Annotated in this window: 52 protein-coding genes; 20 read left to right on the top strand and 32 right to left on the bottom strand. The window is 62.4% G+C overall.

Annotated features, from left to right (window positions below):
* Positions 1-394 precede the first annotated feature (394 nt).
* On the top strand, positions 395-1,291 hold the full coding sequence (locus NE850_RS37730) for a DUF1521 domain-containing protein (RefSeq protein WP_165185457.1): 897 nt from the start codon (positions 395-397) through the stop codon (positions 1,289-1,291).
* A gap of 158 nt (positions 1,292-1,449) precedes the next feature.
* On the opposite strand, the gene NE850_RS37725 is transcribed toward NE850_RS37730, so the two are convergent.
* Genes NE850_RS37725 through sctC form a run of 17 tightly spaced genes read right to left on the bottom strand, consistent with a single transcriptional unit; the run spans position 1,450 to position 15,484 of the window.
* Positions 1,450-1,869 (bottom strand): hypothetical protein, encoded by a 420-nt coding sequence (locus tag NE850_RS37725; protein WP_165185454.1) that lies wholly within the window; start codon positions 1,867-1,869, stop codon positions 1,450-1,452.
* Entirely contained in the window at positions 1,866-3,188 is a 1,323-nt protein-coding gene (locus NE850_RS37720; RefSeq protein WP_007175524.1) for a FliI/YscN family ATPase, read from the bottom strand. Before NE850_RS37720 ends, NE850_RS37725 begins: the two co-directional genes overlap by 4 nt.
* Positions 3,189-3,199: 11 nt before the next feature.
* Positions 3,200-5,278: a flagellar biosynthesis protein FlhA gene (locus tag NE850_RS37715; protein ID WP_007175525.1), complete on the bottom strand. Its 2,079-nt coding sequence runs from the start codon at positions 5,276-5,278 to the stop codon at positions 3,200-3,202.
* Between the two features lies 1 nt (position 5,279).
* Positions 5,280-6,020, bottom strand: coding sequence for an EscU/YscU/HrcU family type III secretion system export apparatus switch protein (locus tag NE850_RS37710; protein WP_007175526.1), 741 nt, complete (start codon positions 6,018-6,020; stop codon positions 5,280-5,282).
* Positions 6,017-6,739 carry an EscT/YscT/HrcT family type III secretion system export apparatus protein gene (locus tag NE850_RS37705; protein WP_007175527.1) on the bottom strand — a complete coding sequence of 241 codons (723 nt, stop codon included), beginning with the start codon at positions 6,737-6,739 and terminating at the stop codon, positions 6,017-6,019. Before NE850_RS37705 ends, NE850_RS37710 begins: the two co-directional genes overlap by 4 nt.
* Before the next feature lie 2 nt (positions 6,740-6,741).
* Positions 6,742-7,017, bottom strand: a complete 276-nt coding sequence (gene sctS, locus NE850_RS37700) for a type III secretion system export apparatus subunit SctS (protein WP_007175528.1) — start codon at positions 7,015-7,017, stop codon at positions 6,742-6,744.
* The gene (gene sctR / locus NE850_RS37695) at positions 7,014-7,649 is read right to left on the bottom strand and encodes a type III secretion system export apparatus subunit SctR (RefSeq protein WP_007175529.1); all 636 of its coding nucleotides are present in this window, start codon (positions 7,647-7,649) and stop codon (positions 7,014-7,016) included. The genes sctS and sctR overlap by 4 nt, the downstream gene beginning before the upstream one ends.
* Positions 7,646-8,617 carry a FliM/FliN family flagellar motor switch protein gene (locus NE850_RS37690; protein WP_007175530.1) on the bottom strand — a complete coding sequence of 324 codons (972 nt, stop codon included), beginning with the start codon at positions 8,615-8,617 and terminating at the stop codon, positions 7,646-7,648. The genes sctR and NE850_RS37690 overlap by 4 nt, the downstream gene beginning before the upstream one ends.
* Positions 8,614-9,420 (bottom strand): FliH/SctL family protein, encoded by an 807-nt coding sequence (locus NE850_RS37685; RefSeq protein ID WP_007175531.1) that lies wholly within the window; start codon positions 9,418-9,420, stop codon positions 8,614-8,616. The genes NE850_RS37690 and NE850_RS37685 overlap by 4 nt, the downstream gene beginning before the upstream one ends.
* The gene (locus tag NE850_RS37680; RefSeq protein WP_007175532.1) at positions 9,414-9,989 is read right to left on the bottom strand and encodes a hypothetical protein; all 576 of its coding nucleotides are present in this window, start codon (positions 9,987-9,989) and stop codon (positions 9,414-9,416) included. Before NE850_RS37680 ends, NE850_RS37685 begins: the two co-directional genes overlap by 7 nt.
* Complete coding sequence (gene sctJ / locus NE850_RS37675) at positions 9,986-10,831, bottom strand: type III secretion system inner membrane ring lipoprotein SctJ (protein ID WP_007175533.1); 846 nt, start codon at positions 10,829-10,831, stop codon at positions 9,986-9,988. The genes NE850_RS37680 and sctJ overlap by 4 nt, the downstream gene beginning before the upstream one ends.
* Positions 10,831-11,154 carry an acyl carrier protein gene (locus NE850_RS37670; protein WP_310700245.1) on the bottom strand — a complete coding sequence of 108 codons (324 nt, stop codon included), beginning with the start codon at positions 11,152-11,154 and terminating at the stop codon, positions 10,831-10,833. The genes sctJ and NE850_RS37670 overlap by 1 nt, the downstream gene beginning before the upstream one ends.
* A gap of 1 nt (position 11,155) precedes the next feature.
* The gene (locus NE850_RS37665; RefSeq protein WP_007175535.1) at positions 11,156-11,611 is read right to left on the bottom strand and encodes a hypothetical protein; all 456 of its coding nucleotides are present in this window, start codon (positions 11,609-11,611) and stop codon (positions 11,156-11,158) included.
* A gap of 56 nt (positions 11,612-11,667) precedes the next feature.
* Positions 11,668-12,015: a hypothetical protein gene (locus NE850_RS37660; RefSeq protein ID WP_007175536.1), complete on the bottom strand. Its 348-nt coding sequence runs from the start codon at positions 12,013-12,015 to the stop codon at positions 11,668-11,670.
* Between the two features lie 17 nt (positions 12,016-12,032).
* A complete protein-coding gene (locus NE850_RS37655) occupies positions 12,033-12,290 on the bottom strand; it encodes a hypothetical protein (protein WP_157187744.1) in 258 nt (85 codons plus the stop codon).
* A complete protein-coding gene (locus NE850_RS37650; protein WP_165185446.1) occupies positions 12,268-13,365 on the bottom strand; it encodes an FHA domain-containing protein in 1,098 nt (365 codons plus the stop codon). Before NE850_RS37650 ends, NE850_RS37655 begins: the two co-directional genes overlap by 23 nt.
* Entirely contained in the window at positions 13,355-15,484 is a 2,130-nt protein-coding gene (sctC, locus tag NE850_RS37645) for a type III secretion system outer membrane ring subunit SctC (RefSeq protein ID WP_007175539.1), read from the bottom strand. Before sctC ends, NE850_RS37650 begins: the two co-directional genes overlap by 11 nt.
* A 283-nt stretch (positions 15,485-15,767) precedes the next feature.
* Between sctC and NE850_RS37640 the strand changes: the two genes are divergently transcribed.
* The 10 genes from NE850_RS37640 (at position 15,768) to NE850_RS37595 (ending at position 23,810) form a co-directional block, all read left to right on the top strand.
* Positions 15,768-16,220, top strand: a complete 453-nt coding sequence (locus NE850_RS37640) for a ribbon-helix-helix domain-containing protein (RefSeq protein ID WP_232064122.1) — start codon at positions 15,768-15,770, stop codon at positions 16,218-16,220.
* A gap of 143 nt (positions 16,221-16,363) precedes the next feature.
* Complete coding sequence (locus NE850_RS37635) at positions 16,364-16,756, top strand: hypothetical protein (RefSeq protein WP_007175541.1); 393 nt, start codon at positions 16,364-16,366, stop codon at positions 16,754-16,756.
* 498 nt (positions 16,757-17,254) lie between these two features.
* Entirely contained in the window at positions 17,255-17,824 is a 570-nt protein-coding gene (locus NE850_RS37630) for a TIGR00645 family protein (protein ID WP_007175543.1), read from the top strand.
* Between the two features lie 54 nt (positions 17,825-17,878).
* Entirely contained in the window at positions 17,879-19,402 is a 1,524-nt protein-coding gene (locus NE850_RS37625) for a fumarate hydratase (RefSeq protein ID WP_007175544.1), read from the top strand.
* Between the two features lie 189 nt (positions 19,403-19,591).
* Complete coding sequence (gene bfr / locus NE850_RS37620) at positions 19,592-20,071, top strand: bacterioferritin (RefSeq protein ID WP_007175545.1); 480 nt, start codon at positions 19,592-19,594, stop codon at positions 20,069-20,071.
* Positions 20,072-20,284: 213 nt separating this feature from the next.
* Positions 20,285-21,172: a glutamate racemase gene (gene murI / locus NE850_RS37615; RefSeq protein ID WP_165185440.1), complete on the top strand. Its 888-nt coding sequence runs from the start codon at positions 20,285-20,287 to the stop codon at positions 21,170-21,172.
* A gap of 215 nt (positions 21,173-21,387) precedes the next feature.
* Positions 21,388-21,624, top strand: coding sequence for a bacterioferritin-associated ferredoxin (locus tag NE850_RS37610; RefSeq protein ID WP_035516932.1), 237 nt, complete (start codon positions 21,388-21,390; stop codon positions 21,622-21,624).
* Positions 21,625-21,882: 258 nt separating this feature from the next.
* Entirely contained in the window at positions 21,883-22,614 is a 732-nt protein-coding gene (locus NE850_RS37605; RefSeq protein WP_007175548.1) for an energy transducer TonB, read from the top strand.
* Between the two features lie 28 nt (positions 22,615-22,642).
* Positions 22,643-23,374: a MotA/TolQ/ExbB proton channel family protein gene (locus NE850_RS37600; protein WP_007175549.1), complete on the top strand. Its 732-nt coding sequence runs from the start codon at positions 22,643-22,645 to the stop codon at positions 23,372-23,374.
* A 16-nt stretch (positions 23,375-23,390) separates the two neighbouring features.
* A complete protein-coding gene (locus NE850_RS37595; RefSeq protein ID WP_007175550.1) occupies positions 23,391-23,810 on the top strand; it encodes a biopolymer transporter ExbD in 420 nt (139 codons plus the stop codon).
* A gap of 354 nt (positions 23,811-24,164) precedes the next feature.
* Here the strand turns inward: NE850_RS37595 and NE850_RS37590 are convergent, their stop codons facing one another.
* Positions 24,165-25,151 carry a LysR family transcriptional regulator gene (locus NE850_RS37590; RefSeq protein WP_035516308.1) on the bottom strand — a complete coding sequence of 329 codons (987 nt, stop codon included), beginning with the start codon at positions 25,149-25,151 and terminating at the stop codon, positions 24,165-24,167.
* A gap of 122 nt (positions 25,152-25,273) precedes the next feature.
* Here NE850_RS37590 and NE850_RS37585 point away from each other — a divergent pair, with 122 nt between their 5' ends.
* The 4 genes from NE850_RS37585 (at position 25,274) to NE850_RS37570 (ending at position 27,719) form a co-directional block, all read left to right on the top strand.
* Entirely contained in the window at positions 25,274-26,152 is an 879-nt protein-coding gene (locus tag NE850_RS37585; RefSeq protein WP_007175553.1) for a pirin family protein, read from the top strand.
* Between the two features lie 185 nt (positions 26,153-26,337).
* On the top strand, positions 26,338-26,736 hold the full coding sequence (locus NE850_RS37580) for an OsmC family protein (protein ID WP_007175554.1): 399 nt from the start codon (positions 26,338-26,340) through the stop codon (positions 26,734-26,736).
* Between the two features lie 24 nt (positions 26,737-26,760).
* The gene (locus NE850_RS37575; protein WP_007175555.1) at positions 26,761-27,243 is read left to right on the top strand and encodes an SRPBCC family protein; all 483 of its coding nucleotides are present in this window, start codon (positions 26,761-26,763) and stop codon (positions 27,241-27,243) included.
* Between the two features lie 215 nt (positions 27,244-27,458).
* Positions 27,459-27,719, top strand: coding sequence for a hemin uptake protein HemP (locus NE850_RS37570; protein WP_007175556.1), 261 nt, complete (start codon positions 27,459-27,461; stop codon positions 27,717-27,719).
* A gap of 305 nt (positions 27,720-28,024) precedes the next feature.
* On the opposite strand, the gene NE850_RS37565 is transcribed toward NE850_RS37570, so the two are convergent.
* The 5 genes from NE850_RS37565 to uvrB all read right to left on the bottom strand — a co-directional run bounded on the left by NE850_RS37565 (position 28,025) and on the right by uvrB (position 33,791).
* Positions 28,025-29,431: a 4Fe-4S binding protein gene (locus tag NE850_RS37565; protein ID WP_007175557.1), complete on the bottom strand. Its 1,407-nt coding sequence runs from the start codon at positions 29,429-29,431 to the stop codon at positions 28,025-28,027.
* Positions 29,428-30,273, bottom strand: a complete 846-nt coding sequence (locus tag NE850_RS37560; RefSeq protein WP_007175558.1) for an FTR1 family protein — start codon at positions 30,271-30,273, stop codon at positions 29,428-29,430. Before NE850_RS37560 ends, NE850_RS37565 begins: the two co-directional genes overlap by 4 nt.
* Positions 30,274-30,351: 78 nt before the next feature.
* Complete coding sequence (locus tag NE850_RS37555) at positions 30,352-30,684, bottom strand: cupredoxin domain-containing protein (RefSeq protein WP_035516310.1); 333 nt, start codon at positions 30,682-30,684, stop codon at positions 30,352-30,354.
* Between the two features lie 130 nt (positions 30,685-30,814).
* Entirely contained in the window at positions 30,815-31,363 is a 549-nt protein-coding gene (locus NE850_RS37550) for an iron transporter (RefSeq protein WP_007175560.1), read from the bottom strand.
* 334 nt (positions 31,364-31,697) lie between these two features.
* Positions 31,698-33,791, bottom strand: a complete 2,094-nt coding sequence (gene uvrB, locus NE850_RS37545; protein ID WP_165185434.1) for an excinuclease ABC subunit UvrB — start codon at positions 33,789-33,791, stop codon at positions 31,698-31,700.
* Between the two features lie 460 nt (positions 33,792-34,251).
* On the opposite strand from uvrB, the gene NE850_RS37540 reads away from it, so the two are divergent.
* Complete coding sequence (locus tag NE850_RS37540) at positions 34,252-35,451, top strand: amino acid aminotransferase (RefSeq protein ID WP_007175562.1); 1,200 nt, start codon at positions 34,252-34,254, stop codon at positions 35,449-35,451.
* 108 nt (positions 35,452-35,559) lie between these two features.
* Here the strand turns inward: NE850_RS37540 and NE850_RS37535 are convergent, their stop codons facing one another.
* Both NE850_RS37535 and NE850_RS37530 read right to left on the bottom strand, forming a co-directional pair.
* Positions 35,560-36,798: a patatin-like phospholipase family protein gene (locus tag NE850_RS37535; protein WP_007175563.1), complete on the bottom strand. Its 1,239-nt coding sequence runs from the start codon at positions 36,796-36,798 to the stop codon at positions 35,560-35,562.
* 10 nt (positions 36,799-36,808) lie between these two features.
* Positions 36,809-37,606 carry a 3-hydroxybutyrate dehydrogenase gene (locus tag NE850_RS37530; RefSeq protein WP_007175564.1) on the bottom strand — a complete coding sequence of 266 codons (798 nt, stop codon included), beginning with the start codon at positions 37,604-37,606 and terminating at the stop codon, positions 36,809-36,811.
* Positions 37,607-37,829: 223 nt separating this feature from the next.
* On the opposite strand from NE850_RS37530, the gene NE850_RS37525 reads away from it, so the two are divergent.
* Positions 37,830-38,801, top strand: coding sequence for an aldo/keto reductase (locus NE850_RS37525; protein ID WP_165185432.1), 972 nt, complete (start codon positions 37,830-37,832; stop codon positions 38,799-38,801).
* 218 nt (positions 38,802-39,019) lie between these two features.
* Positions 39,020-39,865, top strand: a complete 846-nt coding sequence (locus tag NE850_RS37520; protein WP_035516315.1) for a 23S rRNA (adenine(2030)-N(6))-methyltransferase RlmJ — start codon at positions 39,020-39,022, stop codon at positions 39,863-39,865.
* Between the two features lie 142 nt (positions 39,866-40,007).
* Here NE850_RS37520 and NE850_RS37515 read toward each other — a convergent pair whose 3' ends face one another.
* The 4 genes from NE850_RS37515 to cueR all read right to left on the bottom strand — a co-directional run bounded on the left by NE850_RS37515 (position 40,008) and on the right by cueR (position 42,763).
* Positions 40,008-41,048, bottom strand: coding sequence for an ABC transporter substrate-binding protein (locus NE850_RS37515; RefSeq protein WP_007175567.1), 1,041 nt, complete (start codon positions 41,046-41,048; stop codon positions 40,008-40,010).
* Positions 41,049-41,315: 267 nt separating this feature from the next.
* Positions 41,316-41,657: a hypothetical protein gene (locus tag NE850_RS37510; RefSeq protein ID WP_007175568.1), complete on the bottom strand. Its 342-nt coding sequence runs from the start codon at positions 41,655-41,657 to the stop codon at positions 41,316-41,318.
* 232 nt (positions 41,658-41,889) lie between these two features.
* The gene (locus tag NE850_RS37505; protein WP_007175569.1) at positions 41,890-42,036 is read right to left on the bottom strand and encodes a DUF3563 family protein; all 147 of its coding nucleotides are present in this window, start codon (positions 42,034-42,036) and stop codon (positions 41,890-41,892) included.
* A gap of 304 nt (positions 42,037-42,340) precedes the next feature.
* The gene (gene cueR / locus NE850_RS37500) at positions 42,341-42,763 is read right to left on the bottom strand and encodes a Cu(I)-responsive transcriptional regulator (RefSeq protein WP_007175570.1); all 423 of its coding nucleotides are present in this window, start codon (positions 42,761-42,763) and stop codon (positions 42,341-42,343) included.
* 122 nt (positions 42,764-42,885) lie between these two features.
* Here cueR and NE850_RS37495 point away from each other — a divergent pair, with 122 nt between their 5' ends.
* Together NE850_RS37495 and NE850_RS37490 are read left to right on the top strand one after the other, a co-directional pair.
* Positions 42,886-43,125, top strand: a complete 240-nt coding sequence (locus NE850_RS37495; RefSeq protein WP_007175571.1) for a heavy-metal-associated domain-containing protein — start codon at positions 42,886-42,888, stop codon at positions 43,123-43,125.
* Positions 43,126-43,138: 13 nt separating this feature from the next.
* On the top strand, positions 43,139-44,059 hold the full coding sequence (locus tag NE850_RS37490) for an SDR family oxidoreductase (RefSeq protein WP_310700242.1): 921 nt from the start codon (positions 43,139-43,141) through the stop codon (positions 44,057-44,059).
* 118 nt (positions 44,060-44,177) lie between these two features.
* Here NE850_RS37490 and NE850_RS37485 read toward each other — a convergent pair whose 3' ends face one another.
* From NE850_RS37485 to imuA, 3 genes are read right to left on the bottom strand one after another with little or no spacing between them, the layout of a single operon-like run.
* A complete protein-coding gene (locus NE850_RS37485) occupies positions 44,178-47,765 on the bottom strand; it encodes an error-prone DNA polymerase (RefSeq protein ID WP_310700241.1) in 3,588 nt (1,195 codons plus the stop codon).
* Positions 47,766-47,770: 5 nt separating this feature from the next.
* Positions 47,771-49,531 carry a DNA polymerase Y family protein gene (locus NE850_RS37480; protein WP_165185425.1) on the bottom strand — a complete coding sequence of 587 codons (1,761 nt, stop codon included), beginning with the start codon at positions 49,529-49,531 and terminating at the stop codon, positions 47,771-47,773.
* The gene (gene imuA, locus NE850_RS37475) at positions 49,431-50,270 is read right to left on the bottom strand and encodes a translesion DNA synthesis-associated protein ImuA (RefSeq protein ID WP_007175575.1); all 840 of its coding nucleotides are present in this window, start codon (positions 50,268-50,270) and stop codon (positions 49,431-49,433) included. Before imuA ends, NE850_RS37480 begins: the two co-directional genes overlap by 101 nt.
* Positions 50,271-50,716: the final 446 nt, after the last annotated feature.

The raw sequence follows: 50,716 nt of genomic DNA, 5'->3' as shown, positions 1-50,716 counted from the left end.
GGGCTGGTTGACATGGTCGCACCTCGATGAGTTGTGGACGAACGGCGCGCGCTGAAAATCCGCTCACCGGCAGCGCCATCAGATCATCGGTACCGCAGCCGCATGTCGTACGGGAATATTAAGTTTGCGCGTGCGTCGACCCTACCTTGACAGCAACATTCGCCTGTTCGAAACCGCCTTACTCCATGACCATCCACATCGCCGCCTCTCGACAGGCCGCTGCGAACAGGATGAAAACCCGAATAATTCACAACTCATCTTTCACACTATAAATAAGTACGCCGAACGACAATCCAATCTCTCTACCATGTCATACACGGAACCATTCCATATCGTCGGCAAGGCGGTTCCGCCTCTCCAGTCAAGCCGACTCTTTTACCTCAGGAAAATCGACATGCAAGCAGCGATGCAAACCAATCACCTCTCCTTCTCGCTCCAGGCCAACGCGAATAGTCATACGCACGGCGGTGCGCAACCGCCGCTTCCGCGTGCCAGCGCCTTTGACGCTCACCGTCCGTCGCCGCAGATGTCCAACATGCAGGGCGGCTTCTCGAAGACGTCCTTCTCCATGGCTAGCCACACCTCACCGAACGGCTCCAGCAGCACATATACTTCGCAGTCGACAACCGTCAGCCGCGGCTATGGCTCCAATCAAACGCAAGCACGCTGCGACCGCCGCGACGATTCGTTCGGCGGCCGCGGCAGTGCGACAACCAACAGCCGCTTCGAGAGAAATTCGAATCAATGCGATCGCACACCGCCGCGCAACGACCACGGCAGCGGTTCGGGAAGCGATGCAGCCTCGTGGAACGTCACCAGCGCCACCAACGACCACGTCACGCTCCAAGACAATGGCCACACGATCGATGTCAATCAGAAGGATCAATCGGTGACCGTGACCAACAATAAAACCGGCGCCAAGACCGTAGCGGAAGGAGACCCACATTTCAAGCAGAATGGCACCTCGGCGATGTTCACGAAACCGGTGGAGTTGAACCTGGATGACGGTACCAAAGTCATACTCAACACGCAGGCAGACAAGAACAACCCGAAAGTCTCCTACGTGAGCCAGTTGGACGTCGTCAACAAGAACCAGGCGTTGCAGATCGGCGGCATCAACAATCGGGACGGCACACCGCTCTCAGTGCAGCACAACTCCAATGGCCGTCAGATCGCCGCCGCCGCGCAGGGCGCCTACCAATTGGTGGAAGCGCGCAACGGCAAAGGCTTTAACGACCCGACGACCGGCAAGAACCCGACGCAAAGCGATTTCAACCAACACGCGGCTTAAGCGCGCGCGATCAGCGATCAGGCTCGCCGGAGGAGGACAACGCCTGCCCTCCTCCGGCGAGAGTCGTATCACACTGGAAGGGGCCGGACGACGTCAAGTCGCCCGGCCCCGTTGTGTTCGGCTGTCGGATACGTCATATCGGGAATCGCGCTCAGCGTTTATCCGCTTTCGCGCAACCGGATCAGGCAATCGCGAGCGCGAGTGCAAGCCTCCTCCTGCCGAATCGTCTCGCGCCGCCAGTTCGTCAACGCTTGCGCCGCCGCCGCGCATGCTTCGGCATGCGCGGCCTCGGCTTCGGCCAGTTGCCGGCGCAGCGTCGGCGTGCGCGCGTCGTGCGCGCGTAGCGTCGCATGCCACTGTCGGCCTGCCGTCACGTCGCGCCGGCACGATGCGAGCACCCGTAGCCGCTCCTCGGCATGCCGTTCAAGTGCGGCGACGCGCTGTGCGACCTCGCCCGCCGTGCGACGCTCGCCGCGGCGCGCGTCCACCACATCGCGCAGCCTACGTTGAACGCGCAAGCGCCGTACTCGCGCCAGCACGCGCCAGAACTTCGCCAGCCTCGCGACGCTATGGCTCATACCGGATGATTGCCATCACACAGCGCATGCAACTGTTTTCGCACGTCGTCCCAACCGCAACGCGTGTCGTAGGGCTGGCGCAGAAAGCGCTCGATCGCTGCCCGCCGGTCGATGGCCCGGTCCGTATCCGCATCGTTACCGTGCTGGTATTCACCTATCTGCAGCAATAGTTCGACCTCCTCATAGCGCGCAAGCCAGTCGCGCACGCGGTTCGATTCCGCTTGATGCGCAGCACCGGCGACGCGCGTCATCAACCGGCTTCGGCTGCGCAGAATGTCGATGGCGGGATAGTGACCGGCCGCGCCCAGTTTCGACGAAAGCTGGATATGGCCGTCGAGCAGCGAGCGGGCTTCCTCGGCAACCGGATCGGACAGATCGGCCTCGTCGGCGAGCACCGTGTAGAACGCGGTGATGCTGCCCTGCGCCGTCACGCCGGCCGATTCGATCAGACGCGGCAACTGCGCAAACACGCTCGGCGGAAAACCGCCGCGCAACGGCGGCTCGCCGACCGCCAGCCCGAGTTCGCGCAACGCGCGCGCATAGCGCGTAAGCGAGTCGAACAGCAGCAGCACGTTGCGTCCGCTCGCGCGCAGTCCCACCGCGACCTGCGCCGCGAGTTCCGCCGCCTTGATCCGTTCCGCGGCGGGACGATCGGACGTCGCGGCGACCACGATCGTCGACGCGCGCCGCCGCTCGAGGTGGTCGTGAATGAATTCAGCCACTTCGCGACCTCGTTCGCCGATCAGCGCGACCACGACCGCATCGGTCGATGCACCGTTGGCGATCATGCCCATGATCGTGCTCTTGCCCCCGCCTGCGGGCGCGAAGATGCCGGTGCGCTGGCCGACGCCGCAGGTCAGCAGGCCGTCGATGGCGCGCACGCCGGTAGCAAATGGTGTCGTGATGACCGGCCGCTCAAGCGGATTGAGCGTCGCCCCGGTCCGGCTCTGCACAGCCGCACTCGCAAGCGGCTGCGGCGCGGGACCGCCGTCGAGCGGATTGCCGAGCCCGTCGACCACGCGACCGAGCAGTCCTGCCGCGTCGAACATGCCCCACTCCGAACCGCAGCCTTGCACCTCGGTGATATCCGACAGGCCGTTCAGACCGGCAAGCGGCATGACCAGCGCACCATCGTGCGCAAACCCGACCACTTCACCGTACTGCGCCTCATGCGTATCCGGCCGCACCAGGCGCACTTTCTCGCCGATCCGCAACGATACGCCCACCACCCGCGCGATCACGCCGCGTGCTTCAACCACCCGGCCGCGCAGCGTCGGTGTGGAAAGGAACACCGCCGCACTCTTTCCCGGAGATGACATGAGGTTCTCCTTCATGCCGCGCCCAGCGTCGCGACGGATTGGACGCGGTAGACGTCGAACGGAATCTCTTCAATGGCCAGCACGTCGATGCGCCGGCCGAAGTCGCGCAACAGACGCGCCAGATGCGGACGCAGCATCGCATTCGTCACGATCAGCGAGATCCCGTTCAGCTCGGTCATGAAGGTCCGCTGTGCACGCTCCAGTTCCTCTACGGAAAGCACACACTGCGGTTCACCGTCCACGCCACTTCTGATCTGCGCTTCAAGCTCGGCTTCCCATGATGGATCGAGCACCGCCGTGGAGATCGTCCACGTCTCGAGGTCGGCGTAGCTGCGCGCGATCTGCGGACCTAGCTGAATGCGTGCCTGCCGCACCATCCGGTCGATCGTGCGCTCGGCCGCCGGGACGCGTACGACGGCTTCGAGAATCGCGCGCAGATTGCGGATCGGCACGCGCTGCTGCAGCAATTGCCGCAGCACGCTGGCGAGTTGAACCGTGTTCACGGCCTGCACCGCCTGAGCGACCAGCTCGCGAAACTCGATCGATAGTTGATCGAGCAAAAAGCGCGTCTCCTGGGTGCCGAGAAAGTCGGCCGCCGAACGCTCGCAAACTTCCGCGAGGTGATCGCATAGCGCCTCGTCGACACTCGCCTTGTGGATCTCCGGGTCGTCGAGCGAGGCCGCGGTCGCGCTCGGCACCCAGACCGATTTCGCGGCTTGCGGCCGGTAGCCCGGCACGCCTTCGAACATGATGCGGCTCGCTTCGCCGCTCACCAGCGTGTGTGCGGCGACCAGCGTGCCGCTCGCAAACGGCACGTCCTCGATATCGACCACGTAGCGCTCGGGCGCGAGCCGCGAGTCGCGCAATAGCGCGAGACCCGGAAACGGCACGCCCAGCTCGACCATCAGCTTGCGGCGCAACTGGCCGAGCTGGCGGTTCAGCGCCTCGGGCCGCAATGCATCGAAAGCCTCCAGACCGAGCCGCAGGCGCAATGCCGCACTCGTGCCCAATTCGACATCGTCGAGAATGCGCGGCACGTAATTGCCGCCGTCGCGCGTCATGCCGGGCATCAGCGCGCGCTGCGAGTTGTTCGCGAGCGCAGCGTTGCGCATCAGCGTGATGGAGAGCACGAGCAGCAGACCGCCGGCCACCAGGAACTGGATGTGCGGAAAGCCGGGAATCGCCCCCAGCGACAGACACGCCACGCCGGCCATGCCGATGGCTTTCGGATGCGCCGCCAGCTGCCTGTAGATGTCACCGCCGAGATGGGCGTCAGCGCCATCGGTGGCGCTCACGCGGGTAACCAGAATGCCCGCGGCCACCGAGACGATCAGCGACGGAATCTGCGACACCAGACCGTCGCCGACCGTCAGAATCGTGTACGTGTGCAACGCGTCGCCAAACGACATGCCGCGCTGCGCAATGCCGACCGCCAATCCGCCGACGATATTCACCAGCGCGACGACGAGGCTCGCCACCGCATCGCCCTTGACGAATTTCATCGCGCCGTCGAGCGAGCCGTAGAAATAGGTTTCGCGTTCGAGCGACGCGCGCAGACGGCTCGCCTGGGCAGCCGTGACCACCCCGCTGCGCATGTCGGCGTCGATACTCATCTGCCGCCCCGGAATGCCGTCGAGCGTGAAGCGCGCCGCCACTTCCGCGACACGGTCCGCGCCTTTTGCCACGACGATGAACTGGATCGCCGCCAGCACCACGAACACCACGAGGCCGACCGCCACATTGCCGCCGACCACCATCTCGCCGAACGCGCCGATGATCTGGCCGGCGTGCGCATGGAGCAGGATCATCTTGGTCGAAGCGATAGCCAGCGCAAGGCGCAGCAACGTCGTGATCAGCAGCAGCGACGGAAAGCTCGCGAGGTCGGCGGCCTTCGATACATACAGCGTGGTGGTCAGCATCGTCAGGCCGGAGGCGAAGCTCACGCAGATGAACAGATCGAGCACGAACGGCGGCACCGGCACGATCAGCAAGGCAAGGACCGCCAGAATGCCGACGCCGACGGCGAGGTCCGCGTGACGCGCGAAAAATGCCGACAGATCGTAGCGGCTGAGAATGGAACGGTTCGACATGTTATTGACCTAACTCCCGATGAAGCGCACGACGACGGCTTTTGACGTAAGGATCGCCTTCGTCGTCGCGGAATTCGCGTTTGATTTCGTTCTTGTCCATGCGCAAACCGCGCAGCCACAGAAAGCGCTGGACGAGATAGTCGGCCACGCCGGGCGCGATCTGCGATACGGTCATCCAGAGCAGCAAATGCGAGTGCGAGACGGCCGCATAGCCAAGATGAACCGGTAAGGAAAATGTCCAGATGGGCGCAAGCTGCCGCAGCCACGCGACCAGTGCCTGCACAAACAGAAACAGCAGGATCGTGAACTGGATGATCGTGAGGACGGTGTCCCACACAAGGCGTAGGCTGAACATCTGCTTCAATCCATTGACGGGATTCAGGCGCTTGACGTCAGGCATGACGCGCTTCCATGCCAACAGGCCGCGTGTTTGCATCAGTTCGGGCACCAGCACCGCGAGCGCGCCGACACCGAGCGCCGCCAACACCGGCGACATGAAGGCGTAAAGCGCGGCACACGTCGACGCAAGCCGGTCGCCGAACTCGCGCGAGCCGTCCAAGGTTGTCACGCGCAGGATCAGCTCGTTGCCCAGCGCATACAGGTGGGGTGCCTCGATGAACAGATAAAGCCACCAGCACAGGCCGCTGAACGCCACTGTCAGATGCGTGCTCTTCGAGATCTCGCCGTCCCTGCGCGCGCGGCGGATCCGCTTGGGGGTCGGCGCTTCGCTCTTGTTGCTCATTGCAGATGGATCACGTGATCGAACGCGATGCGCAACTGTGCGAACAGAGCAGGCACACTCAGCACAGCCGCAAACGTCAGCACTCCGGCTTTGACCGTGCGCGCGGTCGCGAAGGGATTGAGCCGCTTCGCATGCCGCGACATCAGCCCGAACGCGACATCGACGAGCAGCATGAGGCCGAGCAACGGGGTCGCAAGCCGCACGCCTTCGGTGAGTACGTCCGCGAGATTGCGCAGTGCCAGTTGGCGGAACACGTCGACCAGGTCGCCGCGCCATTGCCCAGGAGGCCACAGCACCCACGCGTCCGTGAAGAAACCGAACAGCAGTGGCAGGCCGGGCCCCGTGAATAGCGTCAGCGCGGCGAATTGCAGAAACAATTGTTCGAACAGCGCTGCTTCCTGCTGGAAATGCGGGTCGTACATCGCGGCACTCGCATAGCCCCCCTGCTGATCCAGCATCGCGCCGGCAGCGCCGGCGGCGTGGAAGATCGTGCCGAGCAGCAGGCCGAGCACGACACCGGTGGCGACTTCGACCACCATCGCCGGCACAGGATGCGGTGGCCAGCCTACCTGCTGCGGCAGCATGGCGATCACTAGAAGAAGCGGCACCCGCAACTTGCTTCCGAGCGGGCCGCTCTGGCTAAATGGAATCATGGAGAGCGCGACGGCCGGCCGGATCGTGCAGAACGCGAAACCTTCGAGATAGCGGATAGGGTCCATGGTCAATGCAAGCGGCCCGCCGCGATATAGGTGAACACGTGCGCAAGGAAGCGCGAGAGTTCGCGATTCGCCCACGGCGCGGTGATGATCAGTACGCCCCCTACGCAGATGATCTTGGCGCCATAGGGCAGGCTCTGGTCCTGGATTTGCGTGACCGACTGCAACAGGCCGATCAGCAGACCAACGGCGGTGGCAACTGCGAGCGCGGGCAGCGAGAGCCAGAACACCAGCATCAGCGCATCGCTCGACAAGTTGGCAAGAGAAGGCAGGCCGTTCATTTGACGTAGCTGACGATAAGGCCGTGCATGAGCTTCGACATGCCCGATACCGACACGAAGATGAACAGCTTCAACGGAATCGACACGGTGCTCGGCGAGAGCATCATCATGCCCATCGCGCTCAGCACATTGGCGACCACCAGATCCACCACCAGAAATGCGATATAGAGCAGGAAGCCCGCTTCGAAGCCACTCGATATCTCGCTGATCAGAAATGCCGGAATCAGCAACTGCATGTCCGTTTCGCGCGCTTCTCGCTCCGGATCGATCCGTTTCGCGGCGCCGACGAGAAACTGCCGTTCGTCGGCTCGCGAGTGCTTCAGCATGAAGTCGCCCAGCGGGCCGCGCACGGCCTGCAGAAGTTCGGTGGCGCGCGGCATCGCACCGTCGCCGTTATCGAGCGCGGCCTCGATCTTCGAAATGGTCGGCGCCATGACCACCAGCGTCGCCGCGAGGGCGAGGCCGGAGATCACGAGATTGCTCGGTGCCTGCTGCACCCCCAATGCGGAGCGCAGCAGCGTGAGCACGATGCTGAACTTCGTGAACGAGGTGGTCATAGCGACTGCGAGTGGCATCAGCCCAAGCATGAAGAACAGGCTGATGGTCTGCAGCGGATTGAACTGATCGGTCATGCCGGCAGATCCTCCTGGGTTAGCCGCGTGACGCGCACGCCCATCGCGCCTTCGATATCGATCAACTCGCCACGAGCAAAGGGAATGCCCTGACACAAAAGCGTGACCTTGCGCTCGCGCGCCGGCAACCGGAACGCGACGATCGAGCCTTCGCGCAGATGCGCCAGTTCGGCTACCGACAACGACAACGTGCCGAGCACCGCCTCGAAGGCGAAGGTGATCGAGTCGATCGGCAGCAGTTCGCTGGTCACTTCGACGGGCTGGGTTTCATCGGTCATCACACGGTCTATCACGGTGTACTCCTTGGTAAATTGGAACAGGATCCGGCATGTGCCGACTCGCAATGGCACACGCAGGTAGGTGGAATCGCGGTCGAATAGCAGTGCGTCACCGACCGCGATCCTGCGCAGCCTCGGCAGCGATAGCCACGGACCGGGCATGCAAACCGGCAAGCGTATGTAAAGGCGGCTCAGCAATGCGTTTCTGGAAGGCGCGGGCGGTATACGCAATCGCAGCCATTCATCGACCGCCGGGCTGCAAAATGAAAAATGGGCGGTGCGACCGCTCGTCGTGTGGGTCACCGCGAGGCCATAGGCGCCCTGCTCCGGAAAGCCGTCGAATGCGACACCGGTGAGTTCGATCGTGAAGCCGAACAGTCCCTCGAGCGCACACAGCCAGTCACTCAACGCGTCCGCGACATGCAGGAGCGCCGCATCGCCGCGCGCCTCGGTCACTAACGGCGTCAGCTCCGGCAGCAACGCGCCGGCATCGCAGCCGGCACTGAACGGTGCCTGCCCGGCAACACCTGATACCCTTAGCGGATAGCGTGCGCGGCACGGCTCGAACAGCAGCGTGAAACCCCGCGTGCCGACCGACACCGCATGCGGACTGCCGAAGTGGCGGATCGCCAGGTTGATGCGCTCAACGTCCGCGAGCGCTACGGTCTCCATGTCGGGCCAGAGAGTCATCCCACCTCCCGCGCGAGTGGCCGCCGGAACACACGGACTGTGTTCGGCAAGGGCGGCTGCGCACTCGGCACACTCGGCGTACTCGGCGATGCCCGCGTCGACAAAGGCGCCGCCAGCGCGGCCAACGTCTGCCGCACGCCGTGCCCAACCATATCGAGCGCCGTATGTCCGGAGCCATCAGCGAAGTCATATTCGCGCAGCAACGCCGCCACGCTGTCGCGAATGCCGCGCTCCAGCGCCGGCAACTGGATCTTCAAACCGCCGTCGATCACGCCAGACTCGGTCTCAACGACGCATGCATGAGCGGGTAGCCCCACGTCGGCAAGCACGCTGCAAAGCGGCGCGCCAAGTTCCTGCTCGAGGGTCGCGATCAGACGGACTGCGTCATCGAAGTCGGCCGGTGCGACTCGCACCGACACCAACCGCTGCGACTGCGCCACCATCAGCGCACGGCGCAGTTGATTGGACAACACCGCCGACGGCGGCAGTTGACCAACAATGTCGCTCACCGCGCTGAGCACGATTTGCGTGAGCCTGTCCTCGATACGGTGGGCAGCGAACGCCGCCGCACCCATATGTCCCACCTGTTCACGCAGCGCCGCCGCCGTTCCGGCGGCCCGGCCGCGGCGCCACGCGCGGCGCTTGAGCTCACGCACTTGCCTGGCGAGGCGGCGGCGCTCGTGCGCCAGTTCGGCCGCACGGTCCGAGTCGACGGCGCGCAGGCCATCGAGCGACGCCAGTTCGTGCGCGCTCAGATGCCCGTCCGATTCGATCCGCCAGGCGCCCATTCGACAGATCAGCATGGATGGGCCTCCATCAGACGGCGGGCCTCGGCGACCAGTTTGCGTGCGTCGGCAGAGGACAGTTCACGCACGCGATAACTGCTCGCGGCCTCGCAGATCTCGCGCGGCAAGCGCAGGCTCCACCAGAACGCGTAGCGCGAATCAGCGGCGGCGGCGAGCGTCAGTGCCAGGCCAGCCGCCGTCATGTCGCGCCGGCTGAACAGCGACGGCGTCGGCTCGACCTTCAGGTCGTCCGCTGCGGCGCGCGGATGCCGCTGAATTTCCGCCAGCAACCGCGGTGCGACACCGGCCGCAAACGCGGCGCGGCCCTGCGCGGCGACGACGCGCCGCAGAGAAGGCGCGAACGCGAGCGCGGCGACGATCCGGCACAAGCGCGCACACGCGGGCCGCGGCCAGATCGGCAGCACGGGCGGCACATCAGCCAGCGCCACCCGAACCAGTTGCGGATAACGGCCGAACAGAAATGCGTGGGCGGCGCGCGCGGTGCGTTCATCACGGACGGGCTGCCCGCGTTCGAGCCAGCTGTGATGCGCCCAGTAGGCCGGTGCGCAGGTATAGGCGTGCCTCATGCGTCGCCCTCGGCATGGCCGGCGGACTTCGCACGACCGCTCCCGTCGGCTGCGTCGGCGCGCTTCTTCGGCTTGAACCACGTGCGCCTTCCCGAATCCCACAGCCAGATCGATCCGCTCATCAGCAATACTAGCAACGCCAGCACAACCAGCATCGCCGTGGCGCGCGACGGCACGTAGCCGTTACTCTGCGGGCAGGTCGTCGCGGCAACCGCACCGGCGGCACCGGCGACATCGTCGCCGGCTGCGCAGTTGCCGGGGAACGTCAGCACCGGCGTGACCGCGACGAGCGTCAACGAGACGCGCGCAGGCGTCAGCCCTTCGACGCCGCCCGCGACCAGCGCACGAATCCGGTCGCGCATCGGCTCGAGGTTGTAGTCGCTGCGATAACGCATCATCACGGAAGCCGACGGCAGCGTGTCCTGCGCCGGGTCCATCGGATCCTTTTCGGGCAGCACGATGTGTACGCGGGCAAGCAGCACGCCGTCCATTTTTTCGAGCGTCTCGGAGAGTTCCTGCGAGAGCCCGTACACGTAGCGGACACGGTCTTCCTCGGGGCTCGAAATAAGCCCCTGGCGACTGAACAGATCGCCGAGATTCGCGTGGCCGCCGCGCGGCAGTGCATAGGCGCTCGCCAGTTCGGTGGCGATTACCGCATCCTCGTCGTCGACCGTGATGTTCCACGTGCGGTCGGGGTTGCGCTCCTTGTAGCCGTTGATGCCGTGGTGGCTCAACGCGGCGACGATACGGTTCGCCTGGTCCTCGTCCAGGCCTTCGAAAAGCGAGGTTCTGCAGCCGACGAGGAAAAGTAGCACCGGCAGCAGGATCAGGGCGCGGCGCATCAGCTTCGCTGCGTCAGGGTCTGGATCGCACGGCCGATGTCGTCGGCGACGTGCGTCATCATTTGCGTTTGCACCTCGAAGGCGTTCAGATCGACCTGAAGACGCAGCATGTCTTCCGTCGAGATATGGCTCGCGCCGAATTGGTCCAGGTGCTGCGACAACCGTCGCGTCGAGGTGTCCTGCCTGTCCTGCGCACTCGCCAGCAGCCGCTCGAGTGGCGATACTCCAGCGCCTGCTCCGTCTGCGGACGCGCCAGCAGCGGGAGATACGGGAGACAACGCGCCGGCTTGCAGCGGCACGATAGTGTCGGGGAGTAGCAACATTTCAATACCCGTTTCGAATAGTCAGTCGTTCAATGGTTGAAAGGGATGCTGCGGTGGGCTCGACCTGCGCAACGCGAGCAGCGGCAAAGGGCGCGCATTCAGGCAACTTCAGGAATGCCGCTGCCATCGAAGTCGCGCCAGGCTGGTCGCTGTCCGCCACGGTCATCAGCATGCGAGCGCCGAGCGCGTAATGTCCTTCGAGCACCTGGCACACGCCGAGCCAGGCGCGCGCGAGCACGCTGTCGGGCACGGCCTCCAGCGCGCGGCCGAACAGCAACGCCGCACTGGGATAGTTCGCGCGATCGAGTTCGATGAGCCCCAACCCGAGGTATGGGAAAGCTCGCCGCGGGTATAGCAGCGCCAGCCGGCCGAACAGATAGCGCGCCTCGTCGAAGCGTCGATGGACGCGGGCGTAGTGACCTATCGAAATCAGCAGTTCCAATGTGTCGTGCTGCATCTGCAATGGCTCCCCGAAGACGCCGCGAGGGCGTCTTCGACCTGATTAAAGAGGCGTTAGTGGGTTGCCTTCGCGGTGTCCTTCTGCGTATCGCCCACCCCCTGAATCATGTTGGTGCCGAGCGAGGTATCCGTGTTCATCTCGGTCACCGCCTGCTGGAGTTTCAGCATGTCGGTATTCCCTTGCGAGTTGTCGGCGCCGTTGCCCTGCTGCGCGCCGCCGCCCTGGACCTGCTGCATTTGTTGACTGACCTTGTCATTGTCCTGTTTGAGTTTTGCCAACACGACGGCGAGAACATCCGACGTCGAAATGCCGCCGGCCTTGTTCATTGCCGGTACGCCGCCGTTACCGGTGAAGGCATTGCCGCCAGGATTCGGGGACATGGCCGTATTGATTGGATTCATAGTTTCCATTCCTTAACTTAATCGTGCGCGTTCCTGAAGCTGACGCTTCGTTCCACCACCTGTCGAGCCGCGCACAAACACTCGACAAGCAAAACCATTTCTTTTTTTAACGCTGGCGACGCGCTCGGCAATGCGCTGTTGAGGCAGCCGATCTCATGCGTCAACCGGGCGACGATTTCCTCACGGCCGAGACCGTCGGCTTCGGCAAGCTTCGCCTCGATAGGCAAATCGCCGCACATGCCGAGCGCGCTTTTAGCGGCAGTTTTTTGGCTCATGAACTGCGCCCATAAGAAATTCGTAGATCGAACCATCGTCGCGCGTCACCTCCGCCGCGCAGGCCGAGATTCGCGTAATTCGACCAACAGGCAATCGCGCGCCGACGAAATAGCGCACGCCCTGGGCGTCGGTGAGCCAGACCGCGTGGCTACCGGACAGCAGATTCATCCCCAGCGCCTCGAACGGCACGCGCACCTTCGCGCCCTCCTGTACGTGGCCGGGAAACGCGAGCCCACGTAGTCCATCGATCTCACCGCGCGCCAGTCTGGCAACGCGTGCGTAATCCCATGATTCAGGCGACAGGAAGCCCTGTGCGCCAGGCAGCACCACCGTGAACGCACCAGGCTCGGCGGGCCGCACCTCTGCGCCGCGGTAATAACGCGCGAGAAAATCGCCGAGTTGCTCCTGCAACTGCGAGAGCACGATCACATGCATCACCGGCGTGCGCTGCCGCGACCATGCCCGCGCGGTTAGCGCGGCCAGATCCGCGGGCGATTGCACGTAGCCCTCGTAGACAAGCGCGCCGGACTTCGCATCGGGACGCGTCTTCACGAGCCGGAACGCGTCGTCGCCACGCGCTGTATGCGGCGCGCCCGGCATCGCCGGATTCGACGCCAGCCACGCCAGCAGCACGAAGGCCACCGGAACTGCAAAGACCGTCGCCTTCGCAACCGGCGACGCGCCGGACCAGCGTTTCGCGCAGTAAGCGAGCGGCGCGTGGCGCAATAGATAGGCATACTCAGCGTCGCCCGCCATCGACGAGGTCGGTGCGTCACGGCCGCCGAACTGGAAGGTCACCGCTCCGGCCGAAAACCAGGCGCCGCGCCGCAACAGCACGCGCCGCCCCGGCGGCAAGCGCCTGCCGAACACGGCGACGCCGGGCTGGTGAGCCAGCAACTCGAGCGCCGCGCCGCGTAACTGGGCGGTGACGTGCAGCGGTTCGACGCCTTCGTCGATCACCATCAGATCGGCTTCGCTGCCGCTGCCGATCCGCAGCGGTCTTTCGGCGGACAACGCGACGCTTGCGCCGGTATGCACGCCGTCCGTCACGAGGATCAATGCGTCAGCGGTCATGGCGGTCATCCCAAGGCATCTTGCGTGTCGGCTGCCACGCGGGCAGTGGCGGTGGCGACGACGCGGACGGCAGCGGCGCAGTCGGGGCAGCGCTCGCCGGCAGCGTCCGCAGCGCGGCGGTGACGGCTGCGGACGGGTTGGCGGTGCCCGGGACTGTGGTGGCCGTCGGGACGTTGGTGGCCACTCGAAGCGTCGGCGGCGTCATCCGTGTCGCCTGCGCGGACAATCCTGGCCCGGTGCCCGCAGCGGGCGCAAAAGCGGCGGCGGGCGCAAAGTCCGGCCCCGCGCCTCCGGTCATCACGGCTTGCCCCGCCGTGACCGCCCCACTGGCCGGTTCTCCATTGCCACCCGCGCGTTTCAGGCGCGGTGTAATCAGGATCAATCGCTCGAGCCGCTCCCGCGTCGTCTGGGTATCGCGAAACAACGCGCCGACGTAAGGCACGTCGCCGAGCACCGGCACTTTCGAAGTCGTGCTTTCGCTGCGCTCATATTGATACCCGCCGACCAGCAGACTCTCGCCGTCGCGCACGATCGCCTGGGTGACGATCGAATGGTTGTCGACTTTCGGAATGCCGTCGACCGACATCGACGTATTGAACGCGCCATCGTCGATCTGGATGTTGAGCCGGATATTGCGGCGCGGCTCAGCGGCCGATTCAATGCTCGGCGTGACCTTCAGCGTGAGACCGGTGTCGATGTTGTAGAGGTCGACGTCCTGGTTGCCCGCCACCCGCACATAAACCGAGCTGTGCGAAGTCAGCACCGCTTCCATATTGTTCAGCGTGAGGACTTGCGGACTCGACAGCACACGGGCCTGGCCGGCGTCTTCCAGCGCGTGGATCTGCGCGAACAGGTATTGCGCCGAATTGCCGACCAGAGTGGCGAGATTCAGTCCGCTCGCCACGCCGGCCGCGGTCGCGAGAGCCGGCGCACCGAAAGTCAACGGCGAGTTGATGGTCCCCGACGCCGCGCTGACCCGCCCGTTCGATCCGCCCCACGCCACGCCCAACGAGCGCGCCGCGCTCGACGATACGTCGATCACGACCGCGTCGATCTCGACCAGTTCTTGCGGCTGGTCGAGCATCGCAATGGCGCGCTCGTAGTTCGGCATCATCGACACGAGGTCGTTGATCACCACGGAGTTGGTGCGCGGGTCCGCGATGATGTTGCGTCGCGCAGGCGTCGCGCTGGGCTGATCGGTCCGGCCCGGCTCCGAGGTTGCCGCATCGGGCAATGGCGGCGGCGCGCTGTCGCCGTCGGCCGATGCGCCGCCGGCGAGACCCAGACCGCGCAGGCTCGGCAACGGCGGCGGAGCGCCGCGCGCGCTGCGGGCATCGGCGCGGACATCGGCGCGTGAGCGGGCCGCCGCGCGCGGCGCGACAGCCTGCCAGGTGTCCATCATGACCCGCCGCAGTAGCGAGGCCACCCCGGGCACCACCTGGTCCTGCGATCCCACCGTATAGTGCATGTCCTGCGCCTGCGCGTAGCGCAGCGGGAAAATGCGAATCTCGGTCTGGTCGAACGACGGCTCCGCGGTGCTCTGCCGCTGCGCCTTGTCGATCGCCTCGGCCACGGCGTCGACAAAAGCCACCGGGCCGGCGACCTTCGCGGTCGTCGCGGAGTACCTGATCGGCAGGCGCGGGTCGTCCAGATCGAGGTTGCGCAGCAACGACGCAACCGCTTCGCGGGTCATCGGCGCAAACGGGATCACCTGGCTGCGCACTCCTGCGGCGGTTGCGACGTGCATCGCCTTGCCGTCGAAATACCAGACAAGGCCGTAAGCCTCGACCAACTGCATGAAGACGTTGCCGGGCGTGTCGTCGAAACGGCCGTTGACCACGCCCTTCACGTCGCGGGCGATGTCCGCGGACAGCCCTTCCACCGCGAGCACGTCGCGCAACACGTCCGGCAACGGCGCGCCGTTCGCGGCATAGTGGATCGGTGCGCCGTGCCAGACAGGCGTAGCGGCCTCAGCCTCGGGGGCCAGAAACACCGCCCAGGCCAGCGCAAGCTGACCCGCCACCTGAAACATGGCGGCACCCGTCGCGCACGATGGCAAGAACTGCGGTCCGCCGCCACCCTTCTTATTGGGCGAACCATTTCGGCTCATGATAAGCATTGAAAATTCCTGGCTACGTTGCATTGATTACGTCAGTGAAATTTAATCGCGCCGACACCGCTGATGGTCATATATATGCATGACGCCATATGTTCATTTGAAGCGCGACCAATCCAGCCGATTTTTATCAAGTATGCGCAAAGCCAATGCGCATGATTCATGCGCTCTCAATCGACATATTCGGTTCGCATATCCCGAAAATAAGGCGATGCGCTAAGTGAAACGTCATACATCTTTATGACCAAGTCGGATTATTGCGGAGAGAAGATGGACTAGCCGCCACTTGGACTCATCCGAACATGAGAAACAACCCGCGCGACTCACGTCGCAGATGCATGGCTATCTTGAAATGCATCAGGACATTCACTGCCGTAATGGAGGCACTCCATTCCCGTATTCCTACACGTGTAAGCACATGCGGATGACACGGTATTGCAATTTCACCCCGCAGCTCGCCAAGCCGCGGCAACGCTCCGTCAGAATCAACGGGCTGGCAACCTGTCTACGGCTCGAGGAAGTGTATTGGCGAATCATCGAAGAAATCGCACGCCAGGAATCTGTGACTGTAGGAAAACTGATTTCCAGATGGGCACTTGAAATTGATCTGACTCAGGAAGCCATCTGTAATTTCACCGGCTTTGTCAGAATAATCTGCGTCACCCAATTACTGGATAGAAAACACCCGATCGATCTGGATTTAATCGATCCGGATGTGTCCGTTGGCCAGCTTGGATAAACTACAGGAGATTAATAGAAAACAGCCAAATTTGATTTATACATTTCCGCATGTCAGGCATCCGGAAGCTGATTCAGCAATTTCCGAGAAAACAGCTATCCGCATGCATTTTTCCTCTTACCTGATTTTAGGATTTGACGACGATGAACGCGATCAACAGAATCGGCAACAACAGCATGCAGTTCGATGCGGGCAACATGGCAGCACGCAACGAACCGCAGAACCGCACTGATTTCACTTCGGTCCGGGCATTTTCCACGGAGCACACTCACAATGCCGGCGACGATATGCAGTCCGGTTCCGCGAGGGCTGCATGGCGCCCCTATCACCCGGCGGCAATGGACAACGGCATGCTCAGGCAGCAACAAAACACGACGGAGCAAACAGGCGGCGCGGACCCTTCGCAGGGCGGTGGGTTGATCGGGAACATCGTCAACGCGATAGCCTCGGCCGTATCACAGATTGCGCCGCAGATCACGAGCCTGATCGCGCCGTTGCTGGGCACCACCGGTGCACCAGGAGGCGGCGCCGCTTGACGTAGCGGCGAACGCAGCCGACCACCGCAACGCCCGTCGCCACATCGCTGTGGACGCGCCCGCGGAGGTCGGCTGTCATCCGCGGCTGTCATCCGCCGTTGGCACGAGAGCCCGGCCTGCCTTTTCGACGCAATCAACGCTCTGCGAAAACGGCGCCTGCTCCCCATACCGTACGCGTAGCGTCGGCACAACGGCTATTGATCTGCGCCTCCTCCCGCCCCGCCGCGCACCCTGCCCGCCGCAATGCAGCAAATTTACCCGACGCTGTACAATAGCGCGCCTGACACGAGCTTTTGCCTTTGCGGCCTCCCGTGTCTGTGCACCGCGCCGTCCGCGCCTGGTTTGCCTGATCTGCGTGCCTGATCGGCGTGCGTATTTGTATATTGCGTCTCGCGCATTCCGGCCCGGCGCATCTGGTCCGTGTTCCGACACCTGCGTTTCATCTGACTCTTGCCCATGTCCGCTCCGCGACCCGACTCCGCCCAACAGCGCCGCCCCATGCGCCCGCTGCCCGCCATCATCTTTATGAGCCGCTGGCTGCAAGTGCCGCTCTATCTCGGTCTGATCGTGGCGCAGGCCGTCTACGTCGTGCTCTTCCTCAAGGAAGTCTGGCACCTCGTCACGGCATCCCTAACGCTCGACGAAACCAACATCATGCTGGTCGTGCTCGGCCTGATCGACGTGGTCATGATCTCGAACCTGCTGATCATGGTGATCATCGGCGGGTATGAAACGTTCGTGTCGCGCCTCGGCGTGGAGGGTCATCCGGACGAACCGGAATGGCTCGACCATGTGAACGCCGGCGTGCTCAAAGTCAAATTGTCGATGGCGCTGATCAGCATCTCGTCGATCCATCTGCTGAAGACGTTCATCAGCCCCGATCAGAATTCCACGCATACGATCATGTGGCAGGTGATCATCCACGTGGCGTTCCTCGTCTCGGCAGTCGTGATGGCACTGGTCGACCGCCTCACCACGCATACGCATCCCAAGCATTTCGAAGAGCCCGCGGTGCTGCACGCCGTGGGTGCCGTTAAAGGTTCCACTCCCCTGAAGGCGCACGACTGACCGCGCTGTCCCGCGTGTCCGACAACAAGCGCCCCTGTCTCCACTGAGCTAGCCATGACCGTCATCAAACAGGAAGATCTGATCCAGAGCATTGCTGATTCGCTTCAGTACATCAGCTATTACCATCCGCTCGACTACATCCAGGCCTTGGGCCGCGCCTACGAGCTCGAACAGAGCCCCGCCGCGAAAGACGCCATCGCGCAGATTCTCACCAACAGCCGCATGTGCGCCGAAGGCAAGCGCCCGATCTGCCAGGACACCGGCATCGTCACGGTGTTCGTGAAGGTCGGCATGGACGTGCGTTGGGACGGCGCGACGATGGGCGTCACCGACATGATCAACGAAGGCGTGCGCCGCGGTTATCTGAACCCGGACAATGTGCTGCGCGCGTCGATCGTGAATCCGCCGGAAGGCGCCCGCAAGAACACGAAAGACAATACACCCGCCGTGATCCACTACGAGATCGTGCCGGGCAATACGGTCGACGTGCAGGTCGCCGCCAAGGGCGGCGGTTCGGAAAACAAGTCGAAGTTCGCGATGCTGAATCCGTCGGATTCAATCGTCGACTGGGTTCTGAAGACCGTGCCGACCATGGGCGCGGGCTGGTGCCCGCCGGGCATGCTCGGCATCGGCATCGGCGGCACCGCTGAGAAAGCGATGGTGATGGCGAAGGAATCGCTGATGGATCCGATCGACATTCAGGACGTGATCGCACGCGGCCCGCAGGACTGGATCGAAGAACTGCGCGTGGAGCTGCACGAGAAGGTCAACGCGCTCGGGATCGGCGCGCAGGGTCTCGGCGGTCTCGCCACGGTGCTCGACGTGAAGATCATGGCCGCGCCGACGCACGCCGCGTCCAAGCCGGTTGCGATCATCCCGAACTGCGCGGCCACGCGTCACGCGCACTTCACGCTAGATGGCTCGGGCGCCGCCAAACTCGAGGCGCCTTCGCTCGACGCATGGCCGAAGGTGCATTGGCAGCCGGACACAGAGAAGAGCAAGCGTGTCGATCTGAACACGCTCACGCCGGAAGAAGTCGCTGCGTGGACGCCGGGCCAGACGCTGCTGTTGTCGGGCAAGATGTTGACGGGCCGCGACGCTGCTCACAAGCGCATTGCCGACATGCTGGCAAAGGGCGAAAAGCTGCCGGTCGACTTCACGAACCGCGTGATTTACTACGTCGGCCCGGTCGATCCGGTGCGCGATGAAGCCGTCGGTCCCGCTGGCCCGACCACGGCAACGCGCATGGACAAGTTCACCGAGATGATGCTGGCGCAAACCGGCCTGATTTCGATGATCGGCAAAGCCGAGCGCGGCCCCGTCGCGATCGAGGCGATCAGGAAGCACAAGGCCGCTTATCTGATGGCCGTGGGCGGCGCCGCGTACCTCGTGTCGAAAGCGATTCGCAGCGCGAAGGTTCTCGCGTTCGAAGACCTCGGCATGGAAGCGATCTACGAGTTCGACGTACAGGACATGCCGGTCACCGTGGCCGTCGATTCGAGCGGCACCTCCGTTCACCAGACCGGCCCGAAGGAATGGCAGGCCAAAATCGGCAAGATTCCGGTCGCGACGGTTTGATTCGCTGCTAACGCCTGTCACGCCTGTCGAAGAGCCGGGACCGCGGTCCCGGCTTTTTTGTTGCCGCGCGCAATGCCAACGCGACAGGCAATACCCGAAACAATGTCAAAAGATACTTCTGTTTCCTTGGCTTTTTCAGGTATGGCGTTTATTGTTGTTGAAAATTCAAATTCCCCAAAAGGAAATACCATGCAAGGCGACAAGAAAGTTATCGAGTACCTCAACGCGCAACTGAAGAACGAGTTGACTGCGATCAACCAGTACTTCCTGCACGCGCGGATGTACAAGCACTGGGGTCTCGACAAACTCGGCAAGCATGAATATGACGAATCGATCGGCGAAATGAAACATGCCGACTGGCTCATCGAACGCATTTTCATGCTCGACGGTCTGCCGAACCTGCAAGATCTGCACAAGCTGCTGATCGGTGAGGAAACGAAAGAGATCCTCGAATGCGATCTGAAGCTCGAACAGATTTCGCAGGGCACCTGCAAGGAAGCCATTGTGTATTGCGAATCGGTGCGTGATTTCGTCTCGCGCGAAATCTTCACGAAAATTCTCGACGACACTGAAGAACACATCGACTGGCTCGAAACCCAGATCGACCTGATCGACAAGGTCGGTATCCAGAACTATCAGCAAACCGCAATGGGTTCGGTCGAGTCCTGATCGAATCACGCCGCGAGCGCCCCGCGCGCCGTTCGTGGGTCTGCCCGTTCGCAACGGATGACACCATGGATGGCGACCCTTCTGGGGACGTGCGGAAGAAGTCCTCCTGGGGGCGCTCTGGAGGACGTCCTCTTCGGGGCGCCACACGGGCGATATACTTGCGCACCTTTCCAGGTTCCCTTGAGCGCCGTGCCGCACGCATCCTCTTCGCCTATGCCCGCAGAATCAACGTCTACGAATACAGGAATGTTCACGTCTGGCGCCGGGTCGCGCGCACCGGTCGGCATTTTCGATTCGGGTCTCGGCGGTCTGTCGGTATTGCGGGCGGTCCGGGCCCAGTTGCCTGACGAAGCGATCCTGTATGTCGCCGACTCGCTCTACGCCCCCTACGGTGAGCGCGACGACGATTTCATTGCCGACCGCACGCTCGCGATCGGCGAATGGCTGGTCAAGCAAGGCGCAAAGGCGCTCGTGGTCGCCTGCAATACGGCAACCGCGCAGTCCATCGCAATGGTTCGAGAAAAACTGCCCATTCCACTGGTCGGCGTCGAACCCGGCATTAAACCCGCTGCCTTGCAGTCGAAAACCCGCGTCGCGGGCGTGCTCGCCACGCAAGTGACGCTGCGCAGCGCACGCTTCCAGGCGCTGCTAGAACGCTATGCGGCAGATTGCCGCTTTCTTTGCCAGCCGGGCCACGGACTGGTGCAGGCCGTGGAGCGTTGCGACATCAGCTCCGCCGAATTGCACGCGTTGCTGCGCGGCTACCTGCAGCCCATGCTCGACGCGGGCGCTGATACGTTAGTGCTCGGCTGTACGCACTACCCGTTTCTCGATACGGCGATCCGCGATATCGTCGGCGACCGGCTTGTGCTAATCGATACGAGCGTCGCCATTGCGCGTCAGCTGGAACGGGTACTGGACCAGCACGGCCTGCGCGCGGCCCCGGAAAGCGGTGGCACTGCTCTGCCCCGTTTTTATTCGACCGGCGACGGCACGCATCAGCAGCAATTGGCAGCCACCCTGCTGCACATCGATGCAACGGTCGAACAGGTGCTGATCCCGTCTCGCCGCACGGCCGCGTCGAATTCCCAAGCCGCATAAATTCACCGACACTTCCGTTTTTTGCGCCGCCAGGCCGCTTCCCGCGCACTTTTTAGACGCTTTGGCGCGCCGCCGACTACCCGCGTCAAATCCCGCCTTATAGACGAAACCCTTCCAAGAGTCTGGTTTTGTTACAAAAAATCATGCAGGACGCTTGCCAAACGGCTCAAACAAAATGATAATAATTCGCATTAACGTTAGCTATGACGCCTGCCATGATTGTCTGTGTCTGCAAGTCTGTTTCTGACCGAAAGATCCGTGCCTCGATCGCGGACGGTGTCGATTCGTTCGACGAGCTTCAGTTCGAGCTCGGCGTCGCGTCCTGCTGCGGCAAGTGCGCGGAGTCCGTGCGCGACGTCATGATGCAGAGCGGCGTGTGCGCGACCCGGTGCGGTTTCGAGCATAATCAGCACGCTGTACCGCTGACGTTTTACGAACGCAAGGCTGCCTGAGACCGGGTTGCAAGGCGCGGCCACCGCCGCACCAAGGGCGCTCGCCGCCCACTGCCGTTCTCGCTGTTCACGCGTTATCCCACTGCCGTCAGCAAGCCAGTATTCGTACCAGCCAGCTACCCGCCTCACCCTTCAAAGGAGTTCGAGATGGAATTGCTGATTGGTTTCGTGACTACTTTGTTCATTTCGCTGCTGATTTTTCGAACATGACGACGTCTTGCCTGACGCGCTGCTTCCACAGCGCGCCGCCACGCTAATATGCCGGCCACGCATACCATTTCGGCCGGCACCATGCCGGCTTCGTCTTCCCGACTGAATTCCCGCGTCCTGACCGCAACTGCCGTGGTGGCAGTGATCCACGTCGCACTGCTGGCCGTGATCCTGACCTTGCGTCACGACCCCGTTCAGCCGGCCCTCGAATCGCATGTCATGACCGCGCAGTTGCTGCCGCCCACACCGGTTGCCGCGCCGGTCGCGATGCAGTCGATCGCGCCGCCCACGCCGACGCCGCCGGTTCATACCAAGCCCAAGGTCCAGCCCAAGCCGACCCCGACGCCCAAGCCCACGCCCAGACCGCTGCCCGAATCCGCCGCGCCTTCGCCTACGCCCGTCGCCGCGCCCGATCCGACGCTGGCCGCGCCGGCCGCACCGGTTGCACCGCCCGCGCCCGCCGCGCCGGCAATTAGCCGCCAGACGATGGAGATCAGCGCGCCCAAGAACGTCTCGCATCTCGATTGCAACATCGCCGAGCCCGACTATCCGGCGCTCTCCAAGCGTCGCGGCGAAACCGGCACCGCATATGTGAGGTTCGTGGTCGGCCTGACCGGCAAGCTCGAAAGCATCGAGCTGAAGAAGAGCAGCGGCTTCAGCCGCCTCGACGACGCCGCGCTCTCCGCCATGCACGCGAGCGCCTGCAAGCCATTTCTCGAGAACGGCCAACCGGTTCGGGCTGCCTATACCCAGCCTTTCGACTTCAATCTGCACGATTGAGACAGATTTCAAAAAAAAAGGAATTGCAATGCAAAACTACGGACTGGCGCACGTGTGGGCGCAAGGGGATTTCGTGACGCGCGGTATCGCGCTCACGCTGCTGATCATGTCGGTGATGTCGTGGACCGTGATCGTCATCAAAGGCTGGAATGTGATGCGCCTCAAGCGCCTCACGAAGAATGCCGAACAGGCGTTCTGGCATTCGGACGATCTCGCCGACGGCGTGAAGAAGCTCGGCGCCGGCTCGTCGACGCCGCAGGACAACCCGTTTCTCGCACTGGCGCTGTCGGGCCAGGAAGCGGCCGATCACCATCATCAGACGCAACCGCATCTGCACGATCGCATGGACGTGTCGGATTGGGTCACGCGCTGCCTGAAAGACACGATGGACGAAAGCGTCGCGCGCATGCAGAGCGGTCTCGCAATTCTCGCGTCGATCGGCAGCACGGCGCCGTTCGTCGGGCTGTTCGGCACGGTGTGGGGCATCTATCACGCGCTGCTGGCGATCGGCGCGAGCGGCCAGTCGTCGATCGATCAGGTCGCCGGCCCGGTCGGCGAAGCGCTGATCATGACCGCGTTTGGCCTGTTCGTCGCAATTCCGGCGGTGCTCGGCTACAACGCACTGACGCGCGCCAACAAGGCGGTCGTCGCCAAACTGAGCCGCTTTGCGCATGGCCTGCACGCATTCTTCGTGACGGGCGCGCGCCTGTCGTCGTCCAGACGCGGCGACGGCTTGCGTCTCGCCGCCCGCACGAACTGATCGACGAGGCACTCCGATGGCAATGAGCCCCTTTGCCGGCGACGATGACGACGGCCTGATGAACGAAATCAACATGACGCCGCTCGTCGACGTGATGTTGGTTCTCCTGATCGTGTTCATGGTGACGATCCCGGTGATTCGTCACGCGGTCAAGATCGATCTGCCGCATGCAAGCAGTCAGAAAGAAGACACCAAACCCGCCCAGGTGACAGTCGCGGTCGACGCGGACGGCAACGTCATGTGGGACGACAAAAAGGTTGACGACGCCACCCTGCGCGAGAAGATTGCGCAGGCCGCGCAAGCCAACCCGCAACCCGAGCTGCATCTCGACGCGGACCGCAAGGTGCCGTACGAAAAAGTGGCGGAAGTGATGTCGGCGGCCCAGGCCGGCGGCCTGACGAAGATCGGCTTCGTGACGCAACCGAAAACGAAGTGATGCGACAAAAAGCCCTTTAAACAGGGGCAAAAAAGTAAAAGGCCTTCATCGTCAGATGAAGGCCTTTTTTTGTGCGCACTCGGCGCCTTCGGGCGGCGGGATCATTTGCCATCGGTCGAAGATTGATAGCTGCTTGAGTCACCGCATGCGACAGCCGTGATCGACACGGACAGCGCGGTCAGCCCTATCAGGCCCGCTATGATAGCGGCCATGAGTTTCCGCATAAGAGACTCCTTAGCGAAGGGATTTCACTATAGGCCCGGTAGCGCGCGCATTCAAGCAAACGGCCATTGAAAGTACTCATGACAAGCCGCGCTTAAATGCTAAAAGCGATGTTGTGGCGCATGAGAAGTGCTATGACGCAATCGCGAACGCCGGCTGCGCCGCGCCTTTTTCCTCACGTGCGGGACACTCGCCCGTGATGTGCTTACCGTCGTCGGGATCGAGCATCTCGACCAGATAATCGACAAAAGCGCGCACCGCCGGCACCATCCCCTGGCGCGACACGAATACGGCGTACAACTGCGGCGTCGGGAATGTCCAGCCCGGCATGACCGGCGACAATTGTCCGGCTCGCAACGCGGCGCCGTACATCATTTCCGGCAACGCGGCGATGCCCACGCCAGCGAGCACCGCTTCACGGATCGTCATCAGATCGGCGGTCACGAGGCGCGGCTCGTGTTCATGCGCGTGCCGCGTGCCGTCCGGTGCGATCAGGTTGTAGACGTGGCGTCCGTCGCCGGTCGGCACGTCGAGCGTTTCGAAGCGGTTCAGATCGGCCGGCAGCAACGGCGGCGCATTCTGCTGCAACAGGCTCGGCGCGCCGACCAGCATCTGCTGCGTGCGCCATAGCGGCCGCACCACGATGTTGGCGTTTTCCGGCGGATCGGAGCGCACCCGCAGCGCGACGTCGACCGAATCCTCGAACAGATCGATCACGCGGTTCGTCACCCGCATCACAACGCGCACCTCGGGATAGCGATGCATGAATTCGGGCAGGATCTGCGACAGGATGGTCTGAGAAATCGTGACGGGCACGCTGACGCGCACCGTGCCGCGCGGCGAGGAACGCAGTTGCTGAACGACGTTGACGGCTGCCTGCGCCTCGCTCAGCATCGCCTGACAATGCTGGTAGAACAGTTGCCCGGCTTCGGTCAGCGCCAGCTTGCGCGTGGACCGCTGCAGCAGACGCACGCCGAGCGACGCTTCCAGCTCGGTCAGGCGGCGCGACAGTCGCGACTTGGAAATGCCCAGCACGCGTTCGGCGGCCGAAAAACCGCCATGTTCGACGACCTGCGAAAAATACATCAGGTCATTCAGATTATGTGAATCGATCTTCATCTCATCGTTCCAGTAATAGAACAATCCATTGCGTGAGGGCGGCTGGCACCCCGGAAAACGGTCCCTATAATAGCTCCATGTTTCAAAAATAACGCTATTCCCCATTTTTTGAGGTGACTTTGATGAGCACGAGCCGCACGATCGAACGCACGTTTCCCGCCGTTCGCACGACCGAGGGTGGCGGCTTTATCGTCCACCGCCCGTTTCCGACCCGCCTGCTGATGGACTTCGATCCGTTCCTGCTGCTCGACGAAATGGGGCCGATCGACTATGCGCCGGGCGAGGCCAAAGGCGCGCCCGACCATCCGCATCGCGGCTTCGAGACGGTGACCTATGTGCTCGAAGGCCAGTTCGGCCACAAGGATTCGGCCGGCCACTCCGGCACGCTGCACGCCGGCGACGTGCAGTGGATGACCGCGGGCGCGGGCGTCGTGCACAGCGAGATGCCGGACCCGTCGTTCGTCCGCACGGGTGGGCGCGTACACGGCTTGCAGTTGTGGGTGAATCTGCCGCGCCGCGACAAGATGATCGCGCCGCGCTACCAGGAAATGCCGTCCTCGAGCATTCCCGTGGCGACGTCCGCGGACGGCAAGGTGCGCGTCAAGGTGATCGCCGGCGAAGCGCTCGGCGTCAAAGCCGCGATCGAAACGCGTACGCCGATTCTGTACCAGCATTTCTCGCTGCAACCGGGCGCGACGATCCGGCAGCCGGTGCCGGCCGACTATCGCGTGTTCGCCTACAGCCTGTCCGGCCAAGGTTTCTACGGTGAAGGCGAAGCGCGTCAGGAAATCGGCGCGCAGAAAATGGTCGTGTTTCAGAACGACGGCGACTCCGTGACGCTCACGGCCGGCACGGAGCCGCTCGAAGTGCTGCTGCTGGGAGGCGTGCCGCTGAAGGAGCCGGTGGTGCGCTATGGCCCGTTCGTGATGAACACGGAAGACGAGATCCGCCAGGCTGTCGTCGATTACCAGGCCGGGCGCATGGGCGCGATCACGCATTGAGTTGAGTCGCAGGCGGGCGCGGCGCACGCACGCGGGCACACTCACGCGCAGCTTGTGCGGCGTCCCAAGGCGCGAAGGCCGGTAAGTTCGTTCACATTCGTTCACAATAGCGATTCAGGCCGCGCGCCGCTCAGTCATCACGAGCCTTGGCGCGCGGCGATTTCCGTCCCTGTTCAGGAGCGCGCATGGCAGAGTCCACCGTCACCGCCCACATCGGTTCGACGAATTTCCAGGTTCTTTTCGACGACGGCAAACACACGTGGCTGGCCGACGAACCCGAGTCGCTCGGCGGCGGTGATCGCGGGCCCACACCGGTCTCGTTGCTGTTGTCGAGCCTTGGCGCGTGCACGTCGATCACGCTGAAGATGTACGCTCAGCGCAAGGGCTGGCCGCTTGCCGACGTGCGCGTGACGCTCTCGCTCGAAACCGGCGAGGCGGGCACGACCATCGACCGCAGGATCGTGCTGGAAGGCGAACTGTCCGACGAGCAGCGGGAACGGCTCTTGCAAATTGCCAATCAGTGCCCGGTTCACAAGATCCTCACGCATTCGATCACGATCCGTTCCGGGCTCGCCGTCGCGTAATCGCTTTCATAGGAAGCCGTCGTTTTGAATTTCGAACACCTTATCCAGATCAACGACCCGTTGAATCCGTTTGTCGAATCCATGACCCGCGCGCAGTTGTGGGAGGGTCTCGTGCTGCGCGCCGAACAGCCGCAACTGTTCGTAATGGGACTCGACAGCTGCACGATTCTTTCGCGCGACGGCAACGTGCTCGAACGGGAACTGCACTACGGCCAGGCGACCGTGCGCGATCGCGTCACGCTGGAGGAGAGCCAAAGCGTGCGCTACGACATTCTGCAGACGGCAGACTACGTCGGCGGCTCGCTGACCATGACCATCGAGCAACCGGACGAACTGCAGTTGTTCCTGCGCTTCGAGTACGCAACCACGCTGCCCGAGTCGACCGATCCCGACGCGCACCAGACACAGGAAATCGTGAAGTCGGCGTATCGGGAGAACGATATCGATACCGTTCGGCTTATCCGTCAATACGTGCAAGCGAAGCAGGAGCCCGGCTCGCTGCATTGAATCCGGCGGGCGGGCTTCCCGCTGCGCTTCTCACTGCGCTTGCTATCGCCGGCAAGGCCGCCAATCGGCGCGGCGGCCTTCTTCCGTTTTCTCCGCCGATCCGCCACTTCATCGTACGACTATCGAAACTCAAATCCGATCAATTTCTCTTTCTTGTAAATAGGAATAGTTATCATTTAGAATTAACTCATCGAATCGACCAACAGCTAAAACCAATGACCGATCCCATGCGCCCTTCCACACTCAGCCTGCGCCGCCCCGCGGCCGCGCTGACCAGCCGTCCGAAAGCATCGACGGCAACGGCACCCGGCCAGAAGCCCGGCGCGGATCGCGCCAACGGTTCGGGCGGGACGTCGGAGCGGGTCGTACGCAGCGACGCACTGCTGCAAGGACATAGCCACGTCAGCATCGTGCACAACGGCGAAACCTACCAGTTGCGGGCAACGCGGCTGGGCAAGCTGATCCTGACGAAGTAAGGACGAACAGAGGTAAGTACCGGGTATTGTGGGGACCACCTCCCAGAGAGGTGTTGGGCATTAGCCAGCCACGACGGCTTGCACGTGAGAACTAGACCCCTTCGTGCAGACACCAAGCCAGCCGTCGCAGCCAGCCAGGCCGCTTTTTTGGTTCTCACTCGATGCGGCGACACGCAACGGCGTGTGCCGGTCATGCAGAAAATGGAAAAGCCGTGGGATGGTGTCATCTCCACGGCTTTCGTGTTTGGGCCGGCGTCGGCTGCTGCGTCAGGTCGCAGCGACAGGCCATGCGTTGCTTTGAAGCGTTATTTTGAAGCCCAGCCCCAGAACATCAACCACCATGCACTATCGACCACGGCCAGCGCCGCGACGAACCAGACCATCGCGAGGCCGCGCTGCACGAAGCGCTCGCTATAGCGACGCGTAACGAGCCACGCGAGCCATGCGCTCCACAGATTGGCGATCGCCAGAATCGCGATGCGCATGTCCGACGCCCACCACAACGACACATGCTCCGCGCGCAACAGCGACAGCGTGGTAGCGGACAGGCCGAGGAACACGCCCGCGCCGGCTATCGGAATCAGCCCTTGCGTCAAATGATGCAGACGCACGGCATTGAAGCGCCCCAGCATGCGCGTCGCGCCCATCAGCAGGATCAGCAGCGCGGTGCCGTACACCAGCGCGGTGGCGAGGATGTAGCCGATCACCATCGTGCCGTCGAGCCACGAAAACACATCGTTCTGCTCGGGATAATGCGTGAACAGGAACCACGGCGCATTGGTGTCGAGCGGCCATGTAATGTCGTGATCGACCAGCCAGGTCGCGAAAAACATCTTCAGATCGACGAACCAGCGCGACGCGGTCCAGTGGAACGCGCCGATCGCAATGCCGAGCAGGCCGTACAGGATCAACGCCGTGTCCCACGCATTCGCCTGCTTGTCGCCCAACTGAACCACTTCCGACGACGGCGCGCGCCACGTCAACGCAATCGCGTCGCGGTGCCCGCTGCAGCGGCCGCACATATGGCAGGCCGATGCGCCCTTCATATTGCGCAACGGCACGAGCGGCGCGCAATTGATCGGAATCACCCGATGCCCATGCTCACCGTCCTTGTAGGAACGGCGCCATGCGTCCTCATCGACCTTGTAGTGGAACGGTGCGAGCCGCGCCAGAAGCGAAAAGACCCCGTTGACGGGGCACAGATACTTGCACCAGACACGCTTCTCGCGTCCGTATAGCAGGCCGATGATCATCGCCGCGAAGGTCGAGCCGCCGAGCACCAACAGCACGGCTTTCGGATACTGGTAGACACTCACCATCTGCCCGTAGATGGTCGTGATGCCGAACGCGACGAACGGCCAGCCGCCCCAGCGCATCCAGTGAGGAATCGCCCAGCCTCGTCCGTATTTGCTGGCGAATTCGGCGAGCGCGCCTTCGGGACAAAGCACGCCGCACCAGACACGGCCGAGCATGACCATCGAAAGCAGCACGAACGGCCACCAGATACCCCAGAAAACGAACTGCGCGGCGAGCGTGAGGTTGTTCCACAGGTGCGCCGTGTCGCCCGGCAGCGGCATCACCGCCGGCACCAGAATCAGGAACGCGTACACCGCCACCACGACCCACTGAATGCCGCGAATCGCGGCGCCGTGCCGCTGCATCCACTGCCCAACCGCTGCGAGGCGGCCAGGGCGGGTCATGACGGTGCTCATGCCGCACGCCCGGCGGCTTGCGGCACCGGCTTGCGATTCGCACGGCGCACCAGCAGATAAACCACCGCCCAGTACACCGCGTACGCCAGCAGATTCATCAGCGCCGGATGCGCGCGATAACCGGTCAACGTCGAGACCAGCGAACCGAAGGTGCTCGAGTCGTCGAGAATCGCCGACGAATTCCACATCTGGTCGACGAGCGTCGGCAGGATTTCCTTATCGATCAGCTTGTCGACACCAGTCTGGAACAGGCCCGCGCCGAGAAACAACAGCATGATTTCCGTGACGCGGAAAAAGAGCCGCCACGAGAAGAATTTGCCGCCCAGTTGCAGCACGTAGAAGGTCAGGAACGCGAGGCCGAGGCCGATCACGACCGCAAGCATCTGGCTGCCGTCCACGTGACCGGATTGGCCAAAGCCGAGGCCGTACAGGAAGATCACCGTTTCGCTGCCTTCACGCGCGATCGCCAACGCCACCAGCAGCGCGACGCCCCACCAGTTCGAATCGCGCTGGCTCTTTTGCAGCGACTGCTCCATGTCACGCTTCAGCGAGCGGCCGTGCTGCTTCATCCACAACACCATTTGCACGATCAGCACGCAGGCGATCAGCACCATCGCGGTCTGGAAATAATCCTGCGCGTCGCCGGAGAGCACTTCGGTGAAGCCGACCAGCGCCGCGCCGAGCGCCACCGCCGCGATCAACCCGGCTGCCACGCCGCCCCACAGATACGGCAAACCGCGGCGCGCATCGTCGTCGCCATTTTTCAGCCATGCGTACAGAATGCCGACGACCAGCAGCGCCTCGACACTTTCCCGCCACACGACGAACAGAATCTGACCCATCCAAGCTCTCCCTCTACCCTGCTACTGCCCCGGCGAGCGCACGAGCCGTGAAAAAGCCCGCGCTCGCGCCCCAAGCCGCTACTTCGCGACGATCACACCCTGCGCCTGCTGGTGAAAGTCGTCGAAAAACTTGTACTCGCCCGGTTCCAGCGGCGCGATCACGACGAACGAATCCGCACCCGGCGCCAATACCTTTTCTTTACGCAACTGCACGCTTTCGAATTCGGCCGCGCCCTTGCCGGTATTGCGCACCTCGATCTTGATGCGCTGCCCCGCGGGCACCTCGATGCGCGCCGGAGTCAGCTTGCCGTCGTTCATTTCCAGCTTGAAGGTCGGCAGGTCGGCTGCATGGGCCGCGCCTGCCAGCAAAACCGTGGCGGCGAAGGTTGCGATCTTTCGGTTAATTCTCATTAGCCTTTCCGGAAAACGCGGCGCCGTGGGGTTCATCAACGACGCGCCGCCTGCTGCATTGTTTCATTCAACTATTCGCCCGCGCGCGGCCACGCCGCGAAGCGTGGTCACACATGACGATACGCGGCGCTCAGTAGCCGCCCTTCTTGCCGATGCCGGCGAACGTGAAGTCGTATTCGAGCGTGATCGGCTTGAACCACGGACCCACGCCGGTTTCCTTGTCGACGTGGCGGCCGAAAGCCATGTGGCCGGTTTGCATCGGCGGCTCGACGATCATCTTCAGGTGATACTTGCCCGGACCTTGCAGCTTCACGTTGTCGCCGTAGTGCGGACCGTCGTTGGCGACCATCGCCATCATGTCGCCCTTCTGCGTCTGATTGGAGCCGGCTTTCGTCAGTTCATAACGCACCTGCAGGTACGGCATCCAGTCGCCTTCGGCGAAACCGGTCGGGTTGTTCTTGACCGCGTGGATGTCGGCTTCGAGGTGGATGTCCGAATCCGAAGCTTTGCGCATCATGCCTTCGGGCTCCATCGTGATCGGCTGCAGATAAACGGCGCCGATTTCCATGCCGCCCTGAATCTGCTGCTTGCCGATCGGGTATTCCGCCGCCGTTGCCGACAAAGCCGCGACCGCGGCCACCGCTGCTGCGCCGCCGCGCACAAATGAAGAAATCCGCATTGAAACTCCTTGTTTTTATCAGACTGGAATCGAACCCATTGGAACGGTGCGTTGCGCATGCCTTGACGCAGCGGCTGCGGGCCTGGCTTGAACACCGCGGCCGATCGCAGGCCATCGCATACGAACGTTAATGCGAACCATTCTCAATATTGGTCCAGTTTATCATCGATCGCAAGGGAGAACAATTCAGAACGCACGCAAAGCCTTATGCCAGCAGGGTCTTAAGGGGCTTTTAAGGAAGTGCGTGGCATGACGCGGCGCGCTGCCGGGCGAGCACCCGGCAGCAATTGACATGGGCGCGGCGCATTGCCGCGCCCCGCGGCGGGAGGACGCATTACTCGACGCCGGAGACGTGATCGCCGACGTTCGCGCCGAACACCCGCTGGCGCAGCAAGGCGAGCTGGTCGCGCGTCTGCGCGGCCTTTTCGAACTCGAGGTTCTTGGCGTGCTCCATCATCTGCTTTTCGAGCCGCTTGAGTTCTTTGGCAAGCTGCTTCTCGGACATGTCTTCGAACTTCGCGCGCGCCTGCTGTTCCTTCAGTTCGGCGCGGGCGTCGTCGACGTTGTACACGCCGTCGATAATGTCGCGAATCCGCTTGACCACCCCACGCGGCGTAATGCCGTTCTCGAGGTTGAAGGCGATCTGCTTGTTACGCCGCCGCTCGGTTTCGTCGATCGCGCGGCGCATCGAGTCGGTGACCCTGTCGGCGTAGAGAATCGCCTTGCCGTTCACATTCCGCGCCGCCCGGCCGATGGTCTGGATCAGCGAGCGCTCGGCGCGCAAAAAGCCTTCCTTGTCCGCGTCGAGAATCGCGACCAGCGACACTTCCGGGATATCCAGCCCTTCGCGCAACAGGTTGATCCCAACCAGCACGTCGAAGGTACCGAGCCGCAGATCGCGGATGATTTCGACCCGCTCCACCGTATCGATGTCGCTGTGCAGATAACGCACCTTGACGCCGTGGTCGGCCAGAAACTCGGTCAACTGCTCGGCCATGCGCTTGGTCAGCACGGTGACGAGCACGCGGTCGCCCACCTTGACGCGCTCGTTGATCTCGCCCAGCACGTCGTCGACCTGGCTACGCGCTGGCCGCACCTCGATTTCCGGATCGACGAGGCCGGTGGGACGCACCAGTTGCTCCGCCACCTGTCCGGCCGTCTTCTGCTCGTAGTCCGCCGGCGTGGCGGAAACGAACACCACCTGGCGCATCTTGCGTTCGAACTCGTTGAACTTGAGCGGCCGGTTATCGAGCGCGGACGGCAAGCGGAAACCGTAGTCGACCAGATTTTCTTTACGTGCCCGGTCGCCGTTGTACATGCCGTTCAACTGCCCGATCAGCACGTGCGACTCGTCGAGCATCATGATCGCGTCCGGCGGCAGGTAATCGACCAGCGTAGGCGGCGGCTCGCCGGGTGCCGCGCCGGAAAAGTGCCGCGAGTAGTTCTCGATGCCCTTGCAGAAACCCAGCTCCTGGAGCATTTCCAGGTCGAAGCGGGTGCGCTGTTCGAGCCGCTGCGCTTCGACCAGCTTGCCGCCGCTATAGAAGAATTCGAGCCGCTCGCGCAGTTCGGTCTTGATCGTTTCGACCGCGCGCACCACGGTATCGCGCGGCGTCACATAGTGCGACGACGGATATACCGTGAAACGCGGAATCTTCTGACGCACGCGTCCGGTAAGCGGATCGAACAACTGCAGCGTTTCGACTTCGTCGTCGAACAGTTCGACGCGCACCGCCATCTCGGCATGCTCGGCCGGGAAAATATCGATCGTATCGCCGCGCACGCGAAACGAGCCGCGCTGGAAGTCGGCTTCGTTGCGGTTGTACTGCATCGCGATCAGCCGCGCGATGATGTCGCGCTGGCCGAGTTTGTCGCCGGTGCGCAGCGTCAGGATCATCCGGTGGTATTCGGACGGATTGCCGATACCGTAAATGGCCGACACTGTTGCCACGATCACCACGTCGCGCCGCTCCATCAGGCTCTTGGTAGCCGACAGCCGCATCTGCTCGATGTGCTCGTTGATCGACGAGTCCTTCTCGATGAACAGGTCGCGCTGCGGCACGTACGCTTCCGGCTGGTAATAGTCGTAGTACGAGACGAAGTACTCGACCGCATTGCGCGGGAAGAACTCGCGGAACTCCGAATAGAGCTGCGCGGCGAGCGTCTTGTTCGGCGCGAACACGATGGCCGGGCGGCCGAGCCGCGCAATCGTGTTCGCCATTGTGAAAGTCTTGCCTGAACCGGTCACGCCAAGCAGCGTCTGGAACGCGAGGCCGTCCTCCACGCCTTCGACAAGCGTGTCGATCGCCGTGGGCTGATCGCCGGCAGGCGAATACGGCTGGTAGAGCTGGAACGGCGAGCCTTCGAAACTGACGAATTTGGATTCGTCGAGCGTATCTTCGGCTTCAGTCAGATGTTGTTCGGACATGTGGGGCGGCATCGGGCCTTGGGGCAAAGAACTATTCTAACGGGTTGCGGGAATCGACGATCGAGCGGGTCTGCGTAGGCTTTTCGAGGGTTCGCGCGGGTGTGGCCGGAGGCGATGTGGCGGCCGTTTGCAGGAGTCGCACGGCATTGGCTCACGGGCAGCCGGGCTTGCGTGTCCAGCCTCGGCCTTTACGGCAGCGAGCCGTTTTCCGGCCCTTTGCGGACGGTCTCACGGACAGAGCCGCTCATGGCACGTGGTATCGGAGTGCCTGTTTTTCAAGCAGAAATTTCCGGCCGGCCGGCTTTCTCGACCGAAAAATGGTCGCGAATTCGTTACAATGCGAAGTTGCGCTCGCTCGCCGCTGTCCGCAGTCCGTTTGCGCGTTGCGCCGGACGCCTCTGCTGGCCCCGGCCGTCCGCAATCGAAGCCGCCCTCTTTTCACTACTGCTGCCCACCCATCATGTCTCTGTTCTCCGCCGTCGAACTTGCTCCCCGCGACCCGATTCTGGGCCTGAACGAAGCCTTCAACGCCGATACGCGCACCACCAAGGTCAACCTTGGCGTCGGCGTGTACTTCAACGAAGAAGGCAAGATTCCGTTGCTGCGCGCCGTGCGCGACGCAGAAAAGGCCCGCGTCGATGCCGCGCTGCCGCGCGGGTATCTGCCGATCGAAGGCATCGCCGCTTACGATGCCGCTGTGCAGAAGCTGCTGCTCGGCAACGATTCGCCGCTGATCGCAGCGGGCCGCGTCGTGACGGCGCAGGCGCTGGGCGGCACGGGCGCGCTGAAGATCGGCGCGGACTTCCTGAAGCGCCTGAACCCGAACGCCAAGGTCGCGATCAGCGATCCGAGCTGGGAAAACCACCGTGCGCTGTTCGAAGGCTCAGGCTTCGAAGTCGTGTCGTACCCGTACTACGACGCGCACACCCACGGCGTGAATTTCGACGCCATGCTGAGCGCGCTGAACAGCTATGCCGCCGGCACGATCGTCGTGCTGCACGCGTGCTGCCACAACCCGACCGGCGTGGACCTCAACATCGAGCAATGGAAGCAGGTTGTCGAAGTCGTCAAGGCGCGCAATCTGGTGCCGTTCCTCGATATCGCCTACCAGGGTTTCGGCGACAACATCGAAGCGGACGCAGCGGCCGTCCGTCTGTTCGCCGCGGCGGAACTGAACGTGTTCGTGTCGTCGTCGTTCTCGAAATCGTTCTCGCTGTACGGCGAGCGCGTCGGCGCGCTGTCGATCATCACGGCCAGCAAGGAAGAAGCCGCTCGCGTGCTGTCGCAACTCAAGCGCGTGATCCGCACGAACTACTCGAACCCGCCGACGCACGGCGGCTCGGTGGTCGCGGCAGTGCTCGCGTCGCCGGAGCTGCGCGCCACGTGGGAAACGGAACTGGCCGAAATGCGCGACCGCATCCGCGCCATGCGCAACGGTCTGGTCGAACGGCTGAAGGCTAGCGGCGTGGATCGCGACTTCAGCTTCGTGAACGCGCAGCGCGGCATGTTCTCGTACTCAGGTCTGACGGCGCCGCAGGTGGACCGTCTGCGCGAAGAATTCGGCATCTACGCCGTGAGCACGGGTCGCATCTGCGTGGCCGCGCTGAATACGCGCAACCTGGACGCGGTGGCCAACGCGATCGCTCACGTATTGAAGTAAGGCATTGGAAAGCGCGGGCACGCATTGCACGCGCTTTGATGGAACTTGCACTTGCTTATGAAAACGGCGCTCTTTCGGGCGCCGTTTTTTTGTGGCCCGTGCGGTTCTTCAGCGCGAATCCCGGTGGATATCGTGCGTGACAAAGCCTGCGTCGTTATTCGGCATGTCGAGCCAATCCGGTTGCACGAGCGAACGGCGAATATCCTCCAGACCGCTTTGCCAGTGTTCACGCATGGTCGAAAGGCCGAACTGGAAGTCCTTGTAATGCCCTTCGTATTCTTTCTCACGGTAGATGAGATGAATCACGTTGTAGCGCTTCGAACACGACAGATCTTCCGCGAGTTTGCACCACGGATCGTCACGCTGATCCGCGGGCACGCGTTCCAGCACCTCGTGCAATACGTGCCGGAAACGCTGCGACCGCTGCAGCATGTCGGTCACGAGACGCGTGCGGCTCGAATACTGGATGTCCTTCATGCGCCCCTGGACGTCGGTGATGTTGTCCGGCACCGGCCCGATCGCGCTCCAGAGATCGACCTGGAACGCGAGCGTGTCGCGGCGCGGCGTGGACTGGATCACCTCGTAGAGCGGCGTGTTCGACATCAAACCGCCGTCCCAGTAATACTCGCCGTCGATCTCGACCGCCGCGAAGCCTGGCGGCAGCGCACCTGACGCCATGAAGTGCTCGGGCCTCAGTGTCGTGTGCGTGTTGTCGAAGTACGCGAAATTGCCCGTACCGCAATTGACCGCGCCCACCGAAACCCGCGTTTCGCGCGAATTGATCCGGTCGAAATCGCACAGCGCTTCGAGCGTGGCCTTCAGCGGCGTGGTGTCGTAGTAACTGGCCAGCTGCGGCGGTCCGGACACCGTGGGCAACGGCGGCGGGAAGCGCGGCACGAAAAAGCCCTTTTGCCCCTCGACGATGGCGCCCATTGCCTGGGTTGCCGTGAACGCCTTGCGTACGGCTTCGCTGGAGTTGAACAGCGCGTGCTCGATAAACGTGGGCAACGATGGGCCGAAAGCCGGCTGACAGATCGTCTCCCAGAATTGCCGCAGCCGCTCCACGCGCTTCTCCGGCGGATTGCCGGCAATAATGGCCGTATTCAACGCGCCGATCGAAATGCCGGCGAGCCAGTTCGGCTCGATGCCGGCTTCGTGAAGGCCCTGAAAGACGCCGGCCTGATAGGCGCCTAACGCACCGCCACCTTGCAGCATCAGGGCAACGGTTTCGTAATCAGGCAAATGGATGTGCCGGCCGGGGTGCACGGCGGGCGCCGGACCGGCGCCCTCGCCTTCCCCGTCGCCGGGCGCGCCGGCGCGCGCCCGCTTGAGATTGCGTTGCGCCATGGGCGCCTCCTTATTGCATATACCAGCCGTGGCTCACAATAAAGGACTGCCCGGTGAGCGCCGCCGTCGGGAAGGTCGACAGGAACAGCACCGTCTGCGCGACGTCTTCCACCGTGGTGAAGACACCGTCGACCGTACCGCCCAGCATGACGCGCTTCACCACGTCTTCCTCGCTGATGCCGAGCTCCTTGGCCTGCTCGGGGATCTGCTTGTCGACGAGCGGCGTGCGCACGAAACCCGGACACACCACATGCGAGCGCACGTTGTGCTTTGCGCCTTCTTTGGCGAGCACGCGCGAGAGGCCCAGCAGTGCGTGCTTTGCCGTCACATAAGCCGATTTGAGCGGCGACGCTTCATGCGAATGGACCGAACCCATGTAGATCACGATGCCGCCGCGATCATCTTTGTACATGTGCTTGAGCGCTGCCTTGGTGGTCAGGAAGGCGCCGTCCACGTGGATCGCCTGCATCTTCTTCCAGTCTGAAAACGAATAGTTTTCGATCGGATTGACGATCTGGATGCCGGCGTTGGAAATGAGAATGTCAACCGAGCCGAGTTCCGCGGCCACCTTGTCGATGCCCTGGTTGACGGCGTCTTCGTTCGTGACGTCCATCGCCACACCGATTGCCTTGCCGCCGCCCTTTCTGATTTCTTCAGCAACGGCATTCGCCCCGTCCTGGTTCAGATCGGCGATCGCGACCGCCGCGCCCGCTGCGGAAAGGGTCAGCGCAATCTGCTTGCCGATGCCGCTTGCGGCGCCGGTAACCACCGCGACTTTGCCATTCAGATTTGTGTTCAGTGAAGACATCCAGAACCTCCATGCAGTTGATGAGCAATGAGACCACGGGCCGCCGGCGGCGTGAAGTCAGCCAAACGGCATAGGCCGTTCGGCCGGATGCTGCAGTGCGGCCAACGCTGCTATTGTGCATGAACCGTGTGAACTCCATCGGTAAAAAGCGTGTTGCAGCTTATCTCTTTAAACTGGACGTTTTCAGCGGGATTCCGGTGGCATCACCAACAAGGAGGAATGCATGAATTATCGACGACTGGGCCGCTCCGGCCTGCAAGTGAGCGAACTGTCAATCGGCTCGTGGGTCACCTACGGCAACCAGGTGGACAATCGCGCGGCGCGCGAATCGCTCGCGGCGGCGCGCGATGCGGGAGTCAACTTCTTCGACAACGCCGAGGTCTATGCCGGCGGCAAATCCGAAGAAATCATGGGCCAGGCGCTCAAGGAACTGGCTTGGCCGCGCGTGAGCTATGTGGTGTCGACGAAATTCTTCTGGGGCCTCGCGGAAGCGCCGAACCAGTACCACACGTTGAACCGCAAATATCTGCTGAATGCGATCGACGCGTCGCTGAAACGTCTGCAACTCGACTATGTCGACCTGGTGTTCTGTCATCGTCCTGACCCGAACACGCCGGTGGAGGAAACCGTCTGGGCCATGAGCGACATGATCACTCGCGGCAAGGCGCTGTACTGGGGCACCTCCGAATGGAGCGCCGATGAAATCCGCGCCGCTTATGACATCGCGCAACGGCATCATCTGCACACGCCGGTCATGGAGCAGCCGCAGTACAACCTGTTCCATCGCAACCGCGTCGAGCAGGAATACAAGCGGCTCTACGAGGATATCGGCCTCGGCCTGACCACCTGGAGCCCGCTGGCGTCCGGCCTGCTGACCGGCAAATACCGCAACGGCGTGCCAGCCGACAGCCGCGCGCAATTGCAAGGCTACGACTGGCTGCGCAAGCAGGTCACCGACGCGGGCAAGAACGACGTGGTCGGCAAGCTCGGCGAAGTGGCGGACGAGCTGGGCTGCACGGTCGGTCAGCTCGCCATTGGCTGGATTCTGAAAAATCCCAACGTCAGCACGGTGATCACGGGTGCGTCGCGGGTCGAACAGATCGGCGAAAACATGAAGTCCGCCGAGGTGGCAGGGCGGATCACGCCGGAGTTCAAGGAGCGGATCGAGGAAATTATCGGCGACGCGCACGACTGACCGGGGTGGCACCCGAGAGCGCGTAACATGAATCGGCGGATCGCGGCCGGGATCGTGTTACGCGGCGCTCACGGCAAAGCGCGGTGCGCATCGCGGCGTCGCGTACAATACGCGGCCGCGCTGCACACCGGCGCCGTATGCCCGTTGTGCAGCCGCATTGCATCCGCAGCGCCGAATCCGCCCCGGAGCGGCATGCCCTCTTTCAGCGTCTCCTCATCATGCTCAGCTACCGCCACGCCTTTCATGCAGGCAATCACGCCGACGTTCTGAAACACGCCGTCGTGTTGCAGCTCTTGCGTTACCTTGGCCAGAAGGACAAATCCTACTGGTATATCGACACGCATGCGGGCGCCGGCGTCTATTCGCTGAAGGAAGGTTACGCGACCAAAACCGGCGAGTTCCGGACTGGCATCGCCAGATTGTGGGAGCGCAACGATCTTCCGCCGATGTTCGCCGACTACGTCGACGAAGTCAGCGCGCTCAATCCAGACGGCCAGTTACGCTTCTATCCCGGCTCGCCGTATATCGCGTGGCGGCAGATGCGTGAGCAGGATCGCATGCGTCTGTTCGAACTGCACACCACCGAAATCGACGTGCTGCGCCACAATTTCCGCGACGCGGGCCGCCGCGCCATGCTGTATGCGGGCGACGGCTTCGACGGCATTCTCGCCTTGCTGCCGCCAGCGCCGCGCCGCGCGCTGGTGCTGCTCGATCCGTCGTATGAGGACAAGCGCGACTACACACGCACGCTGCGCTGTGTCGAAGAAAGCCTGAAGCGTTTCCCGACCGGCACGTATGCCGTCTGGTATCCGCAAGTGAGGCGTCCTGAGTCGCTGCGTTTTCCCGATCAGTTGAAGAAACTGCAGGACAAAAACTGGCTGCACGTGAGCCTGACGGTCAGCAATCCGCCTGAAGACGGTTTTGGACTTTTCGGCAGTGGCATGTTCATCCTGAACCCGCCATACACACTGGCAAAAACGCTGAAAGACCAGATGCCATGGCTCGTCAAGGTGCTAGGAGAAGACAACGCCGCACAGTTCAAGGTGGAATATCGCGGCGACTGAGCTTCATGGTGTGGTGGTGAGCTTTGGTTGGCTGCGAGCTCTTTCGTGACCGCTGGCGTACGCAGTTCGTCTGGACTGTGAGCGTTGTGCCCGGCTACGCGCGACGCGCGCAGCCGGCTGCTCGGCGAGTCACTCCCGCCGCCTACTTGAGTTGCGCCGCGGCCTTGCGGGCGAAGTCGTTGGTATAGGTCGCGTTCAGGTCGATCTTTTTCGGATCGAGCCGGTTATCGAACGAGGACAACGCGCGCAATGACGTCGCCGGACCGTCCGCGGGCATCAGGCCGTCCGGCGAATAGGCGTCGCGCACGTTGTGGAACGCTTCCACATAAAGCGTCGGGTCGTTGAGCAGATAGGCCGGCGGCACCATCTTCAGCAGATCGGCATCGCTCGCGGTCTGCAACCAATGATCCGCGCGCACGATCGCATTGGCGAGCGCCTGCGTGGTCTTCGGGTACTTCTGGATGAAACTGTCTGAGGCATAAAGTGTCGCCGCCGGCATCGTCCCGCCGAACACCTCTTGCGTGCCCTCCACCGTGCGCGTGTCGACCAGCACCTTGATCGCACCGCTGCGAGCCAGTTTGGTCATCATCGGATCGACGTTGGAGAGCGCGTCGATCTGGCCGCCGCTCACCGCCGCGAGCACGGCGGCGCCGCTGCCCACGCCGATCGCCGAAATCTCGTTGCGCTGGACGCCGGCTTTGCGCAGAGCCACGGTGAGCACGAGATCCGTCGACGAACCCGGCGCGCTCACGCCGACTTTCGCGCCTTTGAAATCCGCCATTGTCTTGAGTTGATCGGCCTTCGATTTCAGCACCGCCACAACGATCTGCGGCGCGCGTCCCATCAATGCGAACGCCCGGTAGTGCTGCCCTTTTTCCTGCATGAACAGCGTGTGCTCGAATGCGCCTGCGCCCACGTCGGCGCTGCCACCTACCACCGCTTCCAGCGCTTTCGATCCGCCCGCGAAGTCTTCGAGCGTGACATCGAGGCCTTCGTCCTTGAAGTAGCCCAACTGTTGAGCGGTGAGTACCGGCAGATAGTAAAGACCCGGCAGACCACCGACGGCCATTGTCAGCGCGGGCTTCTCCGGCGTGTCTTTGGCGAGCGCGGTGCCGGGTAGCGCAACCAGCGCGAGCACCGTGACGCAAGCGCTGGCAGCCTGTCGCATCCAGTAAATCGGCATTCGATGTCTCCTTGTTCTGTTTATCGTCGATACGGCGGCGCAGGCTTGATGCGGACCTGAGTCGCGGGCGATAGACCGCGCGATGATTGTCGTCTGACGGTTTCGCCCGCGCCATGCGCCCAAACCCCAATGGTGCATGCCGCTGCGGCTCGTCAACCGCACGAGACACAGGCGTGCCGGCGTACGCGCGGCGGCTGCGGACGGCTACTCGCGGAAGCGTCAATGGAAAGGGAGAAGAGCGGCCGGGAGCAATCGGGCCGCGAGCGCTTATTGCGGACGAGGCGCTGGACGGGGCTGCGACTGCGGTGGCATGGCCCCGCCTGCAGGCAACTGGATATACGGCGCAACGACGATCGGGATCGACGAATTCGGCGCCAGTTCGGCCGGTGTTGCGATGGGCTGCGCCTCGACGATCGGCTGCCGCGAAAGCGGCGCGGTCTGGAGCACGGTTCCGCTCTGACCGTCGCTGATACCGTTCTGCGAGTCGAGAATCACCGGCTTGCGCGCGCTGGTCGACGCGGCAGAAGCGTTCGACATGGCAAAGACCGGTGTCAGCGAGGCTGCAAGGGTCAGGACCAGGATGGATGGAAGCGTGCGGACAGGTGACATGGGCGGACCGGTTGAGTTTGAGAAGCCGGATTGCGCGGAAAACGCTTTACCTTACCGCGACGGTAGGCGCGAGGCTAGTCGATATTCGCCACGAATAGTTTTCGGGCGCCGTCCGGCCGCGATTTTTGCAGCCCAGATGTGACAAAGCCCCGCATAGACAGACGGGGCTCAACGCTTTTACTGCCACGGCCGCGCATTAGCGCTGCCAGGTCACACTTGATGCATTTGAAACTTACAGGGAGTAGCCATTGCTTTCGAGCGAACGAATGCGCTGTTCAAGTTGGACGATGTCCGAAGACGAAGCCAAGTACTCTTCACGACGGGTACGTTCTGCAGTTTCAAACCAGGTGCTCAGCTTTTCAAGTACGTATGCAAACATGATGTTCTCCAAGGATCAAGATTGAATCCCCGGTGGATTGGGCATCAGGGATTTCCCGTAAAAGGGTTAACCCGAATTATAGACCGATGGTGCAGGCTTACTAGTGAAATGCCCGCATGACGTGCATTCCGTTTTGGAATGGTGCACGGGCGCGGTGCACATAAGTTATTGATTTCGCTGAATTCGAGATGCGTTTTTCTCGATGAATGATGTTTCCCTATATTTTTATGCATTATATTGGTGCATACACTGCTCGAATTGCGGCGAATTCAGACTTCGGCTTGCGAACCGACGTCACAACACGTCAAATCGGATGACAACCCTGCCCTGAAACCAGGTCGGTATCGGCAAGGCGTTCGATAATTGGGCAATCGGGGCGGTCGTCGCCGTGGCAATGGTCGGCCAGGTGCGCCAACGTGTCGCGCATATCGGTCAGTTCGGCGATGCGTCGATCCAGCTCTGCAACGTGTTCCAGCGCAATCGTCTTCACTTCGGCGCTGGCGCGCGAGCGATCGTGCCACAGTGCGAGCAGCCGTCGAATGTCTTCGACCAGAAAGCCGAGCCGGCGCGCCTGGCGGATGAAGCGCAACGAATGAACCTCTTGCGGGCCGTATACGCGATAGCCGGCGCTCGTGCGCGCTTTGGCCGCCAGCAAGCCGACGCTTTCGTAGTAGCGAATCATTTTCGCCGTGACGCCCGACACGCGGGCCGCTTCACCGATATTCATGGCGTTTCCCCTAGTATGTGGATCGATCGTACACCTTCCCATCATGGGAAGGTCACCACTCAATTGCGGATCGGCAGGCATAATTCAACTATCGCAATATCCATTTTCCCGAGGTAATCCCGATGACGATCGAATTCCAGGTTGAAGGCATGAGCTGCCAGCATTGTGTCGCGGCGGTCACGAACGCCATTCGCGAACACGATGAAGCCGCGCAGGTCCAGGTGGATCTGGCGTCCGGGCGCGTGACGGTCGAATCGGCGCAACCGGCTGAGACGCTCAAGGCCGCCATCGACGAAGCCGGTTACACGGTAACCGGCGCGGCAACTCGCGCAACAACCGGCGCGTCCGGCGCAGTCCGCTAAGCGAGCTCACGGCATGTTTAAAGTTGCCGTCATCGGCGCCTCGGGGCTGCTCGGCCGCGCGCTCGCAGACGAACTGGCACAGCACGCCGGCTGGCAAGTCGTGGCCACGGCATTCAGCCGGCCGGCGCCAGGCAAGATCGCGCTGGATATTCGCGACGCGCGGGCGGTCGAGCAGTTCGTCGAGCGCGAAGCGCCGGACGCGCTCGTGATTACCGCGGCGGAGCGCCGACCGGACGTGTGCGAGCACGATCCCGCGCTGGCCCGCGCGCTGAACGTCGATGCGGTGCGCACGCTTGCCGCAGCGGCGAACCGGCGCGGCGCATGGACACTGTCGATCTCCACAGATTACGTGTTCGACGGCACGCATCCGCCCTACCAGCACGATTCCGTGCCCGCGCCGCTCAATGCCTATGGGCACAGCAAACTCGAGGGCGAGCGCGCGCTGATGGAATCGACCGACCTGGGCTGCGTGCTGCGTTTGCCGCTGCTGTACGGGCCGATCGTCAGTTGGGCCGAGTCGGCCGTGACGAGTCTCGTGCCGGCGATCGCCGCGTCGGCTGCACCGGCTGGCCAACCCGCCGTCATGGATGCATGGGCAATCCGTTATCCCACCTTCACGCCGGACGTCGCGTTCGTGATCCGGCAGATGCTCGAATTGCATGCGCGCGGCGATGCGATTCGCGGCATCGTGCAATGGTCGGGCGACGAACCGATGAACAAGTACGAGATCGCCGTGCGCCTTGCCGAAGCGTTGCAACTCGACGCGCATCTGACACCGCAATGCACGCCAACCGATGCGACGCCGCGCCCGCATAACTGCCACCTGGCTTCGACCCGGCTCGAAGCGCTCGGGATCGGCCGCCGTACACCGTTCGATATGGCGATCCGGCAAGTGTTGGCCGCGTTCCCGTGGCGCGGTGCCGCGCAGGCGTAGAACGTCTCGTCGGGCAGATGGGGCCGGCCACGAGAAGTCGCCCATGTTGCGATGGGTGCGGCGCACCGGCACGATAGCCTGACGCCGAACCGGCGCGCTTGCCTACGGCCAGCCAGCCTCAGTGAAAATCGCGGCTCGCCGTAGCCAGTTCGCCGAGCCATTCGCTGTGGTCCTCTAGGCGATGGGCGACGAGATGGATCACCTCGCCTTTGTGTTTCTGTTTCGCCTTGCCGGCCTGATTCGCGTGAACGCCATTGTCGGCATGATTGCCTCCGGTAGCCACGCCGTCGTCGCGCTGCAAAACGCCGTAGACCGCCAGCAACGATGCGCCCAGCAAAACCTTGCGCTGCTTTTCCACCAGCGACGGCCACACGATCACATTGATCGAACCGGTTTCGTCTTCGATCGACACGAACACTGTGCCGTTTGCCGTGCCTGGCCGTTGTCGCACGGTGACGATGCCGCACGCTCGCGCCAGCGTGCCGTGCTGACAGGCGGCAAGTTCGGCGGCAGAGCGAAAACGCTGTCGCGCAAGGCGCGCACGCAACAGTGCGAGCGGATGACGGTTGAGCGTGAGACCGAGGCTCGCATAGTCGTCGACGATTTCGCGGCTTTCTGCTGCCTGCGGCAACGCCAGCGGCGCTTCGGCGATCGGCGCATCGCGGAGCAATCTGGGCACCGTGTGCTGCGCCGTCACGGCCCACCACGCTTCGCGCCGATGTCCCGCGATACTGACCAGCGCATTCGCCGCAGCAAGCGCTTCGAGATCGCGCCGCGTCAAGGCCGCGCGGCGCGCGAGATCGTCGACATCGGTAAATTGCGCGTCGTTGCGAGCCGCCATGATGCGTTCGGCGACCCCTTGCGCGAGGCCCTTGATCAGATGCATGCCGATGCGCACGGCGGGACCGCGCGCACCATAGGTGTCCGACGGTTGAAACACGCGGGCAGTCAATCGCTGTGCGGCGCGCCGGACCGTCCTGCTCACCGTCAGGCGCCGCAGCGAAAGATCGCGCAATTGCTGAGCAGATAGTACGGTCTGCTGACGATGCAAACAGGTTTCGCCCGATGAGATCCGCCGCCCTTCATGACCGCGTCTTTCGAATGTCGACTCCCAATCGCTCAAGGTCACGTCGGGTGGCAATACCTTGACGCCGTGACGTTTCGCGTCCTGAACGAGTTGCGACGGCGAGTAAAACCCCAGCGGCTGACTGTTCAGCAAACCAGCCAGAAAGGCAGCCGGTTCGTAGCGCTTCAACCACGCGCTGAGATAGACGAGCAATGCGAAACTCGCCGCATGGCTCTCCGGAAAACCATACTCGCCGAAGCCTTCGATCTGTTTGCAGATGCGGTCGATGAACTCCTGCTCATAGCCGCGCTTGAGCATTCGCTTGTTCAAATCCTTCTGATACTTCGCAAGGTTGCCACTGCGCCGCCATGCTGCCATGGCGCGCCGCAACTGATCGGCCTGCTCGCCGCTATATTCCGCCGCAACCATTGCCAGATGCATGACCTGTTCCTGGAAAATCGGCACGCCGAGTGTGCGTTCGAGCACGGGACGAAGTTCATCCTTCGCATAGTCGACCGGTTCGAGGCCCTGCTTGCGGCGCAGATAGGGATGCACCATGCCGCCCTGAATCGGCCCGGGCCGTACGATCGCCACTTCGATCACGAGATCGTAGTACTTGTTGGGCTTCAGGCGCGGCAGCATGCTTTGCTGCGCACGCGATTCGATCTGGAATACGCCGATCGTATCGGCATGCCCGCACATTTCGTAGACAGCCCGATCCTCGCGCGGAATATCCTGCACCCGGAACTTCGGAAAACCGCGCCTTAATGCAACGAATTCCAATGCGCGCCGAATGGCCGACAACATACCGAGCGCCAGCACGTCGACTTTCAGCAGCTTGAGCGCGTCGATATCGTCCTTGTCCCATTCGATCACGCTACGGTCTTTCATCGTCGCGTTTTCGATCGGCACGAGTCGCGACAGCTTGTCTTTCGCAATCACAAACCCGCCGACGTGTTGCGACAGATGACGCGGAAAGCTGCGCAACTCCCCGGTGAGGCGAATCAGATTCTGCGTGATGTGCGAGTTGGCGTCGAAGCCCGCTTCGGCCAGATATCCCGCGACCGCATCCGTGCCGTCCCACCATTGTTGCGACTTGCTGATCCGCTCGATCAACGACGCCTCGAGCCCCAACGCCTTGCCCACATCTTTTAGCGCACTGCGCGCGTGATACGTAATCAGCGATGCAGTAAGCGCCGCTCGATGACGGCCGTACTTCGTGTAGATATATTGAATCACCTCTTCGCGCCGCTGATGCTCGAAGTCGACGTCGATATCAGGCGGTTCGTTGCGCGCGCGGGAGATGAATCGTTCGATCAACATGTTCATGTTCACAGGGTCGATTTCCGTCACGTGCAGGCAATAGCAAACAATCGAATTCGCCGCCGAACCTCGACCCTGACACAGAATGTTTCTGGAGCGCGCGAAACTCACGATATCGTGCACCGTCAGAAAATACTTTTCGTACTTCAGATCGGCAATCAGCGCCAACTCCTTTTCGATCTGACCGATCCGCTTCAGGTCCATGCCTTCAGGCCAGCGCTCCATCGCGCCGGCCATGACCAGCTTGCGCAGATAACTCGATGGCGACTCGCCGACGGGCACCAGTTCTTCGGGATACTCATACTTGAGTTCGTCCAGCGAGAAGCGGCATAGCGCGGCGATACGCAGCGTTTCTTCCAGCGTATCGCGCGGATACAGTTTGCCGAGCCGTACGCGCGTACGCATGTGGCGCTCCGCATTCGCTTCGAGCGCGTGACCGCATGCCGATAGCGGCGTGACGAGGCCGATCGCGGTCATCGTATCCTGCAAAGGCTTGCGCGAGCGGGCATGCATTAGAACGCCACCTGCCGCGACCAGTGGCAAACCGCTCGCTTTTGAAATCATGCGCAAGGCGTCGATCTGAAGATCGTCGCTACCTGTTTGCCAGAGTTCGAGCGCGATCCACGCACGCTGTGCAGCGAATGATGCGAGCCAATGCGCACAACGCAGCGTATGCGAGAGTGTCGCCGCGCGCTGCGGCACGAGCATCAGGACGCAATCAGGCAATGTCTGCAGATGTGCCAGATGGGGCAAGGAATCGGTGAAGTCTGACGGACCGAGTCGATAACTGCCTTTGTCAGCGCGCGAGCGGGCCAGCGTGATCAGTTCGGAAAGATTGCCGTAACCGTTGCGGTTGGTTGCTAGCGCAACCAGGGTGCAGAAGGGTTCGCCGATTTCGTCAGTCAGATTGAGTTCACTGCCGATGATCAGATGAGGGAGGGGTTTTAATGATTCGGCATCCTCTATTTCTTCGGCTTCCTGTTGTATAGCTCCAGTTTTCGATGCATCTTCCAAAGGCGCTGCCGCCTGCTCCGCTTTGGCCGCTTTGGCCTTATCCTCGCGCTCTTTCTGCTGACGCTCCCGCTCCTCCCTCATTTCCTTCAACGCCGTATGGGCTCGAACGACGCCTGCCAGCGAGCATTCGTCGGTGATCGCGAGCGCGCTATAGCCACGCGACATCGCCTGCTCGACGAGTTCATAAGGATGTGAAGCGCCACGCAGAAAAGAGAAATTAGTCAGGCAATGCAACTCGGCATATGCCGGCAAATGGGTGGCAAGTGTCTGCTTCGCAAGGAATGATGGCTGGGATAGAGGCATGATGTTCAGCCGAATAAACCCTGCAAATACCACTCGCCGCTAAGACGTTCGCGGTATACCCAGAACATATGGCCGCCGTCATCGGCCGCGACGTAGTAATCGCGCTCGACACGGTTGCCGTCCCACCACCCTGCCTCAATCCGTTCGGTACGCGTGAGCATTTTCAGCGGCCGGCGATAGATCGGCCGCTGGTCACGCATCATCAGACGCAGCGGCTTATCGAGCATCCAGACAGGGCGAGGCTGGGAAGGCAACGCGCTGTCGGGTAGGTCGAGGGACGTCTGTGCGTTGTTGGGTTGCGGTGCGGATGTGTTGGTATTGCTAGCGTTACTCGTTCTGGATGGGTGTTGGCTGGCCTGTGTAGCCCTCTCGCCGTCTTCGCGCCCTTCCTCCGCGGCAGCGTGCCGCAACTCATCGGTCAGCCAGGTTTGGTCCGCTTTGAGTTTCGACCGGGACTTCGCTGGCGAACGCTTCTTGCGCGAAAACGCTTGCGCCTGATAGGCTTCAACGCGCATCGCCCGTTCGGGACGATGATCGTCCTGCACCGACATCTGCAGCACATTCTCAGGCCCCAACCGCGCACTCAGGCGTTCGAGCAGACGTGCAATCGAATCCCCATCCGATTCGGGCATGGGGAACAAGGTGTCCGACTGCCCGGCATATTCACCGATCTGATCCGCCACCAGCTTCAACTCGATAACCGGTGCCACCAGCACTGTCTGATTGAGTTTTTCCCGCAGCAACCAGATCAGATGCTCGGCATCACGCGACGGTATGGCCCATGCGACCTTCAGACTCGATGTCTTCGGTGCATGACGGGACGCCAATTCATGCTCGAGCAGCAACGTATAACCGCTGAGCGCCGCATGGTGCGCGCTCAGCCAGCCGGCTAACTGCACAATCAGCCGACGCGCGGCAAACAGCAATGCATCCGCGTTATCGACCCGCGAGGGCAACTCCAGTTGCGCATGAAACGACGCCGGCGCCCGAAACGATTCGCGTGGATCTGGGCGCGTACCATACGCCTGCGCCAGCAGATCCAGAATTCCGCTACCGAAACGTCGCACGATACCCGAGCGTGGCAACTGACCCAAATCGGCCAGTGTCGTACAGCCGACATGCGAAAACGCATCGCGATGCGCCTGCGTGACCGGCAGTAGCGATACGGATAAACCATCGAGCACGCGCGCGAGCGAGGTTTCCTTGACCACATGCCAGCGACGCCCTTGCTGAGCACAGCGCGCCTGTGCCAACAGCCACGCGCCCCAGGCGGTCGGCGCACAGGCAATGCGCGCCGTATAGCCAAACTCCGCCACCGTGGCGGACACCCGAGCCAACAACGCGCGCAAGCCGCCGAACAACCTCAAACCGGAACCGACTTCCAGCAGCAGGGTGTGCGCGTCGGCAAGCGACACTTTCGGTGTGTACGCCAGCAATGCAAGCGCGATTGATTCGAACGACTGAGTTTCGCGGGCGGCGTCGGCGGCAAGCAGTTCAAGCCCCGGTGCCAACGCCAATGCATATGAACGCGAGTGACCTGCATGCACGCCGGCGCGCAGTGCATCGAAATCCGGCATCAGGATGTGCGCATGATCGGCCAGGGCGTAGCAATGCCTTTTATCGATGTCTTCGGCATTGTGGGGTTGGCCTGCTTCGTCGCGCGACTCACGCCGATTCGACTTCGCGAGCAAACCAGCCGGGAGCGGCACGAGAGGCTTCACCGCTTCCAGTGACAAGAGTGGCAATGTGACTGCGATCCACAGCATGTTTGATCTCTGGTTCTTGATGACTGCCGACCCCGTTTTCCGGCAACAAAACGCTTTGTAAAGGCAAAACAAGCCGAAGAGGCTCAGCTAGCGGCGGCCCGCGACGCTTGAAGATGTCGATCGACAAACCAATCTCCTGTAGCCATTGACGACGGTTGATCGTCTGCGCATTGGCCGGCAAGAGCGGCTCGCAGATCATTCGCAACGGTGCCGGGGAAGATTGCCGGGCCGACTCGATAGGCCGGATCAAAAATGCCAGCGAGGCCGACTCCTGAGCCGCCACCTGGAGACGCCGGACTTTGTCGGCGCGCGCATTCGGCAGCCAAACCAGGACCGCGCCAATGCCATCCTGCTTCAAGGCCTGAGCAGCGGCCCACAGGGCCTGGTCTTCACTCGAACGCACCCATAAGACTCGCTCGACATCGACACCCCAAGCGCTCAAAGCCGCCGCGCATGGTTGATATGGAGGCGCCACGAGCATGACATGCCGCCCGGCCTGCTTCGTCAGATAACAAAGCGCATGGGCTAGCAGACGTACTTCACCCACGCCACCATGTTCGATCAATAACTCCGTCAGGCCGCCAGCCGACCAGCCCTGTCCCGGCAACAACTTATCCAGTTCGGCATAACCGCTGGAAATCACACGCGAGTCCGCCTCGGCAAGCTCATTGCCCTGCCACACCTGACGTCGCAATTTGGACGACAGCGCGGTCGTCGCCAGCTGAATCGCTGCTGCCATAGACACGCTCTTGAATAGGGAATGCTCCGCCCTGCCCGACATCGGGCAAGCATGAAGCAACGATTTTTCACTGTATATTTATACAGTATTTTGAGATGGATGTTAAGGTAGCGGGCAGCTACGCGATGCGCGTAGGAAGAACTGACGGAATTTATCAAACTGTTTTTAGGACAGCTTGTGCCCGTGGGAAGGAGCTATTTTTTGCTCCAGTGTGGGGCAGTTGTAAAAGGATAGAAGTCGAAATGGATCTCGGGACAATACCGGGAAATTGGAGCTGACGGGCTACGCGAAGGCGGTGCGGCTGGGGAAGGAGTGAAGGGGGTTGTTCGTGTCGGATTCGTGTCGGGTTTTCGCGCTGATCCGGTTCTGTAAGGGCGGTGTGGAGGGGTTGGTAAACGCAGAAACCCCACCTTTTTGGGGTGGGGTTTCTGTCTGCTGCGGGGGAG

The organism is Paraburkholderia sp. USG1 (genome assembly GCF_031570135.1).
GTDB classification, from domain to species: Bacteria; Pseudomonadota; Gammaproteobacteria; order Burkholderiales; family Burkholderiaceae; genus Paraburkholderia; species Paraburkholderia dioscoreae.
This window is presented reverse-complemented; position numbering and strand designations above follow the sequence as displayed.

What these genes read in the sequence shown, in the direction of transcription:
- NE850_RS37525 (WP_165185432.1), top strand. Translation starts at nt 37,830, where the DNA reads ATGAATTATCGACGACTGGGCCGCTCCGGCCTGCAAGTGAGCGAACTG.
- imuA (WP_007175575.1), bottom strand. Translation starts at nt 50,270, where the DNA reads ATGGCAGCAGCGATTCAGCTGGCGACGACCGCGCTGTCGTCCAAATTG.
- sctR (WP_007175529.1), bottom strand. Translation starts at nt 7,649, where the DNA reads ATGACCGATCAGTTCAATCCGCTGCAGACCATCAGCCTGTTCTTCATG.
- NE850_RS37605 (WP_007175548.1), top strand. Translation starts at nt 21,883, where the DNA reads ATGCCGGCCACGCATACCATTTCGGCCGGCACCATGCCGGCTTCGTCT.
- sctC (WP_007175539.1), bottom strand. Translation starts at nt 15,484, where the DNA reads ATGCTTATCATGAGCCGAAATGGTTCGCCCAATAAGAAGGGTGGCGGC.
- NE850_RS37705 (WP_007175527.1), bottom strand. Translation starts at nt 6,739, where the DNA reads ATGGACCCTATCCGCTATCTCGAAGGTTTCGCGTTCTGCACGATCCGG.
- uvrB (WP_165185434.1), bottom strand. Translation starts at nt 33,791, where the DNA reads ATGTCCGAACAACATCTGACTGAAGCCGAAGATACGCTCGACGAATCC.
- NE850_RS37535 (WP_007175563.1), bottom strand. Translation starts at nt 36,798, where the DNA reads ATGGCGCAACGCAATCTCAAGCGGGCGCGCGCCGGCGCGCCCGGCGAC.
- NE850_RS37485 (WP_310700241.1), bottom strand. Translation starts at nt 47,765, where the DNA reads ATGCCTCTATCCCAGCCATCATTCCTTGCGAAGCAGACACTTGCCACC.
- NE850_RS37635 (WP_007175541.1), top strand. Translation starts at nt 16,364, where the DNA reads ATGAACGCGATCAACAGAATCGGCAACAACAGCATGCAGTTCGATGCG.
- NE850_RS37595 (WP_007175550.1), top strand. Translation starts at nt 23,391, where the DNA reads ATGGCAATGAGCCCCTTTGCCGGCGACGATGACGACGGCCTGATGAAC.
- murI (WP_165185440.1), top strand. Translation starts at nt 20,285, where the DNA reads ATGCCCGCAGAATCAACGTCTACGAATACAGGAATGTTCACGTCTGGC.
- NE850_RS37550 (WP_007175560.1), bottom strand. Translation starts at nt 31,363, where the DNA reads ATGCGGATTTCTTCATTTGTGCGCGGCGGCGCAGCAGCGGTGGCCGCG.
- NE850_RS37665 (WP_007175535.1), bottom strand. Translation starts at nt 11,611, where the DNA reads ATGCAGCACGACACATTGGAACTGCTGATTTCGATAGGTCACTACGCC.
- NE850_RS37530 (WP_007175564.1), bottom strand. Translation starts at nt 37,606, where the DNA reads ATGTCTTCACTGAACACAAATCTGAATGGCAAAGTCGCGGTGGTTACC.
- NE850_RS37580 (WP_007175554.1), top strand. Translation starts at nt 26,338, where the DNA reads ATGGCAGAGTCCACCGTCACCGCCCACATCGGTTCGACGAATTTCCAG.
- NE850_RS37610 (WP_035516932.1), top strand. Translation starts at nt 21,388, where the DNA reads ATGATTGTCTGTGTCTGCAAGTCTGTTTCTGACCGAAAGATCCGTGCC.
- NE850_RS37560 (WP_007175558.1), bottom strand. Translation starts at nt 30,273, where the DNA reads ATGGGTCAGATTCTGTTCGTCGTGTGGCGGGAAAGTGTCGAGGCGCTG.
- NE850_RS37480 (WP_165185425.1), bottom strand. Translation starts at nt 49,531, where the DNA reads ATGCTGTGGATCGCAGTCACATTGCCACTCTTGTCACTGGAAGCGGTG.
- NE850_RS37690 (WP_007175530.1), bottom strand. Translation starts at nt 8,617, where the DNA reads ATGACTCTCTGGCCCGACATGGAGACCGTAGCGCTCGCGGACGTTGAG.
- NE850_RS37590 (WP_035516308.1), bottom strand. Translation starts at nt 25,151, where the DNA reads ATGAAGATCGATTCACATAATCTGAATGACCTGATGTATTTTTCGCAG.
- NE850_RS37495 (WP_007175571.1), top strand. Translation starts at nt 42,886, where the DNA reads ATGACGATCGAATTCCAGGTTGAAGGCATGAGCTGCCAGCATTGTGTC.
- NE850_RS37655 (WP_157187744.1), bottom strand. Translation starts at nt 12,290, where the DNA reads ATGAGCCAAAAAACTGCCGCTAAAAGCGCGCTCGGCATGTGCGGCGAT.
- NE850_RS37625 (WP_007175544.1), top strand. Translation starts at nt 17,879, where the DNA reads ATGACCGTCATCAAACAGGAAGATCTGATCCAGAGCATTGCTGATTCG.
- NE850_RS37570 (WP_007175556.1), top strand. Translation starts at nt 27,459, where the DNA reads ATGACCGATCCCATGCGCCCTTCCACACTCAGCCTGCGCCGCCCCGCG.
- NE850_RS37715 (WP_007175525.1), bottom strand. Translation starts at nt 5,278, where the DNA reads ATGTCGAACCGTTCCATTCTCAGCCGCTACGATCTGTCGGCATTTTTC.
- NE850_RS37710 (WP_007175526.1), bottom strand. Translation starts at nt 6,020, where the DNA reads ATGAGCAACAAGAGCGAAGCGCCGACCCCCAAGCGGATCCGCCGCGCG.
- sctJ (WP_007175533.1), bottom strand. Translation starts at nt 10,831, where the DNA reads ATGCGCCGCGCCCTGATCCTGCTGCCGGTGCTACTTTTCCTCGTCGGC.
- NE850_RS37555 (WP_035516310.1), bottom strand. Translation starts at nt 30,684, where the DNA reads ATGAGAATTAACCGAAAGATCGCAACCTTCGCCGCCACGGTTTTGCTG.
- NE850_RS37630 (WP_007175543.1), top strand. Translation starts at nt 17,255, where the DNA reads ATGCGCCCGCTGCCCGCCATCATCTTTATGAGCCGCTGGCTGCAAGTG.
- NE850_RS37510 (WP_007175568.1), bottom strand. Translation starts at nt 41,657, where the DNA reads ATGTCACCTGTCCGCACGCTTCCATCCATCCTGGTCCTGACCCTTGCA.
- NE850_RS37720 (WP_007175524.1), bottom strand. Translation starts at nt 3,188, where the DNA reads ATGTCATCTCCGGGAAAGAGTGCGGCGGTGTTCCTTTCCACACCGACG.
- NE850_RS37585 (WP_007175553.1), top strand. Translation starts at nt 25,274, where the DNA reads ATGAGCACGAGCCGCACGATCGAACGCACGTTTCCCGCCGTTCGCACG.
- NE850_RS37730 (WP_165185457.1), top strand. Translation starts at nt 395, where the DNA reads ATGCAAGCAGCGATGCAAACCAATCACCTCTCCTTCTCGCTCCAGGCC.
- NE850_RS37520 (WP_035516315.1), top strand. Translation starts at nt 39,020, where the DNA reads ATGCTCAGCTACCGCCACGCCTTTCATGCAGGCAATCACGCCGACGTT.
- sctS (WP_007175528.1), bottom strand. Translation starts at nt 7,017, where the DNA reads ATGAACGGCCTGCCTTCTCTTGCCAACTTGTCGAGCGATGCGCTGATG.
- NE850_RS37505 (WP_007175569.1), bottom strand. Translation starts at nt 42,036, where the DNA reads ATGTTTGCATACGTACTTGAAAAGCTGAGCACCTGGTTTGAAACTGCA.
- cueR (WP_007175570.1), bottom strand. Translation starts at nt 42,763, where the DNA reads ATGAATATCGGTGAAGCGGCCCGCGTGTCGGGCGTCACGGCGAAAATG.
- NE850_RS37565 (WP_007175557.1), bottom strand. Translation starts at nt 29,431, where the DNA reads ATGAGCACCGTCATGACCCGCCCTGGCCGCCTCGCAGCGGTTGGGCAG.
- NE850_RS37540 (WP_007175562.1), top strand. Translation starts at nt 34,252, where the DNA reads ATGTCTCTGTTCTCCGCCGTCGAACTTGCTCCCCGCGACCCGATTCTG.
- NE850_RS37725 (WP_165185454.1), bottom strand. Translation starts at nt 1,869, where the DNA reads ATGAGCCATAGCGTCGCGAGGCTGGCGAAGTTCTGGCGCGTGCTGGCG.
- NE850_RS37660 (WP_007175536.1), bottom strand. Translation starts at nt 12,015, where the DNA reads ATGAATCCAATCAATACGGCCATGTCCCCGAATCCTGGCGGCAATGCC.
- bfr (WP_007175545.1), top strand. Translation starts at nt 19,592, where the DNA reads ATGCAAGGCGACAAGAAAGTTATCGAGTACCTCAACGCGCAACTGAAG.
- NE850_RS37685 (WP_007175531.1), bottom strand. Translation starts at nt 9,420, where the DNA reads ATGCTGATCTGTCGAATGGGCGCCTGGCGGATCGAATCGGACGGGCAT.
- NE850_RS37515 (WP_007175567.1), bottom strand. Translation starts at nt 41,048, where the DNA reads ATGCCGATTTACTGGATGCGACAGGCTGCCAGCGCTTGCGTCACGGTG.
- NE850_RS37650 (WP_165185446.1), bottom strand. Translation starts at nt 13,365, where the DNA reads ATGACCGCTGACGCATTGATCCTCGTGACGGACGGCGTGCATACCGGC.
- NE850_RS37670 (WP_310700245.1), bottom strand. Translation starts at nt 11,154, where the DNA reads ATGTTGCTACTCCCCGACACTATCGTGCCGCTGCAAGCCGGCGCGTTG.
- NE850_RS37680 (WP_007175532.1), bottom strand. Translation starts at nt 9,989, where the DNA reads ATGAGGCACGCCTATACCTGCGCACCGGCCTACTGGGCGCATCACAGC.
- NE850_RS37490 (WP_310700242.1), top strand. Translation starts at nt 43,139, where the DNA reads ATGTTTAAAGTTGCCGTCATCGGCGCCTCGGGGCTGCTCGGCCGCGCG.
- NE850_RS37600 (WP_007175549.1), top strand. Translation starts at nt 22,643, where the DNA reads ATGCAAAACTACGGACTGGCGCACGTGTGGGCGCAAGGGGATTTCGTG.